Source organism: Streptomyces hilarionis, from assembly GCF_024539675.1.
In the GTDB taxonomy this organism is placed as follows: Bacteria; Actinomycetota; Actinomycetes; order Streptomycetales; family Streptomycetaceae; genus Streptomyces; species Streptomyces hilarionis.
Window position 1 is genome coordinate 1 of sequence record NZ_JAHHIT010000083.1, and the last position, 44,430, is coordinate 44,430.

A 44,430-nucleotide genomic window follows, 5' to 3' on the forward strand; every position below is an offset into this window, starting at 1 on the left:
TCGAGGAAGAGCAGCATCACCCCCGAGGATGCCCCCTGCCCCCCCAGGATGAGCCCTCCCCCGGGGTGGCTCACTGCTCCCATGGCAGGGCGCGTTCGTGGACGACGTCCAGGCGGGTCACCGCGCGGGTGAGGACGACGTACAGCCGGTTCAGGCCGCGCTGCTCCGCCTCGGCGACGGCCGCCGGTTCGACGGCGACGACGTGGTCGTACTCCAGGCCCTTGGCCAGGGTCGCGGGGACGACCGTCACCCGGGCCGCGGGTTCGTCCGGGCCGCACGAGGGCAGGCCGGCCGCCGTGAGCGCCTCACGGACCGCGGCCGCCTGCGCGTCGGCCGCGATGACGCCCACGGAGCCCTCGTGGGCGAGCGCCTCGCGCACGGCGGCGACGACCGTGCCGGGCAGGTCGCCGTGCGCCCGCCGGACGCGCAGCTCGCCGTCCCCGCGCAGCGAGTCGGCCCGCGGCACGTCGACGTCGAGGCGGTCCAGAACCCGGCCGGCGAGGGCGAGTACGGCGGCCGGAACGCGGAAACCCGTGGTCAGCGGGACGATCGTGGCGTCCGGCTTGCCCAGGTGGGCCATCTGCACCCGCCATGAGGCCGCCGCCCACGGGCTGGTGCCCTGCGCCAGGTCGCCGAGGACGGTGAGCGAACCGAAGCGCACCCGCCGGGCGACGGCGCGGCACTCCATCGGCGAGAGGTCCTGGGCCTCGTCCACGACGACGTGTCCGTACCCCCGGGGGTGCTCCAGGAGGCCGGCCACCTCGTCGAGCAGGACGAGGTCGGCCGTCGACCAGCGCGCCGACTTCGGCGAGCGGGGCGGGCGCGGCCAGCGCAGGGCGCGCTGCTCGTCCGGGTCCAGGAGGCCGTCCGCCGCGCGCGCCAACGCCTCGGCGTCCGTGAGGAGTTCGGCGACGACCTCCTCGGGGCGCAGTTTCGGCCACACGGCTTCGACGCACGCGCTCACGGCCCGCGCCCGCTCGATCCGGCGGGTCCAGGCGGCCGGGCGCGGCCCGCTCCGGCGTTCGGCCTGCGCCTGGATCCGGCGCACGATGCGGCTGCGCACCCGCTCGCGACCGGTCTCGTACGCAGGCGCCTCGGCGAGCACACCGGTGACGATCTCCGCAAGCGCGCGGCCCCCGACGCGCCAGCGGTAGGAGCCCTCGGGGACGGAGAGGTCCTCGGCGCGCCCGGCCGCCACCCGCCCGTACACCGCGCGGCGCAGGACCTCGGCCATCCGCGCGTCGTGTTTGACGGCGGCGGTGCGGTCGGGGTCCGTTCCGGTGGCCCGGTGGCGGCCGATCTCGTCATGGAGGGTGGACTGCAGGACGCCGGTCTCACCGAGGGCGGGCAGCACCTCGGCGATGTAGGAGAGGAAAGCGCGGTGGGGGCCGAGGATGAGCAGTCCGCCCCGCTGGATGCGGCGCGGGTGGGTGTAGAGGAGGTAGGCGGCCCGGTGCAGGCCGACCGCGGTCTTGCCGGTGCCGGGGGCGCCCTGCACGCACACCGACCCGGTGAGGTCGCCGCGCACGAGGTCGTCCTGCTCGGGCTGGATGGTCGCGGCGATGTCCCGCATGGGGCCGACGCGCGGCCGTTCGATCTCGCGGGCGACGATGCCGCCGCCGTGCGCGGCGCTCCCACGGCCGGACCCGGGGCCGGGCGCGCTCGCCTGTTCACCGGCGTCGAGGCGCTCGTCCTCCAGGCCGGTGAGGTCGGCGGAGTCGCCCCGGCTGCCCGGGGCCCAGCCGAACCGTCGCCGCACGGCGACGCCCTGCGGGTCGCGGGCGCTCGCCTGGTAGAAGGCGCGGGAGACGGGCGCCCGCCAGTCGACGACGAGGGGCGGGGCGGCCGGGTGCTCGCTGATGCGCAGCCGGCCGATGTGGTGGGCGAGTCCCGCGTGCTCGCCGCCGGTGCCGTGCGCGAAGTCCAGCCGGCCGAAGAACAGGGGGCCTTCGGGCAGTTCGCGCAGGGCCTTGGCGTGGCTGCGCAGCCGGTAGCCGAGGACCTCGGCGTCGGCCCCGGAGGCCGACACGTCCTCGCCGGTGACGACCTGGAGGTCGGCGCCCTCGACCATGGCGGTGAACGCGGCCCGGCAGGCGTCGTGGTGGGCGCGTTCGCGCCGCAGGGCTGCGGCGAGTCCCCGCGGGTCGGGTTCGGCGGAGTCCTGGGGAGCGAGCTCGGGTGCCGTCATAGGGCGAGGATAGCGAATAACGTTACCGAGTTACATTTTTTACCGAGGCGTGGAGGTGTGGAGGCGCCGAGACGCGGGCTGGGCGGCGCAGGCCCGACGGCGCGGTCCTGCCGCCCCGCGAGGGGGGAACCCGCCGCGCGGACGTGCCGGGGGGCGGCGCACGGGTCGGACCTCAGACGAGCCGCGGCAGCCCCGCGCCCAGCACGTCGAACGCCCGCTCCGCCGCGGCCACCGCGTCCCCCCGCACGTCCGCGGGGCTCTCACCGGCCGCGACCCGCCGCCAGTTCTCCTCGGCGAGGATCCGCCGGACGGCGACGATCTGGCCCGCCGCCAGCCGTGCGTCCAGGGCGGTGGGCAGGTCGTCCGCGAGGGCCTCGGCGAGGGCGGTCTCCGAGCGCTCCAGGTAGCCGTACAGCCGGGCGACCAGGGACGGGGTGCCGTAGAGCAGGTCGTAGAAGGCCCGCACCCGGGGGTGGTCGTTGAGGCCGGTGACGGGATCGTCCGCCGCCAGCCCGGCCAGGAAGTGCCGGCGCAGCGCGGGCAGCGGCGCGACGCCCTCGGCCCGCCCCGCCACGACGACCCGCGCCGACTCCTGCTCGTGATCGGCGATCTGGTGCAGCACCAGGTCCTCCTTCGCCGGGAAGTAGCGGAAGAGGGTCGGCTTGGAGATCTCCGCCGCCGCGGCGACCTCGGCGACGGACACCGCGTCGAACCCGCGCTCCAGGAACAGCCCGACGGCGATCTCCGACACGGCCTGGTACATCCGCTGCCTCTTGCGCTCGCGCAGCCCGGTCTCACTCATGCGGCGAGCCTACGGCGACGCCCCGCACGTCGTCGCCGCACGGGCGCGGGCCGGCGGCCCTCGGCACGAGCCCGGCAGGAGCCGGAAGAGACGTTCTAGGCCAGTGCCCGGGCAAGATAGGGGTTCGCCGTCGCGGGGACGGAGAGGCCGAGGGACGCGGTGGCCGCCGCGAGGGTGTCGGCGTAGGAGTTGACGGCCCGCCGGACGTTGGGGGCGTCCAGGCTCGACCCGGTGGCCAGGCGGTCGAGGTCGACGTACGCGGAGCGGACGATCTCGATCCGGCGGTAGACGACCCAGTCCCTCGCCCAGTCCCGGGTGTACTCGGGGTCCAGCGCGCGCTGCCAGCGCAGGAACATCCGCTCCCTGATCTCCGGTCGCGTCGGCGTGAGGTGCATGTGCCGGACCAGGTCGTAGAGCGGGTCGCCGACCAGGGCCATCTCCCAGTCGATGATCGTCAGGGCCAGGGGGTCGTCGCGGCGCACCAGGTTCCACGGGTTGAGGTCCCCGTGCAGCAGCGCCGGCGCCCGGTGGCTCACCCGGTGCCCCGACAGGATCTCCCGCAGACGCCGTTCGTCGGGCAGCCCCAGCGTGCGGGCCAGTTGGAGCGACTTCTTCGGCAGGTCCCGGACCAGACCCACCAGCTGTTCCTTGAGCCACTCGGAGAAGTCGACCTGCCCGGCCTGCGGATCGATCACCGCATGGTCCACCCGGGTCAGCTCGCACAGCTGGTCGACGAGCGCGTCCGCCTCGTGCGGCCGCAGACCGTTCACCGGGTGGACGGGCGGCCGGTCGATGTGGGTGCCCTCGTAGGTGTGGACGCTGAGCTGATCGTTCGGGTAGCTGACGCCCAGCGCCAGGACCTCGGGCGCCGCCACCCTCACCCCTGACTCCTGGATCGCCTGGAGGACGACGTGCTCGCTCAGGTACTTGGGCTCCCGACGCGACGCGTCGGGCAGTTTGCGGCGCACGACCACGGCGGTCCGCGTGCCCTGCACCCAGACCACCGAGTTGAGGTGTGCGGTTCCCTTGAAGACCCGGTGCGCCGGAGCGGCCCCCTCCGCGAGCAGGGCCTCCCGCACGGCGGCCGCCGGGAAACGGGGGTTCTCGGGAAGCCGCGGGTCCGGCTCCCAGTGGAAGGCCTTCGTGATCCAGCCCCGGCCGCTGACCACCCTGTCGCCGCGCGACGCCAGCCACCGGAACAGCGCGCGTCCGATCTCGTCGTTCGCCGGAACGCTCCCCAGCCGCAGGGGCTCCGCGGCCTGGCGCAACGCCCGACCCACCTCCACCGTCGCCTCGTCCAGGCACTTCTGGGTGAACGACTCCTGGAGCGACCGCGCGGCCCGCATGACGTCGGGATAGAGGGACTGCGCCCATTCGAAGCCGAGGTAGTGCGGCAGGTCCCGGGAGAGCCCCTTGACCGCGCTCGGCCGGCACTCCCGCATGGCGTCCGCCCACGCCTCGATCACCTCGGCCCGCTGGCTCTCCGGGTACCGCATGCGCACCAGGTGGGTGGCGAGGTCGTGCAGGGGATCGCCCCAGGTGGCCAGCTCCCAGTCGACGCAGACGAGTGGCGGGTCGCCGTCGTAGGAGACGATCAGGTTGTCCCGGTGCAGGTCCGCGTGGAGCAGGCTGTAGGGCCGCCGGGCCATCTGGGGCACCCGGTCGGCCAGCCGGAGCAGGGCGTCGTCCGAGATGCCCAGCGCCTTGAACAGGCCACCGAACTCCGCCCAGTTGGGCTTGCGGATCTGTTCGTCGGCACAGTGGGCGAGGGCCTTCAGGAAGCCCCGGCTGTCACTGTGGTTGGCGGGCCAGGAGTCCGGCAGGTCCGGCAGCGCGGCCCGGCGCACCTGGGTCATCTGCGCCAGCAGCCCCGCCAGCGCTTTCATGACGAGGGTGTCGACAGGCTTACCGTTTCCGCAGATCGTCGAGAGCGGTACGCCCTCCACATAGCTGTGGACGGAGAAGTCCGCTGTCTTCACCAGACACGCGGGCGCGTGGGGCAGGACGCCCTGGAGGGCTTTCAGGATCGCCGACTCGTCCTGCCACGTCCTGATCACCACGGGCAGCGCGTCCCGGCGCCGGACGCGCACCGTCACGGGCGTGCCCGGCTCGCGGCGCAGCAGCCGTGCCATGTCACCGGTCAGCGGCAGCACATAGTTGCGATTGTGGTGGCCGCTGGACGCCTGGGTGGCCTCCGCTGCCCGGACGAAGGCACGCAGGACGTCGGACGTCTCCTGGGCGGCTCGTTCCCCGAGGTGACGTGGGGGAACAAGGTGGTCGACCACTGGCCGCTCCGGATACTCGCGCTGGGCATGTTGGGGCAAACGGTAAAGGGACCGCACGACCGGAGCGATGCAAGTGAGCCAATGGGTGGTGTGCCACTCATCCGCGTCAGGCCGTCCGAGACTGGCTGGTTCGCCGTCTCATACGTAGGGACGGGAGCGATTGCTCGCGCGATTGACGCATGCTAGCGCAGCGCGGACCGGTTATTCGGCGAGATGCGTCCAGACCGACTCGAACCACGCCTGCCATGTCTGCACGAACACCGTCCCCGACGAGTCGGGGTTGCCGTCCGCCACCTGGTGGGTGAGCGTGGCGCCGAGACCCAGCACGTCGAGAGCGGTGATCTCCTCGCCGGACCCCAGTTCGATCTGCCGCTGGATCACCTCGTACGGGCCGTGCAGGGCCTCCACGCCGTTCAGCAGGTACAGCTTGAAGGCCGGCGTCAGGGGCGCCTGCCGGATCCGGACGTCGACGGAGGAGACGTACCGCTCGGTCTTCAGCGCCTTCAGCACCGAGCGCAGCGAGTCCGTGTGGCGGTCGGTGATGTCGTGCAGCCGCTCGCGCAGCCGGTCGTCGCCTCGGTCGTCCTTGACCCGCGGGTAGGGAAGGTCCAGGTCCCTCAGCGGCAGGATCATGCGCAGACCGATGTGCTCGGGGGCGATGGAGCCGCCGCGTATCCGCTCCGCCTGGAGCCGGATGTGCGCGTCCAGCGACTCGGACGTCAGCGTGTAGACGTCGAGGGTGACTTCGGGCTGCTCGAAGGCCTCGCTGAGCAGGGGGCCCAGCGTCGCGCCGTGCCGCAACCGGGTGGCCCTGGGCGTGGAGGACTGGATGCGCTGGGTCTTGATCACGCGCGAGCCGCTGCCCTGGCGCGACTCGATCCAGCCCTCGTTCGCCAGTTCCCGCAGCACGCGCTGCACGGTGTCGCGGGAGACCCCGTACTCCTCGGCCAGGTCCCGCTGGGAGGGCAGGAAGGAACGCATCGGGTAGGTGCCGTCGGCCATGCGGGCGCGCAGATCGTCGGCGACCCGATGGAACTCCCTGCCGCCGCCGTCGCCGCCCTGCTGCCCCTCCACCACCGGACGACCGTACCGCCATCGGCCCAGTAGCACACCAATGTCGGTCAACTCCCTGACAGAGCAGTCCGATTAAGGATCAGACAGCCCGGGGAAAGCCATGGGAAGGCAACCAGTCCAATTGGACTGAAACTTGCCGACTTCACAGAGAGTGGCAGGAAGGCGGAAGGTCATGCTCCTGTTATCGGCACTCTGGGAACTCCTCGCGCTCGGAGCGGGGATGACGGTGCGGGCCAGACTGGGCGCGGCGGGGGTGCTGCTGCTCTTCACCCTGACGGTGGGCATGCGGGCGCGGCACCACGCGCTCGCCCTGGGGGCGGCCGTCGTGCTCGTGGCCCTGATGCTCCGGACCTGAGCTCGAGCCCCCGAGCCCGGGTCCGGCGCTCACCCCCGGAACGCCTCCAGGACCGGTTCCAGGGACGACACCACGCGGGTCGCGCCCGCCCCGCGGAGCAGTTTCTCCTTGCGCTCGTTACGCGCGTAGCCCAGGAAGGGGACCCCCGCCTCCCGCGCGGCCAGGAAGTCGGACGGGGTGTCGCCGATCATCAGGGCGGTGCCGGGGGCCGAACCCGTGGCGCGCAGGGCCAGGTTGAGGCAGTGGGGATGCGGCTTGAGGTGGTGCAGCTCCTGGGTGCGGCCGTAGATGTGGGGGGCGAAGCAGGAGGTGAGACCGCGGGTCGCGAGGTAGGTGGTGACGACCCGCGGGGAGTTGTTCGTGGTGATCGCCAGCCGCAGGTCCAGGGCCCGCAGGGTGCGTACCAGCGGGTCGGCGTAGGGGGTGGGCATCGCCGTGGCCGTGGCTCTCAGCTCCTCCTGGGTGAGACGTTCCTCCAGCTCGGCGACCAGGTCGCTGCCGGGACGCAGACGGTCCACGGCGCGCAGGACGACGTGCGGGTCCAGCGACTCCCGCTCGGTCTCCGTCAGCAGGTGGTGCAGGCCCCGCCCTTCGAGCCATTCCACCAGTCCGTCGGCCACGCCCTCCGCCGAGTGACCGGCGAAGAGACGGCAGATCGGCCCGTCGAAGTCCCACAGGACGACGCGCGCTTCCCTGATCACTTCCCGCAAGTCCGCCGCCTCGGTCTCGGTGTCGGGGGTCGAGTGCTGGGTCTGCTGCGTATCAGAAGTCACTAGGAGAGTGTCAGGTCCGTGGTGATGGTTTCCCAGAGGGCGTCGAACCACTTCTGGGATTCCTCCACGAACGCGGCGTCGCGCTGACCGGCCGCCTTCTCGAAGGAGAAGAGCAGCGACTCGGTGCCGAGGACGTCGTACATGTCGAGCGTTCCGGTGTCGGTGGACTCCTCGCGGCGGGTGACCATGTAGTACGCCATCAGCGCCTCTTGGCCGTTGAGGAGGTACAGCTTGACGGGCGGGGTGAAGGGCAGCGCGCGGAAGGTGATGCTGACGTCGATGCCGTGCGAGCGCAGTGTCTGGAGGTTGTGGCGCAGGACGTGGCCCTGGGCGTTGCGCATCGCCAGCCAGCGCTGGTGGACGGGGTCGTCGTCGCCGCGGCCGTCGACCGGGACGGGGAAGGCGAGGCTGATGTCCCGGGACGGCAGCAGGATGCGGACGTCGATCCTGGCGGGCTTCACCTGGCCCCCGTGGATCAGCCGGAGGGGCTCGCCCAGGGCCGGGATGAGGCTCTCGGCGGTGAGACAGGCCGCGTCGATGCGCACGTGCGGGACGGAGAAGGCCGCGGTGAGCCGGGGCGCCAGGCCGACCATGGTGGGCTGGGGCTCCTCGGGGCCCGTGGACGCCGGCTCGGCGATCCGGGGCGGGCTGCCCTTGCTGACGCCGGTGAGCAGCCCGTCGTCCTGGAGGGCCCGCAGCGCCTGGCGCACGGCGCCGCGCTCCACGCCGAACTCGTCGGCCAGCTCGGCCTGGGTCGGCAGCCGGTCACCGGCCCTGAGATCCCCGACGCGGATGCGCTCGCGCAGGACGTCGGCGATCTCCTGGGGAGAGAGCCTTCTGCTGCCGTTCACTGCCACGTTCTCCTGGGTCACGACCAAACGCTACAACTTCGATCCATCTGACGGGAGTTGTTTGAAAGTTGTTTAGCAGTTGCTGCCAAGTGGGGACAACATAGTCAGAGTTGGTCACCAACTTGAGCGAGTTGGCGGAAGGATCGCCTCCCGCTCCCCGTTCGGAAGGGGGGAACCACCATGCCCGTCCTCGTCCTCCTCAGCGCCGCCTTCGTCGTCGGCGTCGAGCAGACCATCCAGTGGAAGTTCGGCACCGCCGGGGCCGTCGGCCTGCTGCTGCTCAGCGTCGGCGTCAAGGCCAAGAGCCCCGCCCTCAGCTCGGTCGGCGCGGTGATCCTCGCCCTCCTCGCCACCGGGCCCGCCGTCAGCTCGTGAGGACCAGCTCCGAGCTGATCGTGTCCCACAACGCGTCGAACCACCGGCGCGACTGGTCGACGAACGTCGTGTCACGCGGTCCTGCGCCCCGCTCGAAGGCGAACAGCGCCGACCGCGTGCCCTCGGCGTCGTACATGTCCATGCTCTCCTGACCGACCGTCTGCTCCCCCCGCTGGACCGTGTAGTAGGCGAACAGCGCCTGCGAGCCGTTGAGCAGGTACAGCTTCACGGGCGGGGTGAAGGGCAGCGCGCGGAAGGTGACGTGCACGTCGATGCCGTGCGTGGAGCGCAGCGTCAGCAGGTTGTGCCGCAGCACCTGGCCCTGGGCGTTGCGATGCGCCAGCCAGCGGCGCTGTAGCCGTCCGGTGGCCGAGGCGTCGACCGGCGACGGGAAGGCGAGGTCGATGTCCCGGGAGGGCAGCAGGACCCGGACGTCGATCTTGGCCGGTTTCAGCTGCCCCGCATGGATCTGCCGCACCGGCTCGCCGATCGCGGCGGTCAGCGAGACGGCGGTCAGGCACAGGGCGTCGAGCTGCACGTGCTCGGCCGCGAAGGCCTCGGTGACACGGGGCGGAAGGCCCGCCATCGAGGGCTGCGGCGCCGCCCCGGGGCCGGCCGGGAGACCGGGCGGGCCCGGCTGCCCGGGCTGCCCCGCGACCGTCGCCGGACTCCCCTTGGAGACGTTGGTCAGCAGCCGTTCCGACTCCAGAATCCGCAGGGCACGCCGCACGGCGCCCCGTTCGACGCCGAACTCGTCCGCCAGCCGCGCCTGCGTGGGCATGCGCTGCCCCGGCCGCAGCACCCCGGATCTGATGCGGGCGCGCAGTTCGTCGGCCACCTCGCGGTGGGAGCGCTGCGACCGCGCGGCCCCCTGCCGCCCCTTGACGGAGGCATTTTCCGTCTCCACGCCCGCACAGTACAACTTCTCGCCATCTTTGGGCAGTTCAAAGAGAGATGGTTATAGGACGCTTCCAAGCGGACATAACTACAGTGAAGTTGGCAGCCAACTTCAACAACGTGGTCAAACTTTCAGACGGTTGGCCGGTCGGGCTTCCTTCCGGAGGGGAGCCGGGAGCCCGAGCACACGGCGCCGACGTACAGCCACAACTGAACATCGCCCGCACAGCCACAACTTCACAGCGCACGCACAGCCACAACTGAACAGCTACGGATGGACCGCCTTCCCACCACGCCGAAAGGAGCCGTCAGCCGTCAGCACGGGTCCGGGCGCCCTGGGCGCCCGGGCGTTCGCAGCAGGGCGTCGACCCCCCGGGGCGGCGCCCGCTCGTTCGTCCCCCCTCACACCAGCAGGTCCTCCACCTGCGCCTCTCCCTCCCGGTAACGTCGGGTGATCTCGGCGCCCGACTCGTCGGCCGTGCGCTGGAGCCGCTGACGCCGGCCGGAGACCTGCTGCTCGTACCGGACCAGACGGCCCATCGCCTCGTGCAGCTCGGGATCGGTGCGCGCGTCCAGGTCGGACAGCTCGACGTCGGCGAGCATGTCGGCGGCCAGCCGCCGGTACTCCTCGCTGTGCGGAGTGCCCAGGGTGACGTGGCGGGCCGAGGAGCGGTGCCGGGCCGGGGCGTCGGTGAGGATCTCCGACAACCGCTCGACCACGGACGCCGCGCCCGTCGGGGAACGCCGCGCCAGCTCCGCGCGCAGGATGTCGATACGGCCCTGGAGCAGGCGCCGCACATAGCTGAGGTCGGCCTCGTCGCGCTGGGCGTCCCGGCGCAGGGTGCGCAGCTCGGGCAGGCTCAGCCGGGCCATGTCGTGCTCCGGAGGTTCGACGGACAGCACGGTGCCGTCGCTGCGCTGTGCGGGCGGCCGGTGTGTGACGGGCCGCCCGGTACTCGGTGTGCTCATGTGCCTCAACCGTCCCCTCGACCGGGTGTGGAAAGCATCGTGCCACCCCAAGTGGCCGCTTTGTGACCGAGTCCCCCCGAACGGCCCCAGACAGGGGCTTAAGGATCAAAAATGGGCCACCCGCGAGGCCGGGCCGCCGACCCGGCATCATGGTCCGCATGCGAGCGGTGGTGCAGAGGGTGGACGGCGCGAGCGTCGTCGTGGACGGCGAGACGGTCGGGGAGATCGACGGCGAGGGCCTGTGCGTCCTGGTCGGCGTGACCCACGAGGACACCCCGGAGAAGGCGGACCGGCTCGCCCGCAAACTGTGGTCCCTGCGCATGCTGCACGACGAGAGGTCGTGCAGCGACGTCGACGCACCGCTGCTGGTGATCAGCCAGTTCACCCTCTACGGGGACGCCCGCAAGGGCCGCCGCCCCACCTGGAACGCGGCCGCCCCCGGCCCGGTCGCCGAACCCCTCGTCGACGAGGTCGTCGCCCGGCTGCGCGCCCTGGGCGCGACGGTCGCCACGGGCAGGTTCGGCGCGCGGATGCGCGTCTCCCTGACCAACGACGGCCCTTTCACCGTCCTGATCGAGGTCTAGGGCCCCTCCTGGGGCCCTTTCCTGCCGGAGGGCCCTCAGGGCTCGACCACGACCTCCTGCGCGGCCGCCGTCGTGTCGGCCATCAAAGGGGCGTCCACCGGCACGTTGCGCTTCACCAGGGCCAGCGCGACCGGGCCCAGCTCGTGGTGGCGGGCGGACGTGGTGATGAAGCCGATCGTGCGGCCGTCGGGGTCCTCGTCGCGGACGCGCAGCTGGGTGCCGGCGGGCGGCAGGTGCACCTCGCTGCCGTCGAGGTGCAGGAAGACCAGACGGCGGGGCGGCTTGCCCAGGTTCTGGACGCGCGCGACCGTCTCCTGCCCGCGGTAGCAGCCCTTCTGCAGATGCACGGCCGTGCCGATCCAGCCCAGCTCGTGCGGGATCGTGCGGTGGTCCGTCTCGAAGCCGAGGCGCGGGCGGTGCTGCTCGACGCGCAGGGCCTCGTGGGCGAGGATCCCGGCCGGCGGACCGGCCTGCTCCGCGAACGTCTCCAGGTCGGCGCGCGGCAGGAACAGATCCCGGCCGTACGCCGTCTCGCGCACGACGACACCGTCCGGCACGGGCGCGATGGACCCCGCCGGGAGATGCACGACGGCCGTGTCCGCCGTCCGGTCGGCGACCTCGACCCGGTAGAAGAACTTCATCGACTCCAGGTACGCGAGCAGCGCCTCCTGAGTGCCGGGCTCGACGTGGGCCCAGACCGTCGCGCCGTCGTCCACCAGGTACAGCGCGTGTTCGATGTGACCGTGCGCGGAGAGGATCAGCGCCTCGGTGGCCTGGCCGGCCGCGAGGTCGGTGACGTGCTGGGTGAGCAGAAGGTGCAGCCAGCTCAGCCGGTCCTCGCCGGAGACGGTGACGACCCCGCGGTGCGAGAGGTCGACGAAACCGGCGCCGTCGGCCAGCGCGCGCTGCTCACGGAACAGGTCGCCGTAGTGACCGGCGACGCCTTCGTCCACGCCCTCGGCGGGAACGGCGCCGGGCAGGGACAGCAGAGGGCTCTTCATGGGCCCAAGCCTACGACTCGGTGATCGAACCCCTGGCAGCCGAACCCGCGCCCGAACCCGCGCCCGGCCCGGCGCCCGGACCGGCGCCCGAACCGGCGGCCCCGCCCTTGCCGGCGGAACGCTCGCGGGCGCAGTCGCGGCAGCGGCCGAAGATCGCGAAGTGCTTCATGTCCGTCTCGAAGCCGAAGGTGTCGCGCAGCTTGGCCGTGAACTCGGCGGCCACCTTCACGTCCGCCTCGATGACCTCGTCGCAGTCCCGGCAGACGAGGTGGATGTGGTGGTGGCGGTCGGCCAGGTGGTAGGTGGGGGCCCCGTGCCCCAGATGCGCATGGCTGACCAGCCCGAGCTCCTCGAGGAGCTCCAGCGTGCGGTACACGGTCGAAATGTTGACCCCCGACGCCGTCTTCCTCACTTCCACGAGGATGGCGTCGGGGGTCGCGTGCTCCAGGGTGTCCACGGCTTCGAGGACAAGCTGGCGCTGCGGCGTCAGCCGGTAGCCGCGCTGCCGCAGGTCGCTCTTCCAGTCAGTGCTTTCAGTGCTCACCACACCCAAGAGTCTAGGACTACTTGAAGAAGGCGATCCCGTCGTCCGGCATGTCGTCGGGGAGGGCCTTCGCCCAGCGCTCGACGTCCTCGGGGGTGACGACCTTCTTCAGGTGGGCCGACATGTAGGGGCGCAGCTCGACCTCGGGGGTCTGCTTCTCGCCGACCCACATGAGGTCGCTCTTGACGTAGCCGTAGAGCCGCTTGCCGCCGGTGTACGGGCCCGAGGCTGCCGTGCGCGCCACGGCGTCCGTGACCAGGTCGATCTGCGGCTTCTTGTCGGCCAGCTCGCCGTACCAGATCTCGACGACGCCGTCGTCGCGGACCATCGTCACCTCGACCTTGCGGTCGGCGTCGATCCGCCAGAAGCCGGACTCCGACTCCAGGGGGCGGACCTTCTCGCCGTCCTTGTCCAGAACCCAGGTGTGGGAGTGGTACTCGAGGAAGTCCCGGCCGTCGTGGCCGAAGGTGACCTCCTGGCCGAAGTTGCACTTCTCCGACCCCGGGAAGTCGTGCACGCCGGCGCCCGCCCAGCTGCCGAGCAGGAAGGCGAGGGGGACGAGGTCCTTGTGGAGGTCGGACGGAATCTCGATCATGAGTGGCAGTTCCTGGACTGGTAGGTCAGCGCTGGCCCTGGTACAGCTTCTTCACGGTCAGACCGGCGAAGGCGAGGACGCCGACGCAGACCAGGACCAGCAGGGATTCGAAGAAGATCTCCACGGGGGCTCCTCGGATGAGCGTGCTTCGGGGTGCGTACGACTCGGGACACGTACGACAGGGCCGGGCCCCAGCTTACGCGGCCGGGCCCCGGCCCTCCCTGCGAGGTACGCCCTCGCGGACGTCAGCTCAGCAGCTGGCTCTGAAGGGTGACCGTCTGCTGGAAGGGGACGGCCGCCGCGGCGCCCCTGCGGGACTGCAGGACGAGGGCGACGACGTCGCCCGCCTGAAGATAGGCCTGGCGCAGCTGCTCCGCGCCGTACGGCTTCACCTCGTCGTAGGCCTGACGCTTGACGTTCGGGAGGTCCGCGGGCGTCGGGTAGCCCTCGTCGAACTCCGTCTCGGCCGCGCCGCGTGCCGCGTGCACGGGGGCGGCGAACGAGGTGAGGTCGTCGTTCACCCGCTCGGCGACCGTCCCCGTGTCGAACTGAAGCAGGTAGACGCCGGTGTGCGTGCCGTCCGCGGTGGTCCAGCCGCGGGCCGCGATGTGACGCAGGCCGTTGTCGGTGAGCAGCTGCGCGACCTCGGCCCGGTCCTGCTTCGCCTCGAACACCGCCAGGAAGTCCTTCGTCGCCAGCCAGCCGTCGACGCCGCGCAGCGCCTTGTCCTCGGTCGCGCCGTCGGGGGCGGGCAGACGCAGCGCGCGCAGGTCGGCGTAGTGGGCGGCCGCCCAGTTCCTGGTGTCGAACGGGTGCCGGCTGCCGGCGGGCAGCGGCGGCATGGTGATGTCCGGGTAGGCCCAGCGGCCGTCCGGCTTCGTGGCCAGTCCGGGCAGGTCCGTCCGTTCCATGCGCGTGATGCCGTAGGCCGTGCCCGCCCCGAGGGCCGCGAAGGCGGTGACGACGGCGGTCCAGCGAAGGACGGCCCGCAGCACGCGGCGGTCCCTGGGGGCGGGCGCGGTTTCCGGCGCCGCGTCGGGGGCCCCTCCGGGGGCCGGGTGCGAAGCGGTCCCGGGGGCGGGTTCCGGGATCGCCGCCGACGCCTCCGTCTGCTCCGGGCGCGGTTCCGGCGGGAGCTGGGGGTCGGGCAGCGGTCGGGGGCGCTCGGTGGTCATACGGCCTGTCCCGGGTCGTCGATGCGGTCGAGTTGTGCGGCGAAGAACTTGGCGACGAACGGGCCGTCGATCGGGTCGGGGGCCGTCGACGAGAGGCTGACCAGCACGTCCCCCACCGCTGCGGAGCACACCGCCACGCCCAGGTCCTCGTCCTCGCCCTTGGGGCTCACGGCACACCGCGCGTCCGGGTGGCCCTCGATCCTCGGTCCCTTGCGGAAGGCGTCCACGGCGGTGAAGAAGGCGTTGAAGTCGGACGCCGACCGGCGCGCGGCCGTCCCGGTCCGCATGCGGGACAGGGACACGCTGAAGACGATCGTGTCCTTGCTGTTGTAGTCGGACCGGTGGACGGCGTAGCTGCGCATCGCCAGGCCCTTGACGGGCTCCTTGTCGATCAGCTTCTCCAGCTTCCGGCGTGAGGCGCTGGGCAGATCCTTGATCGACTCCTTGCGCAGGGCGGTGGCCTGCGCGCCGCCGAACTCGGCGTCCGGTCCGAACTCGCGCATGTCCGGGCCGGGTTGGAAGCCGTCGGTGCCGAACGGCACCAACAGGGCGCTCAGCCCCGCCCCGGCCGCGGCGCCCTTCTTCGGGTCCTTCGTCGCGCCCTTGCCGCCGGCTCCGTCCTCGCCCTCGGCGGGCGTGTCCGGGAAGGTCCAGGTGGGACCGGCGTGGTCGCGGTCGGCGCCGCGCACGGTCACGACGGTGAAGCCGACACCGCCGAGGACCGCGCACGCCAGCAGGAGGGAGCCCGTCACGGCGGCGATCCGGCCGGTGCGGCGGGTCCCGGGGAGGGCCGGCCGCGTACCGGCTGACTCCGCGACGGCGGCCCCCTCCCCGGCGTCGGCGTCGGGACCGGCCGCCCGCGGGGACTCGGGACTCTCGGGGTGCTCGGGGCTCTCGAGGGCTTCCGGGGTCTCGGGCGTCTCGAGGTCCTCGGGGGCTTTCGGGGTCTCGGGCGTCTCGCTCACAGCTTGCCCACCTGCCGCTCGGCCAGGTCCATGATCTTCGCCTTCGGGATCGGCTTGCTGTCGTACACGTGGATCTCCATGCAGACGTCCGCGCGCCAGGCGTACGCCTCGGCCTCGTACAGCGGGAGGTAGCCCGGCTTCCGGTCGGGGGTGTCGTGCACGTACGCCACCCCGTTGCCGTCTCCGGTGCCGGGGACGTGCCAGTCGCGGGTGTCGGGCTCCTTGGCGGCCCAGTAGCGGCCGTTCTCGGCCCACTCCAACGCCGCCCTCTTGCTCTCCTGGCGGAACTGCACGAGGTTGATGTGCACGCTGTACGTCTCCCCCACCCGCCACGAGACCGTGGCCGCCCGGCGGAACTCGTCGGTGACGAGGTCGTCGAACGTGGTGGCGGGGCCCTTGTAGCCGTTCGCGTACGTGGGCAGGTCCGCCCAGCCGTCCCTGCCCCTCGGAGTCCGGCTGTCCTTGGCTCCCGCGGGCGGTGCGATCAGCGCCTTGCGCAGGTCGCCGTCGGTCCTGACCCGGCGGTCCTGCGCCGCCGACAGCGGCTCGACCTCGCCCACCGCCTGGCCGACGACGGGCTGGGAGAGCGACGGCAGCGCGGTGGGCGCACGGCCGGCCTGGATCACGTATCCGGTGCAGACGCCGGCGACGATCCCGAGCACGGCCGCTCCGGCGATCATCAGCGTCGTACGGCCACGGGGCCGGGGGCCGGGACGAGCGCTGACCGGCTCGGCCTCGTCGACCCTTTCCGGACCTTCCACGACATCCCCCTCAGAAGTGTGTAGCGCGCAGGCGTCGCGCGTCGCACAGGAGACCCATGGTGATCACCGGCAGTTGTAGGGGACTTGATTACGATTCAGGCATGGCGAAGAAGCTCGTGATCAAGGTGACGGCGGGGGCGGACGCTCCCGAGCGGTGCTCGCAGGCGTTCACGGTGGCGGCGGTGGCCGTGGCCAGTGGGGTCGAGGTGTCGCTGTGGCTGACCGGGGAGTCCGCGTGGTTCGCGCTGCCGGGGCGGGCCGCCGAGTTCGAGCTCCCGCACGCGGCCCCGCTGCCCGATTTGATCGACTCGGTGCTGGCCGGCGGCCGTCTCACCCTGTGCACCCAGTGCGCGGCCCGTCGGGACATCACGGAGAAGGACGTCGTCGAGGGGGTGCGGATCGCCGGCGCCCAGGTGTTCGTGCAGGAGGCGCTGGCGGACGGGACGCAGGCGCTCGTGTACTAGCGAGCCTGCGGGGCGGTGGCGGGGCGGTCAGGGGCGGTCGCCGGGGCGGCGGTGTCTGCCGTCCAGCTCGTCCCACCACTCGTCGGACTTGGGGTCGCCCGAGGGGTCGTCCCACCAGCGGTCGTCCGGGCCGCGCCGGTTGGCGACCATGGCGGCCACCGGCGGAATGAGCATGGCCACGACGCACATGCCGACGGCCGCCGGCACCGACCACAGGCGCACGACGGCCCAGGCCAGCACGAACAGCGCGATGCAGGTGCCCATCATCGCGAAGTACACGTGCCGTCGGCGGGCCAGCATGTGTCCAGGGTAGGCCGGGACACGGCGAAGGGCCGCGTCCCGGGCGTCCAACCCGTGGGACACGGCCCTCCGCCGGTCGCTCAGACCGCGATCGCGACCTCCGCGAGGCCGCCCTGCTGGGCGACGACGGTGCGGTCGGCGGTGCCGCCGGGGACGAGGGCGCGCACGGTCCAGGTGCCCTCGGCCGCGTAGAAGCGGAACTGTCCGGTGGCGGAGGTCGGGACCTCCGCGGTGAACTCGCCGGTCGAGTCCAGCAGGCGGACGTATCCGACCACCGGCTCGCCGTCCCGGGTCACCTGACCCTGGATGGTGGTCTCACCGGGCTTGATCGTCGAGGCGTCCGGGCCGCCGGCCTTCGCTCCACACATGTGCTTCTCCAGAGATGTCTGACCGGAAGGCCGGTCGGGTTCGCTTCTTGTCCGTTCGCCCGGTGGGCGCGGCCTGGTTACTTGTTGGCGCCGAGCTCGATCGGGACGCCGACGAGGGAGCCGTACTCGGTCCAGGAGCCGTCGTAGTTCTTGACGTTCTCCACGCCCAGCAGCTCGTGCAGCACGAACCAGGTCAGGGCCGAGCGCTCGCCGATGCGGCAGTACGCGATGGTGTCCTTGGCCAGGTCGACCTGCTCGTCGGCGTAGAGCGCCTTGAGCTCGTCGTCCGACTTGAAGGTGCCGTCGTCGTTGGCGTTCTTCGACCACGGGATGTTGCGGGCCGACGGGACGTGGCCCGGGCGCTGCGACTGCTCCTGCGGCAGGTGCGCGGGTGCGAGCAGCTTGCCGCTGAACTCGTCGGGCGAGCGCACGTCGACCAGGTTCTGCGAACCGATGGCCGCCACCACGTCGTCGCGGAAGGCGCGGATGGCCTTGTTCTGGGGCTTGGCCTGGTAGGAGGTCTCCGTGCGCTCGGGCACCTCTTCGACCAGCTCGCGGGCGTCGAGCTCCCACTTCTTGCGGCCGCCGTCGAGAAGCTTGACGTTCTCGTGGCCGTAGAGCTTGAAGTACCAGTAGGCGTAGGACGCGAACCAGTTGTTGTTGCCGCCGTAGAGGATCACCAGCGTGTCGTTGGCGATGCCCTTCGAGGACAGGAGCTTCTCGAAGCCCTCCTGGTCGACGAAGTCACGGCGGACCGGGTCCTGGAGGTCCTTGGTCCAGTCGATCCGGATCGCGTTCCTGATGTGGTTCTTCTCGTACGCGGACGTGTCCTCGTCGACCTCGACGATGGCGATGTCGGCGTTGTCGAGGTTGGCCTCGACCCAGTCGGCGTCGACCAGGACGTCGCTGCGGCTCATGCTCGTTCTCCTCCGGGGCAGTTACGGCGGGGGTGTGCAGGAAAAGACAGAGGGTGCGCGGCCGGGGCTCGCCGGCGGGCGGCGCACGGATGCCCTCGGTTCGAGGGCGCCGGGAGGCGCGGAAGGCCGGCGGCGCTTCCGCTCAGAAGGGGCGACAGAGCATGGCGGCGACGCGGCACAGGTCTACTGCCCGCCGCTTCGTGAGATCCGCCTGTCGCTGCATCATGCCGTCGATCGTAGGGACGGACGGGCGGCCATGTCACCAGCGCTCCGCATAGTGAGACGCGATCGTCCGCATGTCGGGATACGACGAGCGCCCGGGCCGTGGGGACACGGGTTCCGGGCGCGTGTAGCGGTCGTCACAGCTGTCGGGCGGACGCGCGCGTCTCGCCTGTCGGACGGTCACCGTCCATGTCGGTGGCCGTCAGGGGGCCACGGCTGGTGATCGCTGATCGGGGACCGGGGATGGGTGAGCGCCGGCCGGTGGGCCGTGGTCCATGACCCGTGGCCGATGGGCCGTGGTCCATGACCCGTGGTCCCTGACGCGTCGCCCGTGGCCGGTGAGCGCCGGGCCGTGGTCAGTCGGTCCTACCCGGCGAGCCTGACGTTCGAACCCTTCACCGAGATGTCCACGCCGTTCTGCGCGGCGACCACCTTGTCGAGCTTGATCCCGCCGGGGAGGTCGTCGATCTTCTGCTGGAAGTCGGTGATCGAGCGCACCTCGTTCTCGGCGGCCCGCACCCCGCCGAAGCTGGGCAGCGAGTCGGCGTGCACGCGGACCGTGTCGCCCTCGACGGTGACCGTGCTGAGCACGTAGACGGGCTGCGGCAGCTTGGTGCCGAGCACGGTGGCCTGGACGGCGACCTTGATCTTGCCGTTGCCGCCGTCGGAGAGGCCGATCACGTTGGCGGTCACGCCCTGCACCACCTGCGTGGGCTCGGACTTCGCGGTCTTCAGCAGCTCGGCGTAGGTGATGGACGCGGTGCCGGTGGCGCTGGCGGCGGTCGCGGAGCTGTAGTCGCCGGAGAACTCGACGCCCTTCATGTCCGCCTGGAGGTCGTCGATGCGGATGGTCCGGCCGCTGGTGCCGGTGGCCGCCTCGTAGTCGCTGATGCCGACCTCGACGTCGTCCAGCGAGCCGCCGACGACCTGCGTGAGGAAGGGGAAGCCCTTGATGGACACGTCCGGCGTGGCGGCCAGGCCCTCGCGGGACTTCAGCTTGTCGGCGACCTCGCCCTCCGCGAAGTTCACGGCGAGGCGGTCCGCGAGCACGAACAGGCCGCCCAGGACCACGACGACGACCAGCAGTATTCGAAGCGCACGCATGCGGCAGTTCCCCCACCCGGATGGCCTGAACGGTTCACGGTGAACGGTCCACGAAGGCCGGTCCACCAGGACCGGCCGGATCTCACTGACAACGGTTCAAGGTAACCCCGCACACGCAGGACACCACCGAATTGTCGATCACCTGTGACAGATTCCCACGGTTCCCGCCCACCCCGGCCGGCCCTACGCCAGCGCCCGTCCCAGCACGTAGACCGCCGGGGCGGCGGCGGCCAGCGGCAGGGCGACGCCCGCCGTGAAGTGGACGAACCGGGAGGGGTAGTCGTAGCTCGCGACCCGGTGGCCGATGAGGGCGCAGACCGCGGCGCCCGCGCCGAGCAGCGCGCCGCGGGCGCCCATGCCGGTCATCTGGCCGACGGCGATGCCCGCGCCCGCCGCGGCGAGCAGCGCCACCACGACGGAGGCCGGGGTGGGCAGCGGCAGCGCGCGGGCCAGGACGGCGACGGCCACCGCGGCCGCGCCGACCGTCACCGCGTCCGGCTCGGCGCCGAGGTGGCCGGTGGCCAGGACGGCCAGGGCGGAGGAGGCGACGGTCGCCATCAGCCCGTACATGCGCTCGTCGGGGTCCGCGTGCGAACGCAGTTGCAGGACCAGACAGAGCAGCACCCAGACGCCGAGGGTGCCCAGGATCGCGGCGGGCGCGTGCTCACGGCCGGCCGCGAGGAGGACGACGTCGGAGACCAGCGCGCCGAGGAAGGCGAGCGCGATGCCCTGCCGGGCCGGCCACATGCCGTTCAGCCGGAACCAGCCCGCCGCCGTGACGGCCTGGAGCGCGACCAGCGGCACGAGGAGGGCGTAGGTTCCGATCGCCGCGGCGCCGGACAGGAGCAGGCCGAGGAGCGCGGTGAGCGCGGCGGGCTGCATGCCCGGCTCGATGATCGGCGAGCGCCCCTCCAGGCGGGCCCGCTGGGCGTCGGTGATGCGGGCGTTGCCCGCGAGGGTGGCGGGGCCGTAGGTCGGGCCGGTGGTCGGGGAGCCGGTGTCCGGGCCGGCGGCCGCGGCCGGCGCGGGAGCCGGGGACGCGGGGGCCCCGTGGCGCGGGGCCGGGGCCGGAACCGGGGCGGCCTGTCGGTCGCCGCCCGCGGAGCGGTGCTCCGGCGGCAGCGGCCCCGCGCCCGACGGCGCTCCGTACGCGGAGGGGGCGTGACCGTGGCCGGTGGCGGCGACGCCGTACGCCGGGGAGCCGCCGTAGGGGGACTGCGGGTCGCCGTGGACGGACGGCTGACCGCCGAAGGCGGCCTGCTGGTGGCCGTACGGGGTCTGCCGGTCGCCGTGAGCGGGCTGGTGGTCCCCGTAGGCGGGCTGCTGGTCGCCGTACGAGGTCTGCCGGTCGCCGTAGGCGGGCTGCGGGGTGCCGTACCCCGGGCCGTCGTCGGTGCGGGCCGGGTCGGCCGCGGTGACCGGCTGCTGCACGCTGGTCTCCCAGGTCTGGCCCTGCCACTGCTGGGTGTGGTGCGGCTGGGCCTGCGGGTCGTCGTACCCCTGCTGCTGCCCGGGCCATGCCTGCGGGTCCTGCGGCTGCGGGGCCCGCGGGTCGTGCCCCTGGTGGCCCTCGTAGCCGTCGGGGCCCTGGTAGCCCTCGTGGCCCTGGTAGCCCTCGTAGCCCTCGTAGCCCCGGTGGGGGCGTTCCCCCTGATAAGAGGCGTCGTACGGCTGGTCGGTCATCTCACCCTCCTGCGAACGGCGGGAGCACCTCGACCGTGCCGCCGTCGGCCAGCCGTACCGTCTCATGTGCGCGGGTGCCCACGGGATCACCGTCGACGAGGAACGAGCATCGCCGCAGGACACGCACGAGTTCGCCGGGGTGTCGCTCCCGTGCGGCGTCGAGCGCCTCGGCGAGCGTGGCCGCGTGGTGCGGCTCCTCGGCGACTCCGGCCGCGGCCTTGGCGGCCGCCCAGTAGCGCACCGTGACCTTCGCCATCTCGTCCCTCATGTCCGTTCGTCGCTTCGTGTCGTCACTCGCGTCTCGGTGGTCGACACGGCGGTCGACACGGCCCAGGCTAGCCCGCCCGTGCGACCGCCCAGTCCGCGATGCGGGCCAGCAGCCCGTCGTCGGCGGCGTGCTCGGCGTGGCCCATGCCGTGCTCCAGCCAGAGTTCGCCGTGGCCGGCGCTGGCCTCGGCCAGCATGCGCGGGTGGTCGAGGGGGAAGTAGCCGTCCCGGTCGCCGTGCACGATCAGCAGCGGGGTGGGCGCGATCTTCGGCGCCGACTCGACGGGGGAGGGCGGCACCGGGTCCCAGTCCCGGTGGTGGATGCGGGTGCGGAATCCGTAGCGGCCCACCAGCCGGCCGGCCGGGCGGGTGACCAGCCAGTGCAGCCGGCGCATGGGAGCCGTGCCGCGGTAGTACCAGCGGGCGGGCGCGCTCACGGAGACGACGGCGTCCACGCCCTGCCCGGGCAGGGCCGCGTGCCGCAGGACCACCGAGCCGCCCATGGAGAAGCCGACGGTCACCACGCGCGTGTGCCCGAGCGAGCGCGCCCACTCGACGGCCGCGGCGAGGTCCAGCACCTCGCGGTCGCCGACGGTGGAGCGGCCGCCGGAGCGGCCGTGCCCCCGGAAGGAGAAGGTGACGACGGCTCCGCGCCGGGCGAGGACGGCGGCCACCCGGCGCAGGTGCGGGCGGTCCACGTCCCCCGTGAACCCGTGTGCGACGACGAACACCGGACGACGGACGGGTGACCCGCACGTGTCGTATACGACCTCACCCGGTTCGTATACGGAATCGAGCGAAACCCCGTCTGCGGTGGTCAGAAACGTCCGCAATGGTGCGCACCTGCCCGTCTCGTAATTCGGACGAACGGTGGAACGTGCCACACGACCTGCCGGGCTCCTGCTCATGTGGGCTATTCTGCTGGACAGAGGACTCGGGCAGCGCAGCCCCCGGGTCCTTTCGTGCTTTCGGAAGCGTTGTATACGACACGGCGACCGGGTGGGAAACACCAGGTGGCCGTGGGTGTACGGCACCCGGGAACGCGAGCAGAGCCGCAGTGCCGCACGACTCCCCCACTGCCCCAAGGCGCGGGAGGGGCCCCACGCAGGGACCGAGGAGGAACCAGACATATGAGTTCTCTGCTGCTCCTGACCAACGCTCTCCAGCCGTCGACGGAAGTACTGCCGGCCCTCGGCCTGCTCCTGCACAACGTGCGGGTGGCCCCGGCGGAAGGCCCGGCCCTGGTCGACACCCCCGGCGCCGACGTCATCCTCATCGACGGCCGCCGTGACCTCCCCCAGGTCCGCAGCCTGTGCCAGCTGCTGCGCTCCACCGGCCCGGGCTGTCCGCTCGTCCTGGTCGTCACCGAGGGCGGCCTCGCGGCCGTGACCGCCGACTGGGGCATCGACGACGTCCTGCTCGACACGGCCGGTCCGGCCGAGGTCGAGGCGCGTCTGCGGCTGGCCATGGGCCGCCAGCAGATCGTGGCCGACGACTCCCCGATGGAGATCCGCAACGGCGACCTGTCGGTGGACGAGGCGACCTACAGCGCGAAGCTGAAGGGACGCGTCCTGGACCTCACGTTCAAGGAGTTCGAGCTCCTGAAGTACCTGGCCCAGCACCCCGGGCGGGTGTTCACGCGCGCGCAGCTGCTCCAGGAGGTCTGGGGCTACGACTACTTCGGCGGCACCCGCACGGTCGACGTCCACGTACGGCGTCTGCGCGCCAAGCTCGGGCCCGAGCACGAGTCGCTGATCGGAACGGTCCGCAACGTCGGTTACCGATTCGTTACCCCCGAGAAGGGGGAGCGGGCGAGCGACGAGGCGAAGACCGCGTCGGACCGCTCCGAGCGGGCAAAGACGGAGGATGCGGACAACGCGGCCGCCCGCGGCGCCGCCGAGGTCCCGGCGGACGCGTAGTACCCGCCGGTAGGCCCCGCACCTGCCCGGACGGGGCACTGTCCACGCACCGGGAAGGGTTCCGTCCGCCCTGCCCAGGGCGGGTCCATCCGCGTAGACTCCGCGCGTGGCAAAGGTGACTCGGGATGATGTGGCGCGCCTGGCGGGGACTTCGACCGCCGTCGTCAGCTACGTCATCAACAACGGACCCCGGCCGGTCGCCCCGGCCACGCGCGAGCGTGTCCTCGCCGCCATCAAGGAGCTGGGGTACCGGCCCGACCGGGTCGCCCAGGCGATGGCGTCCCGGCGCACCGACCTCATAGGCCTGATCATCCCCGACGCCCGTCAGCCGTTCTTCGGCGAGATGGCGCACGCGGTCGAGCAGGCCGCCTCCGAGCGCGGGAAGATGGTGCTGGTCGGCAACACCGACTACGTCGCCGAGCGCGAGGTCCACTACCTGCGGGCGTTCCTCGGGATGCGGGTCTCCGGCCTGATCCTCGTCAGCCACGCGCTCAACGACCAGGCGGCCGCCGAGATCGACGCCTGGGACGCCCGGGTGGTCCTGCTGCACGAACGCCCCGAGGCCATCGACGACGTCGCCGTCGTCACCGACGACCTCGGCGGGGCCCAGCTCGCCGTGCGCCACCTGCTGGAGCACGGGCACCCCTACGTGGCCTGCGTCGGCGGCACCGCCGAGACCCCCTCCGTCGGCGACCCCGTCTCCGACCACGTCGAGGGCTGGCGGCGCGCCATGGACGAGGCGGGCCTGAGCACCGAGGGCCGTCTCTTCGAAGCGCCGTACAACCGCTACGACGCCTACCGCGTCTCCCTGGAGCTGCTGTCCGGCCCCGACCGGCCGCCGGCCGTCTTCTGCTCCACCGACGACCAGGCCATCGGCCTGCTGCGCGCGGCGCGCGAGCTGCGCATCGACGTGCCCGGCGAGCTGGCGGTCATCGGCTTCGACGACATCAAGGAAGCGGCCCTCGCCGACCCGCCCATGACAACGATCGCATCGGACCGCTCGGCGATGGCCCGGGCCGCGGTCGACCTCGTCCTGGACGACGGGCTGCGGGTGGCCGGGGCGCGGCGCGAGCGGCTCAAGGTGTTCCCGTCCCGTCTGGTCGCCCGCCGTTCCTGCGGGTGCGAGCAGCCGTAGGGCGGCGGCGGGCGGGCTTCATGAGACCCGTCTGAGAGGGCCCGCCCAACGGCCGGTTCGGCCTTTATGGCGGACATACGAGGTTCTGCCCGCGTTCTCAGGGAGCACTCAGGGAGCTCTCATGGTGAGGCGACAGGCTTCTCCCCATGACCGAGAGCTTCCGCCGCAGCGGCGAGTACGAGAACCCGTACCAGGCCCCGTACGAGGGCGCCCGGCAGCACGCCTCCTCCCCCGCGTCCGCCTCTCCCGTGCCCCCCTCCCCGGTGAACCCGGAGTGGCCGCCCCCGCCGGCGTACCGGCCGGCCGCGCAGACGCCGGTCGAGCCCACCGCCGTCCGGCAGACGCAGACCGCGGGCGGCGCGGGCGACGGCCACGGCGGGGTCCACGGCGGAGGTCACGACGGTCACGGCGGGGGCCACGGCGACGGACCCGCTCCGCTGGGCCCGATGGCCGCCGGACCGACTCCCCCCGACCGGAAGAAGCGCGCCCGCGGCCCGTTCGCGCTGCTCGCCGCCGTGGCGGTGGTGGCGGCCGCGATAGGCGGCGGCACGGCCTACGGCATCCAGGAGCTCACCGGCAAGGACACGGTGGTCTCCTCGTCCACCACCACCAGCGTGGTGCCGTCCAGCAAGACGGGGGACGTGGCCACCATCGCGGCGACGGTCAGCCCGAGCGTCGTCGAGGTCAGCGCCACGCTCGCCAACGGGACGTCCACCGGCTCCGGCGTGGTCATCACCGCGAACGGCGAGATCGTCACCAACAACCACGTCGTCTCGGGCGCTGACGCGATCAAGGTGACGACCAGCGACGGCACGTCGTACACGGCCAAGGTCGTCGGCACCGACAGCAAGAAGGACCTCGCGCTGATCAAGCTGGCGAACGCCTCCGGGCTCAAGCCGGCGACCCTGGGCAACTCCGACGGCGTCAAGGTCGGCGACACGGTCGTGGCGATCGGCTCCCCCGAGGGCCTGACCGGCACCGTCACCAGCGGCATCGTCTCCGCCCTGCACCGGGACGTGACCGTCTCCACGGACGAGAACCAGGGCCAGCAGCAGGGCGGCGGCGGGGGCAACTGGCCCTTCCAGTTCGGCGGCCGCCAGTTCAACGGCGACACCGGCTCGTCCACGACGACCTACAAGGCCCTACAGACCGACGCCTCCCTCAACCCCGGCAACTCCGGCGGCGCGCTCATCGACGCCGGCGGCAACATCATCGGCATCAACTCCGCGATGTACTCGGCCGCGGCGGACTCGTCCTCCTCCGACGCCGGCAGCGTCGGCCTCGGCTTCGCCATCCCGATCAACACCGTCAAGGCCGACCTCGCCACCCTGCGGGCCGGCGGCTCCGACAGCTGAACCCACCACCGACCGAGCCAGGGAGCACCTCATGATCCAGAAGGTTTCGCACACGGTGACCGGCGTCGGCGCGGCCGACCTCGCCCTGGCCCTCGACGTGGCGGGCGAACTGCACCCGCCGACGGCGGTGGACCGCGCGCCCGAGGTCGCGGCCCCGCAGCTCATGGGCCTGCGCACCACCGCGGCCCGTCCGCACCGGCGCAAGGTGCCGCTGAACCGGCTCGCGGCGCTGCGCGGCTGACCCCGCCCGCGTCCCGGCCCTTGCCGCACACCGCGCAAACCGTGCGACGCTGAACGCACTCAGCAGGTTCAGCAGGACCGGCCTCCCGCCGTCCCACCACACCCGAGGAACCCACGCCCATGAGCCCCGCCGAAGGCGACCGTGAGACCCAGCGCATCCTGATCGTCGACGACGAGCCGGCGGTGCGCGAAGCACTCCAGCGCAGCCTCGCGTTCGAGGGCTACGGCACGGAGGTCGCCGTGGACGGCGCGGACGCCCTGGAGAAGGCCACGGCCTACCGCCCCGACCTGGTCGTGCTGGACATCCAGATGCCCCGCATGGACGGCCTGACGGCGGCCCGCCGCATCCGGGGCGCGGGCGACACCACCCCCATCCTGATGCTGACGGCCCGCGACACGGTCGGCGACCGGGTGACGGGCCTGGACGCGGGCGCCGACGACTACCTCGTCAAACCGTTCGAGCTCGACGAGCTCTTCGCCCGGGTGCGGGCCCTGCTGCGGCGCAGCTCCTACGCGGCGGCGGCCGGCGCCGCGGCCGGCGCGGACGACGAGGCCCTGACCTTCGCCGACCTGCGCATGGACCTCGCGACCCGGGAGGTGACGCGGGGCGGCCGCCCGGTCGAGCTGACCCGCACCGAGTTCACGCTGCTGGAGATGTTCCTGGCGCACCCGCGTCAGGTCCTCACCCGGGAGCAGATCCTGAAGGCGGTCTGGGGCTTCGACTTCGAGCCGTCGTCCAACTCGCTGGACGTGTACGTGATGTACCTGCGGCGCAAGACGGAGGCGGGCGGCGAACCGCGCCTGGTGCACACCGTGCGGGGCGTGGGGTACGTGCTGCGGCAGGGCGGGGCCGAGTGAACAGGGTCCTGCGGCGGTTCCGGGCCCTGCCCATCCGGGCCCGGCTGTCGATGCTGGTCGCCTCGGCGGTCGCCTTCGCGGTGGCCGCGGTATCGGTGACCTGCTGGTTCATCGTCCAGGGGAAGCTGTACGACCAGGTCAACAACGATCTGCAGCGGGGCATGCGCGCACCGGAGCAGATGATCAACGCGGCGATCAACAACTGCCCCACATCCCAGCAGGACACCAACAACCCGTACCGCAACAACTACATCCAGGTGGTCAAGGAGGACGGGACCGTCTGCGTCCTCGGCTCCTCCATCGGCAAGGTCAAGGTCACCGAGGCCGACAAGGAGGAGATCAGGACCGGCGACACCGGCAAGCTCTACTTCCGCAACGGCACCGACGCCGACGGCGACGAGGTGCGCGTGATGCTCCAGCCGCTGGCCACCACCACCGTCACGGGGGACACCGGTCCCAACGTCGGACTCGTCGTGGCCGTGTCCCTGAAGGGCACCAAGTCGACCCTCAACGACCTCGCCCTGATCCTCCTCCTCGTCTCCGGCGTCGGAGTGCTCGGCGCCGGCGCCGCCGGGCTGGCCGTCGCCCGGGCCGGGCTGCGGCCCGTCGACAAGCTCACCGAGGCCGTCGAGCACGTGGCGCGCACCGAGGACCTGAACGTGCGCATCCCCGTCGAGGACGACAGCGACGACGAGATCGCCCGGCTCTCGCGCTCCTTCAACTCGATGACCGCCTCCCTCGCCAGCTCCCACGAGCTCCAGCAGCAGCTGATCGCGGACGCCGGGCACGAGCTGCGCACCCCGCTGACCTCGCTGCGCACCAACATCGAGCTGCTCACGCGCAGCGAGGAGACGGGGCGGCCGATCCCCGCCGCCGACCGCAAGGCGCTGCTGGACTCCGTCAAGGCGCAGATGACCGAGCTCGCCGCGCTCATCGGCGACCTGCAGGAGCTGTCCCGCTCCGAGGGCCAGCGCGGCGAGCGCGTGCAGGTGGTCTCGCTGGAGGAGACGGTGGAGTCGGCGCTGCGCCGGGCCAGGCTGCGCGGGCCGGAGCTCACCATCACCGCGTCGCTGGAGCCCTGGTACACCCGGGCGGAGCCGGCCGCGCTGGAGCGGGCGGTGGTCAACATCCTGGACAACGCGGTGAAGTTCAGCCCCGAGGGCGGCACGGTCGACGTGCGGCTCGCGGGCGGCACGCTGACCGTGCGCGACCACGGTCCCGGCATCCTCGCCGAGGAACTCCCCTACGTCTTCGACCGGTTCTGGCGCTCGCCCGGCGCGCGCGCCCTGCCCGGCTCCGGCCTCGGTCTGTCGATCGTCGCCCGCACGGTGGAGCAGGCCGGCGGCCGGGTGACGCTGGCCCGCGCGGACGGCGGCGGCACGGTGGCGACGGTCCGGCTGCCGGGGGCGCCGACGCCCCCGCCGGAGGATCCCCCCCTCGGATCACCGGAACTCCCTTAGAAATCACGCGAGTTCGGCAACCTTCCCGCACCGGGCGGCGACTCACCCGCAGTCAGTCCCCCCACACGGAAGGGTTCGCCGTATGAGCGAGCATCGCCGCACGTCAACGGAGCCGGCCGGGACGCGCGCCCCGGCCGCAGGTCCGGTCGGGTCCCGTCGCCGCGGAGGCAGGAAGACGCTGACCGCCGGCGTCCCCCTCGTCCTGATCGCCGCGAGCGCCCTCGCCTTCGGCACGGACGCCGGGCTCTTCGGCGCGGCCGGGCAGGCGAGGGCCGCGGCCGCGACCGCGCCCGCCTGGGCCACCGCCTCCGCCGACGGCTTCGCGTCCGTGGACGCCCTCGGGCAGAACGGCACCTACGGCGGCCGGGACGGCCGGACCGTCACCGTGAAGACCCTCGCCGACCTGGAGAAGTACGCGACGGCCGCCGAGCCGTACGTCATCGTCGTCGCCGCGACGATCACGATGGACCCGGTCGGCAAGGAGATCAAGGTCCGGTCGGACAAGACGATCGTGGGCTCCGGGACCGCCGGCCAGATCGTCGGCGGCGGGTTCTTCCTCGGCCAGGGCGTCCACAACGTGATCATCCGCAACCTGACGATCCGGGACGCCTACCAGGGCGTCTGGAACGACAAGGAGCACGACTTCGACGGCATCCAGATGGACGGCGCACACCATGTCTGGATCGACCACAACGACATCCGGCACATGGCCGACGGGCTCATCGACAGCCGCAAGGACACCACTTATCTGACCGTGTCCTGGAACAAGCTCAGCCAGGACAACAAGGCGTTCGGCATCGGCTGGACCGACAACGTCACCGCCGACATCACGGTCCACCACAACTGGATCCGCGAGACCGAGCAGCGCAACCCCTCCACGGACAACGTCGCCCACGCGCACCTGTACAACAACTTCCTGGAGGATGTGGCCGGGACGGACATCAGGTCGTCGTACGGCGACTACGCGCGCGGGCGGACCAACATGGTCCTGGAGAACTCCTCCTTCCAGGGCATGGCGAACCCCGTCATCCGCGACGCCACCGCGACCCTCGTCCAGCGCGGCAACGTCTTCTCCGGCACGAGCGGCAGGAACGAGAGCGGCGGCACGGGCGCGGCCTGGAACCCGAGGACGTACTACCCGTACACCCTCGACAAGGCCGCGGACGTGCCGGCGTTGCTCAAGTCGGGTGCGGGCCCGCGCGGTTCGATCGGCACGACGACGTCCGCCGCGGGGTCGACGACGGCGGCGCAGACCATGGCGCAGACCACGGCGAGGACGACGGCCGGGACCGCGAAGGAGGCCTCGGCGAAGGCCGCCGCCGCGACGACGATCACCGTGGCCAAGGACGGCAGCGGGCAGTACTCGACGGTGCAGGCCGCCGTGAACGCCGTCCCGGCGAACAACGCCTCGCGCGTCGTGATCGCCGTCAAGCCGGGCACGTACCGCGAGCTGGTCAAGGTGCCGTCCAACAAGCCGCACGTCACCATCCGGGGCACCGGCGGCAGCCGCAAGGACACCACGATCGTCTACAACAACGCGTCGGGCACCCCGAAGCCCGGCGGAGGCACGTACGGCACCGGCGGCAGCGCCACCGTCGCCGTCGAGGCGGACGACTTCCAGGCCCGCAACCTGACCATCTCCAACGACTTCGACGAGGGGGCCCACCAGGACATCGCCGGCCAGGCGGTCGCCCTGCGGACGGCCGCCGACAAGGTGTTCCTGGACGGCGTGATCGTCAGCGGCGACCAGGACACCCTGCTGCTGGACACCGCGTCCAAGGAACGGCTGGGCCGCGTCTACATGGCCGACTCGTACGTCGTCGGCAACGTCGACTTCATCTTCGGCCGCGCCACCGCGGTGATCGACAGGTCGGTCATCACGCTGAAGAAGCGCTGGAACGGCACCTCGGCCGGCTATGTCACCGCCCCCAGCACCGCCGCCGGCCGCAAGGGCATCCTGATCAACGCCTCCACGGTGAACGGCGACGTGTCCGACCGCAGCTTCTACCTCGGCCGTCCCTGGCACGCCGGCGGCGACGCGAGCCTCGACCCGCAGGCCACCGTCCGCGACACCACGCTGAGCGCGGCGATCCGGACCGCGCCCTGGACCGACATGAGCGGCTTCTCGTGGCGGGACGACCGGTTCGCCGAGTACCGGAACAAGGGCGCGGGGGCCGGCGCCGCGAGCACCGACCGCCCTCAGCTGACCGACGCGCAGGCCGCCGGCCAGGAGGTCGCGGACTGGCTGGGGGACTGGTCCCCCAGCGCGTCCTGACGTGAGCGGCGTCGGCTACACGCCCGCCGCGTAGCCGACGCCGACCGCGGTCATCATGACCAGCGCCGAAGAGATGATCCAGACCATCGCGCCCTTGCTGGCCTTCGTCGTCGGGTCCTCGACCCACCGGTAGTGGTCCCGGGTGATCGTGGAGCGGACCGGGGCCAGCATGAGGGGCATCATGACCATGACCGCGGCGTAGAGGTACAGGGTCGCGGGCAGCGCGTTGTGCTGCGCCAGCCCCCGCACGCCCAGCGCGACGATGCCGATGACCGGCATCCAGAACTGCTTCTTGCGGTACTTGGGTATCTGGATGATCCACTGCATCGCGGCGAGGTTGACGACGGTCGCCCCCGCCGCGATGAGGATCCAGACGCGGGTGGACAGGGAGAGGAACATGGGCGTCCTAGAAGAGTGAGTCCCAACCGTCGGAGATGGCGTCCCCGATACCCGACACGGAGTCACCGGCGGCGTCCCACGCGGTGGTCGCGTAGGTGACGGCCGGGCCCACCATTTCATGACCGATCCGCGTGGCGGTCACGGTGGCGCTCTTCAAGCCCTCCGCACCCCACTCGATCATGTGGGACATGCCCGGCACCTTGATCTTGCCGAGGACGAAGCCGCCCGTGAGGGCGCCGACCGCCAGCCCCGCGACGGAGCCGAAGAACGCGTCGGACGTCCAGCCGTCGGTGAAGCCGGTGATGACGGCCGAGCCGATGCCGGTGACCCAGGAGATGGTCCCGAACACGCCGGAGGCCACCTCGCCGAAGGGCGGCGGGATGAGCAGGCTGAGCGCGGCCGCGGTGCCGGAGACGGCGCTGACGCCGTTCAGCAGCTGGGCGAACTCCTGCCAGTCCTTCTTGCTGCCCCAGCCGTCGGGGCTGTCGACCTTGTCGCTGTCGCTGCCGGCGGAGGGGTCGACGCCGTTCTGCTTGTTCTGCCTCGCCACCTCCGCCGCCTTGCGCGCGGCCGCGGCGAGCTCCTGCTGCCGCTTGGCGACCGCCGTCGCGCGGGCCTCGCTGGCGGCCTTGGCGGCGGCCGCGGCGTCCTTGCCCGCCGCGTCGGCGGAGGCGCGGGCCGCGTTCGCCGAGGCCTGCGCCTGGCTGGCGGACACGGCGGCGGCAGCGGCGGAGGCCACGGCCTGGTTCGCCGAGTAGTTCGCCTGCCGGGCCGCGGTGCGGGCGGACGCGGCCGCCGTCTTCGCCTTGTCCGCGGAGGCCTGCGCGTCCTTGGCGGACTGCTCGGCGGCGTCGGCGTTGGCGTCGGCCTGGGTGGCGTACTCGCGGGCCTTGTCGGCGGACGCGTTGGCCTTGTCGGCCCACTTCGCCGCCTCGGCGGACGCCTTGCGCGCGTCGGCCGCGGCCTTGGACGCCTGGTAGGCGTCCTTCTGCGCGTCCTGGGCGATCTTCGCGGCGCGCGCGATGGAGGCCCGGACGGCCGCGACGTGCGTGGCGGCGTCGTAGTCGAGCTGCGCCGTGCGGTGGCACACGGAGTTGACGAAGTCGCGGCGCATCCACGTCGGCCCCTCGAGGGCCACCTGGGCGGCCGCCTTGGTGTACGGGCCGGCCGCGTTCAGGATGGCGAAGACGGCGACCTCGTCGTCCTGGCGGGTGTTCTCGGCGTACGAGGCGAAGAAGCCGTGCAGGGCCTGGGGCGAGCCGTCGTCCAGCGCGGCCTGCGCCGCCGTGGAGACCGCCTTGCCGGGCTTGCCGTTGAGGATCTTCAGGACCGCGACCCGGTTGTCCTCGGCGGCGGCGGCCATGAGACCGGTGGTGAGGAACGCGCCCACGGCGCCCGTGTCGGTGGCGTCCAGCGCCGTCGCGGCGGCGGTGGCGACGTTCTCGGTGGACACCTTCACGACGGCCAGGAGCGTCTCGCGGTCGTCCTGGTTCTGGGCGATCGCCCGGTCGGCGGCGACCCACGCGAGGACGTCCTCGTCGGCTCCGGCGAGGGCGTGCTCGGCCGCGTCCCGGCTCCAGGTGCCGATCGTGGTCGAGATCAGGTTCATCGCGGCCTGCCGGCCGACGGAGGCGGCCTGCGCCGTGTCGCCGGCCGTGTACGCCTTCTCTGCCTTGGCGATGAGGTCCTTGGTCGCGGTGTCGAGGGCGTCGGACTGGGTGGCGGCCGTGCGGGCCTTCTCCCGGTCCTCCGCCTCGGCGCGGGCCATCTCCCGGGCCTCGGCGAGGGACTGTTCGAGGTCCTGGGCCAGTTTCTGCGTCTCGGACTCGCGGGCGGCCTTCTCGACGGCCTCCGCGTCCTGGACGGCCTTGACCGCGGCCTCGGCGGCCGTGACCGACTCGGCGGCCCACTTGGTCGCCGTGGCCGCGTAGTCGGCGGCCTTGACGGCGCCGTCCGCCGCGGCCTTGGCCGCCTTGGCCGCGTTCTCGGCGTGGGTGGCGGCGGAGTTGGCCGCGTCGCGGGCCGCGGCGGCGGCCTTCGCCGCGGTGCCGGCCAGCGACTGCGCGGTGTTCGCGGCGTTGGTGGCGCGCGCCGCCTGCGCGTTGGCCTCGGCGGCGGCCGCCTTGGCGGCGGCGGCCTCGCCCTGGGCGGCGCCCGAGGCCGCGGCGGCGGTGGCGGCGGCCTGGGCCGCGGCGGCGGAGTTGCGGGCCGCGCCGGCGGCGGCGGAACCGGCGGCCGCGGCCTGGTTGGAGGCGGTGGCGGCCGCGTCGGCTGCCTTGGCGGCGGTGCGGGCCTGGCTCGCCGCCTTGTTCGCCCCGTCGGCGGCCAGCCGGGCGGCCTTGGCCTTGGTCGCGTCGCCCGCGGCGGCGATGGCGGCGGAGTAGGCGGCGGACGCCGCCCGTCCGGCGGTCGCGGCCGCCTGGGCGGCTGCGGTGGCCGCGTACGAGGCGCGGCGGGCCGCGGAGTGCGCGGCCGCGGACGCCTGGACGGCGGTCCGGGAGGCGGCGGCGGCGCCCTGGGCGGCGGACGCGGCCTTGCGCGCCGCCCTGCCCGACTTGAGGACGTCGTCGCGGGCCGCGTCGGCCTCCGCCGCGGCTTCCTCGGCGGCCTTCTTGGCCTGGGCGGCGGCCTCCTTCGCCTTGTCCGAGGCGACGACGGCCCGGTCGGAGGTGAGCTGCGCGCGCCGGCCCTCGCGTTCGACGATCGCCACCAGCTGCTCGATGGTGGCGGTCTCCTGGTCACGGGCGCGCGCGATGTACTGACCGGTGTTCAGGAACCAGTGGATCGCGGACGGGCTGCCGTCGCCGAGGGCGCGCTCGGCGTACTTCTTCACCTCGGGGGAGGCGGTGGCGAGGATCTTGAAGACCTCGGCCTGCTCGTCCTCCCGCCGGGCGGTGATCTGGGTGTTCAGCAGGAAGTCGGTGAGCGCGTCGTCGGTGCCGGTGTCGAGGGCCTTCTGCGCCTCGCGCTTCACGCCCGTGCCGCCGCTGTTCAGGATGGTCAGCGTGGTGACGCGCAGGTCCTCGAGCTCGGCCGCCTTGAAGCCGCCGGACAGAAAGGCCGTGACGGCGTCGTCGCCGGCGCTCAGCGCGGCGGAGGCGTCGCGGGCGATGCCCTTGCCGGTCGCGGGCAGGGCCTTGAGGAGGGCGAAACGGTTGTCCTCGGCGGTGGCGCTCGGCAGGTCGGCGGTCAGGAAGCGGTCGACGTCGGCGGCGGAGCCGGTCAGCGCGCGGGTCGCGGCGCTCTTGACGGAGCGTCCGCCGATCTTCCACGCGGTGACGGCCTTCGCCCGGTCGGTGTCCGGCAGGTGCGGGAGCCTCGGCAGGTCCGCGGAGCCCGCGGAGGCGGTGGCGGCGGCCGCCAGAGCCCGGGAGGGCGCCGCGAGAGAGACCGCGGTGGCCGCGGTGGCGGCTCCGGCGACGGTGAGAAGCCGGCGCCTGCTCCAGTACGTGGTTTCCAAGAATCCCCCATGGATCTGCACCCGGGCCTGCGCCCTGGTCAGGGGCGGGCCGCCGGGTGTCGTCGGCTGAAGCTGTGCGGGGGCCGGGCCGGCGCGGCACGGGCCGACGGCCCCGGGCGCACACGGCGGCTGCTGCCGCACCTGGCTGTTGCAGGGGCGAACTTATGTGATGGCCAAGCGAATTGACCAGGCATCAGTCACGGCGCGAGGGAATGACAAAGACCACACCGAGATATGTCCGTCCTGACCCGGAATTCCGCGATCAAATCAGTGGCGCGCCCCCCGCACGGCTGTTTGAATGCACCGGCTTCCAGGGCCGCCTGACCCGCGGTCAGATCACGGACGTCCCGCGCGCCCTCGGGCGGTACACGGAATCGCGCCACCGTTCCCCAAAGGGAACGCAAAGAGCACGCAAGGTAACTCTCATCAGGGGGACAACCATGAAACACGCACGGCGGATCATCGCCACCACAGCGGTCGCCGCCGCCTGCGCCGGGGCGGTCGCCTTCGCGTCGGCCTCCGGCGCCTCCCACCACACGCCCGCCGGCCACGCCGCCGCCGGCCGCACGGCCCCGGTCGTCGACGGCGCGCCCGGCTACGCGGTCGAGGACTTCGCCTACCCGGGCGCCGACGCCATCAAGGCGCAGCGCGGCATCACGCTCAAGCGCGGCGACGGCCACATCACGCTCGCCGACTGCGCCTCGGGCACCGGCCTGATGGAGGTCTACTCGCGCAGGAGCGAGAAGGTCTGCTTCCGCGCCACCGGTCCCTCCGGCTACCTGAGCCTCGAGATCCCCTCCGTCTACGGCGTCAAGGGCGAGGCCGACCACGAGGCCGCCGTCCAGCTCACCACCGACGGAGCCACGCAGAACCTCGACGTCGGCAAGGGCGAGTGGAAGGCGGCCGGCGAGGCCGCCGATCCGGACGGACGGGACTTCGTCCTGGTCGAGATTCGTACCAGCAAGTAACACCGAGACGGGGAAGACGACCACCATCATGACCACCACCGGCAAGCGATCCACCGCGCTCGCAGCCCTCGTGACCGCCGCCGTGATCGGCGCTCCGCTCCTCACCGCGCATGCCGTCTCCGGCAAGCCCGAGACCGACACCGGCCACGCCTACACCGCCCGCCTCGACATCGGCGACGGCGCGAAGGCGTGCTCCGCGGTCCTGATCGCCCCCCAGTGGCTCGCCACCGCCGCGTCCTGCTTCGCGGACAAGCCGGCCGAGTCCGTCAGGATCCCCGCCGGGGCGCCGAAGCTGAAGACGACGGCGACCGTCGGGCGCACCGACCTGACCACCACCGCGGGCGTCGTCCGCGAAGTGGTGCAGCTCGTCCCGCGCGACGACCGCGACCTGGTCCTGGCCCGGCTGGCCGCGCCCGTCACCGGCGTCGCCCTGCCCGGCATCGCCACCGCCGCGCCGGAGAAGGACTCCGCCGTGTCGGTCAGCGGCTACGGACGCACCAAGGACGAATGGGCCCCGCTGAAGCTCCACGGCGACAGCTTCCAGGTCGACCAGGTCGGCGCCACCGACCTCACCGTCCACGGCGCCTCCGGCGCGGCGATCTGCGCCGGCGACTCGGGCGCGCCCGTGGTCTCCTCCGCCGGCCTGCTCGGCGTCGCCTCCCGCTCCGACCAGGGCGGCTGCTTCGGCACCGACGCCGCCCAGACCTCCACCAGCGGTGTCGTCACCCGCACCGACGACATCGCCGCCTGGATCAGGTCCACCACCGAGTCCGCCCCGTTCGCCGACTTCAACGGCGACGGCGTCGAGGACACGGCCGTCGGCGACCCCAAGGCCGTCATCGGCGGCGACGCCGAGGCCGGCGCGGTCCACGTCGTCTACGGCGGCGGCAAGGGCGCCGCCGAACTCGACCAGGACCAGGCCGTCGTGCCCGGCGGCGCCGAGGCCGGCGACCGCTTCGGCTACGCCCTGGCCACCGTCGACTACAACAAGGACGGCTACACCGACCTCGCCGTCTCCACCCCGTACGAGGACGGGGGCACCGTCGCCGACGTCGGCATGGTCTCCGTGATCTACGGCTCCCCGGACGGCCTGGGCAAGGGGCGCGCCTCCGACAACTACGCCCAGGGCGAGGGCAACGGAGGCCTGAAGGGCGCCTCCGCGGAGAAGGGCGACACGCTCGGCTACTCCCTGGCCGCCGGCGTCACCCGCGACGACGTGCCCTACCTCGTGATCGGCGACCCGGGCGAGGACGTCGGCTCCGTGGTCGACGCGGGCTCCGTCGTGTACGTGCGCGGCGACACCAACATGTACCTCTCCCAGGACGCCGGGCTGCCGGGCTCCCCCGAGGCCGGCGACAGGGTGGGCACCGCCGTCGCGGCCGACATGACCAACATCGTGATCGGCATACCGGGCGAGGACATCGGCGACAAGGCCGACGCGGGCGGCCTCGCCGTCCTGACCCACAACCTGGGCCCGAACGGCAAGCCGGTCGTGCGCGCGGGCATCGACCAGGACCTCGACAAGATCTCCGGCGGCGCGGAGAAGGGCGACGAGATGGGCAAGTCCGTCGCCATCGTCTCCAAGGGCACGAACGACGACTCGGTCATCGCCGTGGGCGCTCCGGGCGAGTCGATCGTCCCGTCCGGCACCACCACGAACCTCGCCGAGGCCGGCAGCGTCTTCGTCATCGACTTCCCCGCCAAGAGCGACTGGTCGCAGCAGACGGTGATCAACCAGGACCAGGCGAACGTCGTCGGCGGCGTCGAGACCGGCGACCGGTTCGGCGAGAGCCTCGCCGCCGTCAACCTCGCCCCCGGCAAGGCCACTCCGGGCTGGGCCGACCTCCAGCTCGCGGTGGGCGTCTCCGGCGAGTCCCAGGGCACCGTGGCCGGCGCGGGCTCCGTGCAGACCTTCTCCCTGGTGGGCGCGCCCGGCGACCACGACGACGTCCTGTACGCCGGCTACAACGGCGTGCCGGGCACGCCGGGCGCCAACCAGCACCTGGGCCAGTACATCGCCGCGTCCCCGACGCACCTCTCCATCGGCATGCCGAACGGCCCGCAGGCCGGCGGATCGGTCTACCAGGTGCCGTGGAACAACGTGGTCTCGCACGCGGGCAGCGCCGACGCGAACGAGAGCGTCACGGTGCTCAAGCCGGGCGCGGGCGGCATCCCGGCGGGCGGCAAGGCGTTCGGCTGGGTCGTCAAGTGACCGGCTGAGGCCGCGACACGACGAGGCGGCCGTGTCGCTGACACGGCCGCCTCGTCGCCCTGAAACGGGGTACTGCTGCGCCGACGGCGCTACTGCGTGACGGTGATCCGGTTCGTCGCCGGCGGGGCCAGCGGGCCCGAGGCCGAGGAGTTGGCCGTGAGGTACTGCTCCAGAGCCGTCAGGTCGTCGGCGCCGACCAGGTCGTTCGTGCCCAGACCCAGCGTGGTGAAGCCGTCGCCGCCGCCCGCGAGGAAGCTGTTGGTGGCGACACGGTAGGTGGCGGCCGGGTCGATCGCCGCGCCGTCGAGCCTGAGGGAGTCGGTGACGACGCGGTCCGCGCCGCTCTTCGTCAGATCCAGCGTGTACGTCAGGTTGGCGGACGGCTGGAGGATCTTCGGAGCGCTCGCGTTCACCCCGCTGACCTGCTCCTTGAGGACCTGGATCAGCTGCGCGCCCGTGAAGTCCTGGAGGTTCACGGTGTTGGAGAACGGCTGGACGGTGAAGCCCTCGGCGTAGGTCACCACGCCGTCGCCCTCACTGCCCTTGGCCGCGTAGGTGAGCCCGGCCCGGACGCCGCCCGGGTTCATCAGCGCGAGGTCCGTTCCCGCGTCGAGCTTCCTGCCGTACCAGAGTTGGGCGTCCGCGATCAGGTCGCCCATCGGGGACTCGGTGCCCGTGTTCGGGACGTCCGCGGAGATGTAGCCGATCGCCCGGTTGCCGATCGGGGCCGCCAGCGTGTTCCACCTGCTGATCAGCTCGGTCATGTCCGGCGCCTTGGCGACGGTCCGGGTGACCACGTGGTTCGCCGTCTTGACCGCCGTGCGCGCGATGTCGCCGGTGTAGCGGTCGTACGTCAGCGTGGTGTCCGTGTAGAGACGGCCGAAGGACGCGGCCGACGTGACCGTGCGCGGCCTGCCCGACGGGTCCGGGATCGTGCAGGCGTAGGCCGCGTGCGTGTGGCCCGTCACCAGCGCGTCCACCGCCGGGGTGACGTTCTTCGCGATGTCGACGATCGGGCCGGAGATCCCGGCGCCCGCGCCCGGCGAGTCGCAGTTGTAGTTGTACGCCCCCGAGGCCGGCAGACCGCCCTCGTGGATCAGCGCCACGATCGACTTCACGCCCTGCTTCTGCAACACCTTGGCGTACTTGTTGATCGTCTCGACCTCGTCCTTGAACTTCAGGCCCTTGACGCCCTCGGCGGAGACGACGCCGGGGGTGTCCTCCAGCGTCACGCCGATGAAGCCGATCTTCACGCCGTTCTTCTTCCAGACCCAGTACGGCTTCAGGATCGGCCGGCCGGACTTCTCGTTCTGGACGTTGGCCGCCAGGTATGGGAAGTCCGCGCCCTTGAACCTCTTGTCCGTGTAGCAGCCGGCGGTCGGGTGACAGCCGCCGTTCTGCAACCGGGCCAGCTCCTTCGCGCCCTCGTCGAACTCGTGGTTGCCGACGGAGGTGACGTCCAGGTCGAGCTTGTTCAGCGCCTCGATCGTGGGCTCGTCGTGGAACAGGCCCGAGATCAGCGGGGAGGCGCCGACCATGTCGCCGCCGGCGGCGGTGATGGAGTACGGGTTGCCCTTGCGGGCCTCACGCAGATGGGTGGCGAGGTACTCCACACCGCCCGCGTCGATCGTCTTCGTCGTGCCGTCCGCCTGCAACTCCGTGACCCGGCCCGAGGAGCCGGACGGCGGTTCGAGGTTGCCGTGCAGGTCGTTGAAGGACAGCAGTTGCACGTCCTGGTAGCGGCTCGGCCACGGCTTGCCGTGGCCGCCGTCGTGGGCGTCCGCCGGGAGCGCGGCGGCGAGAGCGCCGGCGGTGGCGAGAACCGCGGAGGCCGCGACAAGACGGTACGTACGGCGCCGACCGGGTCTGTCGGCCCGGAACGGCTGGGAAGTGGCTGGCATGCGCCCCCCTGTGGTCGGCTGGGAACGGATGGCTCCCGTCCGGCGCAGCCTAAGGTCAACGCGCGTAGCGCGACAGGGGGTTCGTGGTTACATCCTGGTTTCCCTTTGCCCCCTCCTTTGCCCCCACTTTGCGGCGTCCGCCCCTTACCCTCGTACGCATGACCAGCGACGACATCGCACGGATCCCCGGCTCCCGATCCATCGAGACCCTCTCCGAGCTCACCCCCGCGCAGGCCGAGGCCGTCCTCGACCTGCTCGCGGCAGCCGCCCGGACGGACGGCCAGCAGGCGGTCTCCGAGCAGGGCCGGTTGCAGCTGCGCGGAGGCCCCCGCGACGGCGTCGCCCATCTGGTCCTCACCCTCGACGGCGAACTCGTCGGATACGCCCAGCTGGAGGACACCGACCCCGTCGAGGCGCCCGCCGCCGAGCTGGTCGTCCACCCCTCCCACCGCGGCCACGGGCACGGCCGGGCCCTCGGCTCGGCGCTGCTGGCCGCCTCCGGCAAGCGGCTGCGGGTGTGGGCGCACGGCGGCCACTCCGCCGCCCGGCACCTCGCCCAGGTCCTCGGACTGACGCTGTTCCGCGAACTGCGCCAGATGCGACGGCCGTTGACCGACCTCGACCTGCCCCGGCCGGTGCTCCCCGCGGGCGTCGACGTGCGCGCCTTTGTACCCGGCCGGGACGACTCCGCCTGGCTCTCCGTCAACGCGGCCGCCTTCGCCCACCACCCCGAACAGGGCTCCCTCACCCAGCGCGACCTCGACGACCGCATGGCCCAGCCCTGGTTCGACCCCGCCGGCTTCTTCCTCGCCCACCGCGGCGAGCAGCTCGTCGGCTTCCACTGGACGAAGGTCCACGCCGAGGAACAGCTCGGCGAGGTGTACGTCCTCGGCGTCGCCCCCGGCGCCCAGGGGGGCGGCCTGGGCAAGGCCCTCACCACGATCGGCCTGCGCCACCTCGCGGCCCAGGAACTGCCCACGGCGATGCTGTACGTCGACGCCGACAACAAGGCCGCGGTGTCGGTGTACGAACGCCTGGGCTTCGTCACCCACGAGACGGACCTGATGTACCGCTCGGAGACGTGACCCGGCGGCGGGAGAGCGCACGGCGGTGACGACCCCACGGCCCCTCCCGCCCGACGTCGACGTCGGCCCAGGCATCGACGTCGGCCCAGGCGTCGACGTCAGCGAGCCCCCTCCCCGGTGCGGTCGCGACGTGCGCGGGCCGCGGCGGCCGGCGGTTCCCTGATCAGGACGACCGCGGTCAGGGCGGCCCCCGCCAGCAGCGCGGCCCACACCTCCCGCGAGGAATCCCAGGTCCTCGACAGCGGCTGCGCGAACGGCCGCAGCCCGTCGGGCAGCGGCGCCAGCGCGGCCAGCACGACGACGAACACGGCGCCCGGCGTCGCCAGCGCCCCGCCCCCGCGGCCCGCGGTGAGGCGCAGCCCCAGCGCGGCGAGCGCCAGCACGACGGCGAGCAGCGCCGCCGCTTCCAGCGTGAGGCCGGCCCACGGCAGCGACCGGCGCTCGTCCGGTCCGACCGCCCGCGCGCCCACGGCCAGCACACCGGCCCAGCCCACCCCCACCGACAACACGGCGACGCCGGCGCGCAGGGCGCGCGGCAGCCAGCGCGGCACCGGCGTCACCGCGGTCACGGCGGCCGCCGAGTCGTCCAGCACGAACGCCGCGCCCAGGGCGAGGAGCACCGCTCCCGCACGGATCAGCAGCACCGCGTCGCCGAGCGGCAGAGCCCCCTGGACGGCCGCCGGAACGCCCACCAGCGACCATCCGACCGCCCCCGCCACCAGCAGCGGCGCCGTACGGCAGGAGCGCACCACATACGGCAGGAGCAGCGACCACGGCCGCCCGGTCCTCATCGGCACGAGCTCTCGTCGGCAGCGGTGCGCACCGGGGCCCGCACGCCGGACAGCCACGCGGCGCGGGCGATCGCCCCGCCCGGACGCCCAGCTCGCTCCGGCCCCGCTCCCCGACCCGCGCCGGCTCTTCGCCGGACCGCGCCCGCTCCGCGCCCGGCCCCGCCGGCACCTCGCCCGACCGCGCCCGCTCTGCGCCGGGCCCCGCCAGTTCCCCGCAGGCCCCCACCAACTCCTCGTCGGGCCGCGTCAACTGCTCTTCGGACCGCGCCAGTTGTTGGTGCGACACCGCCCGCTCCGCGCCGGACCGCGCCTACTCCTCGCACTTCTCCGCCTCCTTGGGGACCTCGACGCCCAGGAGCCTGGCGGCCTGCGCGGTCGTCGTGCTCGCGGACGTCAGCTGCGCCCAGTGGGCCTTGACCCGCGCCGTCATCGCGGCACGCGGACGCTCGAGCAGTTCCCGGATCACCGTCGTCTGCGGGCCCGTCAGACTCAGCCCTTCCGTCGGCGCCAGGACCTGGGCCGGGCCGGTGAGGCTGTCGCCGAGCCGCACGTGCCGGAACGTGGCCGTCGGAGTGGGGTCGGTGCTCAGGACCAGCCACATGACCGTCACCGCGCGCGCGTCGTCGCACAGTTCCTGTCTCGTCATGTCCTCCGAGCCCCCGACCAGGACCACGGCGGCGCCGACCGCGAACTCGGGGACCCGGTTGCCGCCCCAGCGGGTGCCGACGGTCACCTCGCCCCGCGTGGAGGAGGGGTCGAGGGCGCCGTCGACCTCCACCTGGTCGTCGATGTAGACGCGCTGGCGCACCGTCAGCCGCGCCGTGGCCGCCGTGCCGCCGGCCGCGGACCGGACGCGGTCGACGACCTCGGCCCAGTCGGACCGCACCCCGCTCCACTCTGCGAACGAGCAGTAGGTCGACAGGCCGTGCCGCTCGCAGGACTGGACCGTGCGCGGGGCGTCGGCCGCCGTTCTGCGGGCCGCGTCCAGCGCCTTCGCGTCACGCGGGAACTGACCGACCGCACCGGTCACGGTCACCGCGAGCGCGAGGACCGTGGCCGCCGTGACGAGCCGGGTGCGGGCCCCGGCCCGCAGCAGCGCCGCGCAGGCGAGCACCGCGCACAGACCCGTCACGTACAGGGCGTGCCAGCCGGCGGGACGGCCGAGTAGATCGCTGGGGACCGGGTCGCCGCCGCTCTGGGCGACGGAGAGGACGGGCGAGAGCCAGCCTTCCCACCGGCCCGCGTCCCTCGCGACGGAGGCGGCGACGAAGAGGACGTAGAGGGGGATCGCGACCAGTATGGGAATGAACGTGGAAGGCAGCACCAGGGCCAGCAGCACGCCCAGGACACCGGCCAGGAGCACGGTCAGCGGCCCGACGGCGAGCTCGCCCACCGAGCCGTGGCCGATCGCGCCGGGCTTCAGCGCCTCCCGGCCGAACTCGCCGGCGGCCACGAGCGCGGTGAGCGCCGCGTACGGCACCACGGACAGCACATGGGCGAGGGTGCGTCGCCAGGGCTCCATCGCCAGGACCCCGAACTGCTGCACCGTGTTGGCCTTGCGGGAACGCAGCGCGGCCGCGTTGCAGCAGATGAACACGGCGACGGCGAACAGCAGGGGTTCCGTCTGGGTCTGCCGGTCGACCGTGTTGAGGACGGGATAGGCGTCCATGCCGTCCCGGTCCATGAGCCGCAGGGCGACGTAGCCGACATAGAGGACGAAGGTCAGCAGCAGCGGGACCTGGAGCAGCAGCTCCCGGGCCTCGAAACGGGCCAGCGCGAGGACGGCCCGGAACCGGTGGCCTTCGCGCGCGGCCTCGCTGGGGACGGGCGCCGGTTCGGTGAGCGTCACCGTCGGCGCGCTCATGCCGTCACCGCCGCGTCGTCGCCGTCGAGGGCGAGCAGATAGCCGTCCTCGAGAGTGGGTTCGAGGAGGTGGGCGCCCTGCGGCGGATCCCCCACGTTCCGGAAGGTCCCGGCGCCGGTGCGCCAGCCGGCCAGCGCGTTCCGGTCGCGTTCGGTGCTGCTCCAGACGCGGCCCGCCGCACGGGCCGTCAGCTCGGCCGGAGCGCCCTCGAAGCGGACGCGGCCACGGGCCAGCACCACGACACGGTGGCAGAGCATCGCCACGTCCTCCGTCTGGTGCGTGGAGAGCAGCACCGTGCGGCCCTCCCCCGCCTCGGCGATCAACTCGCGGAAACGCATGCGCTGTTCGGGGTCGAGGCCGACGGTCGGTTCGTCCAGCACGAGGAAGCCGGGGTCGCCGACGAGCGCGGCGGCCAGGGCGACGCGCTGACGCATACCGCCGGACAGCCGCTTGATGCGGGTCCCGCGCGCCTCGGAGAGGTCGACGGCGCCCAGCACGCGCCGCACCTCGCGCAGCCGGGCGGCGCGGTCGGTCAGCTCCTTGAGGATCGCCACGTAGTCCACGAAGTCGAAGGCCGTGAAGTCCGGATGGAACCCGGGGTTCTGCGGCAGATAGCCGAGGGTTCGGCGCAGCGCGAGGCGTCCGGAGGCGGTGCCGGGGTCCTGGCCGAGGGCCGTGAACCGGCCGCCGTCGGGCGGCACGGCCGTCGCCAGCACCCGCAGCAGACTCGTCTTCCCGGCGCCGTTGGGCCCCAGGAGGCCCGTCACGCCACGGCTCAGCCGCAGCGAGACCCCGTCGAGAGCCCGGGTCCCCCCGAAGCGCAGGGACAGGTCGGTGGCCGTCAGGGTGGCGGGGCCGCCTGCGGCCCCGCTGCCGCCGCGGCCGGGCACGGGCCCGGGAACGGATGCGGTGGTCATGTGAGGCTCCTGGAAATCCGGTCGGCGGAGGGGCATGAGGGCGGCGGCGAGCTTGGAGGTGGGGTCGGGGTC

42 protein-coding genes are annotated in these 44,430 nt (G+C 72.7%); 14 read left to right on the plus strand and 28 right to left on the minus strand.

Going from position 1 to position 44,430, the window contains the following annotated elements; genetic code table 11:
• Positions 1-70: 70 nt before the first annotated feature.
• The 4 genes from KMS84_RS21110 to KMS84_RS21125 all read right to left on the minus strand — a co-directional run bounded on the left by KMS84_RS21110 (position 71) and on the right by KMS84_RS21125 (position 6,349).
• Positions 71-2,188 carry a HelD family protein gene (locus KMS84_RS21110; RefSeq protein ID WP_256917914.1) on the minus strand — a complete coding sequence of 706 codons (2,118 nt, stop codon included), beginning with the start codon at positions 2,186-2,188 and terminating at the stop codon, positions 71-73.
• Positions 2,189-2,360: 172 nt separating this feature from the next.
• Complete coding sequence (locus tag KMS84_RS21115) at positions 2,361-2,990, minus strand: TetR family transcriptional regulator (RefSeq protein WP_256917915.1); 630 nt, start codon at positions 2,988-2,990, stop codon at positions 2,361-2,363.
• A gap of 95 nt (positions 2,991-3,085) precedes the next feature.
• Positions 3,086-5,275 (minus strand): phosphotransferase, encoded by a 2,190-nt coding sequence (locus tag KMS84_RS21120; protein ID WP_438818967.1) that lies wholly within the window; start codon positions 5,273-5,275, stop codon positions 3,086-3,088.
• Between the two features lie 201 nt (positions 5,276-5,476).
• On the minus strand, positions 5,477-6,349 hold the full coding sequence (locus KMS84_RS21125) for a winged helix-turn-helix domain-containing protein (protein WP_256917951.1): 873 nt from the start codon (positions 6,347-6,349) through the stop codon (positions 5,477-5,479).
• Between the two features lie 172 nt (positions 6,350-6,521).
• Here KMS84_RS21125 and KMS84_RS21130 point away from each other — a divergent pair, with 172 nt between their 5' ends.
• On the plus strand, positions 6,522-6,704 hold the full coding sequence (locus KMS84_RS21130; protein WP_256917916.1) for a hypothetical protein: 183 nt from the start codon (positions 6,522-6,524) through the stop codon (positions 6,702-6,704).
• A gap of 29 nt (positions 6,705-6,733) precedes the next feature.
• On the opposite strand, the gene KMS84_RS21135 is transcribed toward KMS84_RS21130, so the two are convergent.
• Both KMS84_RS21135 and KMS84_RS21140 read right to left on the minus strand, forming a co-directional pair.
• The gene (locus KMS84_RS21135) at positions 6,734-7,477 is read right to left on the minus strand and encodes an HAD family hydrolase (protein WP_256917917.1); all 744 of its coding nucleotides are present in this window, start codon (positions 7,475-7,477) and stop codon (positions 6,734-6,736) included.
• Complete coding sequence (locus KMS84_RS21140) at positions 7,477-8,355, minus strand: FadR/GntR family transcriptional regulator (protein ID WP_256917918.1); 879 nt, start codon at positions 8,353-8,355, stop codon at positions 7,477-7,479. The genes KMS84_RS21135 and KMS84_RS21140 overlap by 1 nt, the downstream gene beginning before the upstream one ends.
• 153 nt (positions 8,356-8,508) lie before the next feature.
• Between KMS84_RS21140 and KMS84_RS21145 the strand changes: the two genes are divergently transcribed.
• A complete protein-coding gene (locus KMS84_RS21145) occupies positions 8,509-8,703 on the plus strand; it encodes a hypothetical protein (RefSeq protein ID WP_256917919.1) in 195 nt (64 codons plus the stop codon).
• Here the strand turns inward: KMS84_RS21145 and KMS84_RS21150 are convergent.
• On the minus strand, positions 8,693-9,610 hold the full coding sequence (locus tag KMS84_RS21150; protein WP_256917920.1) for a winged helix-turn-helix domain-containing protein: 918 nt from the start codon (positions 9,608-9,610) through the stop codon (positions 8,693-8,695). The two genes, KMS84_RS21145 and KMS84_RS21150, sit on opposite strands and share 11 nt — an antisense overlap.
• A gap of 392 nt (positions 9,611-10,002) precedes the next feature.
• Positions 10,003-10,569 (minus strand): RsiG family protein, encoded by a 567-nt coding sequence (locus tag KMS84_RS21155; protein WP_256917921.1) that lies wholly within the window; start codon positions 10,567-10,569, stop codon positions 10,003-10,005.
• A 158-nt stretch (positions 10,570-10,727) separates the two neighbouring features.
• Between KMS84_RS21155 and dtd the strand changes: the two genes are divergently transcribed.
• Positions 10,728-11,153, plus strand: coding sequence for a D-aminoacyl-tRNA deacylase (gene dtd, locus KMS84_RS21160; RefSeq protein WP_256917922.1), 426 nt, complete (start codon positions 10,728-10,730; stop codon positions 11,151-11,153).
• 35 nt (positions 11,154-11,188) lie between these two features.
• On the opposite strand, the gene ygfZ is transcribed toward dtd, so the two are convergent.
• From ygfZ to KMS84_RS21190, 6 genes are all read right to left on the minus strand, one after another.
• Complete coding sequence (gene ygfZ / locus KMS84_RS21165; protein WP_256917923.1) at positions 11,189-12,154, minus strand: CAF17-like 4Fe-4S cluster assembly/insertion protein YgfZ; 966 nt, start codon at positions 12,152-12,154, stop codon at positions 11,189-11,191.
• A 10-nt stretch (positions 12,155-12,164) separates the two neighbouring features.
• A complete protein-coding gene (locus tag KMS84_RS21170; protein ID WP_308287972.1) occupies positions 12,165-12,701 on the minus strand; it encodes a Fur family transcriptional regulator in 537 nt (178 codons plus the stop codon).
• A gap of 16 nt (positions 12,702-12,717) precedes the next feature.
• Positions 12,718-13,293 carry a heme-binding beta-barrel domain-containing protein gene (locus KMS84_RS21175; protein WP_256917925.1) on the minus strand — a complete coding sequence of 192 codons (576 nt, stop codon included), beginning with the start codon at positions 13,291-13,293 and terminating at the stop codon, positions 12,718-12,720.
• Positions 13,294-13,538: 245 nt separating this feature from the next.
• Complete coding sequence (locus KMS84_RS21180) at positions 13,539-14,468, minus strand: hypothetical protein (RefSeq protein WP_256917926.1); 930 nt, start codon at positions 14,466-14,468, stop codon at positions 13,539-13,541.
• Complete coding sequence (locus KMS84_RS21185) at positions 14,465-15,433, minus strand: hypothetical protein (RefSeq protein WP_256917927.1); 969 nt, start codon at positions 15,431-15,433, stop codon at positions 14,465-14,467. The genes KMS84_RS21180 and KMS84_RS21185 overlap by 4 nt, the downstream gene beginning before the upstream one ends.
• On the minus strand, positions 15,430-16,194 hold the full coding sequence (locus KMS84_RS21190; protein WP_308287973.1) for a hypothetical protein: 765 nt from the start codon (positions 16,192-16,194) through the stop codon (positions 15,430-15,432). The genes KMS84_RS21185 and KMS84_RS21190 overlap by 4 nt, the downstream gene beginning before the upstream one ends.
• A 101-nt stretch (positions 16,195-16,295) precedes the next feature.
• Between KMS84_RS21190 and KMS84_RS21195 the strand changes: the two genes are divergently transcribed.
• A complete protein-coding gene (locus KMS84_RS21195) occupies positions 16,296-16,658 on the plus strand; it encodes a DsrE family protein (RefSeq protein ID WP_256917928.1) in 363 nt (120 codons plus the stop codon).
• A 27-nt stretch (positions 16,659-16,685) separates the two neighbouring features.
• Here KMS84_RS21195 and KMS84_RS21200 read toward each other — a convergent pair whose 3' ends face one another.
• The 8 genes from KMS84_RS21200 to KMS84_RS21230 all read right to left on the minus strand — a co-directional run bounded on the left by KMS84_RS21200 (position 16,686) and on the right by KMS84_RS21230 (position 22,427).
• Positions 16,686-16,958 (minus strand): DUF3099 domain-containing protein, encoded by a 273-nt coding sequence (locus KMS84_RS21200; RefSeq protein WP_256917929.1) that lies wholly within the window; start codon positions 16,956-16,958, stop codon positions 16,686-16,688.
• Between the two features lie 80 nt (positions 16,959-17,038).
• The gene (locus tag KMS84_RS21205) at positions 17,039-17,326 is read right to left on the minus strand and encodes a DUF1416 domain-containing protein (RefSeq protein WP_007382995.1); all 288 of its coding nucleotides are present in this window, start codon (positions 17,324-17,326) and stop codon (positions 17,039-17,041) included.
• Positions 17,327-17,403: 77 nt separating this feature from the next.
• Positions 17,404-18,243, minus strand: a complete 840-nt coding sequence (locus KMS84_RS21210) for a sulfurtransferase (protein ID WP_256917930.1) — start codon at positions 18,241-18,243, stop codon at positions 17,404-17,406.
• Between the two features lie 142 nt (positions 18,244-18,385).
• Positions 18,386-18,469 carry an Ms5788A family Cys-rich leader peptide gene (locus tag KMS84_RS41905; protein WP_350818853.1) on the minus strand — a complete coding sequence of 28 codons (84 nt, stop codon included), beginning with the start codon at positions 18,467-18,469 and terminating at the stop codon, positions 18,386-18,388.
• A gap of 362 nt (positions 18,470-18,831) precedes the next feature.
• Entirely contained in the window at positions 18,832-19,569 is a 738-nt protein-coding gene (locus tag KMS84_RS21215; protein WP_256917931.1) for an LmeA family phospholipid-binding protein, read from the minus strand.
• A 183-nt stretch (positions 19,570-19,752) separates the two neighbouring features.
• Positions 19,753-21,252 (minus strand): chromosomal replication initiator protein DnaA, encoded by a 1,500-nt coding sequence (locus tag KMS84_RS21220; protein ID WP_256917932.1) that lies wholly within the window; start codon positions 21,250-21,252, stop codon positions 19,753-19,755.
• A gap of 1 nt (position 21,253) precedes the next feature.
• Positions 21,254-21,508 carry a MoaD/ThiS family protein gene (locus KMS84_RS21225; protein ID WP_256917953.1) on the minus strand — a complete coding sequence of 85 codons (255 nt, stop codon included), beginning with the start codon at positions 21,506-21,508 and terminating at the stop codon, positions 21,254-21,256.
• A gap of 79 nt (positions 21,509-21,587) precedes the next feature.
• Positions 21,588-22,427 carry an alpha/beta hydrolase family protein gene (locus KMS84_RS21230; protein WP_256917933.1) on the minus strand — a complete coding sequence of 280 codons (840 nt, stop codon included), beginning with the start codon at positions 22,425-22,427 and terminating at the stop codon, positions 21,588-21,590.
• 222 nt (positions 22,428-22,649) lie between these two features.
• Here KMS84_RS21230 and KMS84_RS21235 point away from each other — a divergent pair, with 222 nt between their 5' ends.
• The 7 genes from KMS84_RS21235 to KMS84_RS21265 all read left to right on the plus strand — a co-directional run bounded on the left by KMS84_RS21235 (position 22,650) and on the right by KMS84_RS21265 (position 30,761).
• A complete protein-coding gene (locus KMS84_RS21235) occupies positions 22,650-23,438 on the plus strand; it encodes a winged helix-turn-helix transcriptional regulator (protein ID WP_256917934.1) in 789 nt (262 codons plus the stop codon).
• A 106-nt stretch (positions 23,439-23,544) separates the two neighbouring features.
• Entirely contained in the window at positions 23,545-24,573 is a 1,029-nt protein-coding gene (locus tag KMS84_RS21240) for a LacI family DNA-binding transcriptional regulator (RefSeq protein ID WP_256917935.1), read from the plus strand.
• A 146-nt stretch (positions 24,574-24,719) separates the two neighbouring features.
• Positions 24,720-25,928 carry a S1C family serine protease gene (locus KMS84_RS21245; protein ID WP_256917936.1) on the plus strand — a complete coding sequence of 403 codons (1,209 nt, stop codon included), beginning with the start codon at positions 24,720-24,722 and terminating at the stop codon, positions 25,926-25,928.
• Between the two features lie 31 nt (positions 25,929-25,959).
• Positions 25,960-26,169 (plus strand): hypothetical protein, encoded by a 210-nt coding sequence (locus tag KMS84_RS21250; RefSeq protein ID WP_256917937.1) that lies wholly within the window; start codon positions 25,960-25,962, stop codon positions 26,167-26,169.
• Between the two features lie 119 nt (positions 26,170-26,288).
• Entirely contained in the window at positions 26,289-27,026 is a 738-nt protein-coding gene (locus tag KMS84_RS21255; protein ID WP_256917938.1) for a response regulator transcription factor, read from the plus strand.
• On the plus strand, positions 27,023-28,486 hold the full coding sequence (locus KMS84_RS21260) for a HAMP domain-containing sensor histidine kinase (protein WP_256917939.1): 1,464 nt from the start codon (positions 27,023-27,025) through the stop codon (positions 28,484-28,486). The genes KMS84_RS21255 and KMS84_RS21260 overlap by 4 nt, the downstream gene beginning before the upstream one ends.
• A gap of 82 nt (positions 28,487-28,568) precedes the next feature.
• Positions 28,569-30,761: a pectinesterase family protein gene (locus tag KMS84_RS21265; RefSeq protein ID WP_256917940.1), complete on the plus strand. Its 2,193-nt coding sequence runs from the start codon at positions 28,569-28,571 to the stop codon at positions 30,759-30,761.
• A 15-nt stretch (positions 30,762-30,776) separates the two neighbouring features.
• On the opposite strand, the gene KMS84_RS21270 is transcribed toward KMS84_RS21265, so the two are convergent.
• The gene (locus KMS84_RS21270; protein WP_256917941.1) at positions 30,777-31,160 is read right to left on the minus strand and encodes a hypothetical protein; all 384 of its coding nucleotides are present in this window, start codon (positions 31,158-31,160) and stop codon (positions 30,777-30,779) included.
• 7 nt (positions 31,161-31,167) lie between these two features.
• On the minus strand, positions 31,168-34,620 hold the full coding sequence (locus KMS84_RS21275) for an ALF repeat-containing protein (protein ID WP_256917942.1): 3,453 nt from the start codon (positions 34,618-34,620) through the stop codon (positions 31,168-31,170).
• Between the two features lie 440 nt (positions 34,621-35,060).
• Here KMS84_RS21275 and KMS84_RS21280 point away from each other — a divergent pair, with 440 nt between their 5' ends.
• On the plus strand, positions 35,061-35,588 hold the full coding sequence (locus KMS84_RS21280) for a hypothetical protein (RefSeq protein WP_256917943.1): 528 nt from the start codon (positions 35,061-35,063) through the stop codon (positions 35,586-35,588).
• Between the two features lie 28 nt (positions 35,589-35,616).
• The gene (locus tag KMS84_RS21285) at positions 35,617-37,800 is read left to right on the plus strand and encodes a trypsin-like serine protease (RefSeq protein ID WP_256917944.1); all 2,184 of its coding nucleotides are present in this window, start codon (positions 35,617-35,619) and stop codon (positions 37,798-37,800) included.
• Between the two features lie 89 nt (positions 37,801-37,889).
• On the opposite strand, the gene KMS84_RS21290 is transcribed toward KMS84_RS21285, so the two are convergent.
• Positions 37,890-39,701 carry a bifunctional metallophosphatase/5'-nucleotidase gene (locus KMS84_RS21290; RefSeq protein ID WP_256917945.1) on the minus strand — a complete coding sequence of 604 codons (1,812 nt, stop codon included), beginning with the start codon at positions 39,699-39,701 and terminating at the stop codon, positions 37,890-37,892.
• A gap of 158 nt (positions 39,702-39,859) precedes the next feature.
• Here KMS84_RS21290 and mshD point away from each other — a divergent pair, with 158 nt between their 5' ends.
• Positions 39,860-40,786 (plus strand): mycothiol synthase, encoded by a 927-nt coding sequence (gene mshD / locus KMS84_RS21295; protein ID WP_256917946.1) that lies wholly within the window; start codon positions 39,860-39,862, stop codon positions 40,784-40,786.
• A 98-nt stretch (positions 40,787-40,884) separates the two neighbouring features.
• Here mshD and KMS84_RS21300 read toward each other — a convergent pair whose 3' ends face one another.
• The 3 genes from KMS84_RS21300 to KMS84_RS21310 form a co-directional block, all read right to left on the minus strand.
• Entirely contained in the window at positions 40,885-41,583 is a 699-nt protein-coding gene (locus tag KMS84_RS21300; RefSeq protein WP_256917947.1) for a hypothetical protein, read from the minus strand.
• A 304-nt stretch (positions 41,584-41,887) separates the two neighbouring features.
• Positions 41,888-43,441 carry an ABC transporter permease gene (locus KMS84_RS21305; RefSeq protein ID WP_256917948.1) on the minus strand — a complete coding sequence of 518 codons (1,554 nt, stop codon included), beginning with the start codon at positions 43,439-43,441 and terminating at the stop codon, positions 41,888-41,890.
• Entirely contained in the window at positions 43,438-44,358 is a 921-nt protein-coding gene (locus KMS84_RS21310; protein WP_256917949.1) for an ABC transporter ATP-binding protein, read from the minus strand. The genes KMS84_RS21305 and KMS84_RS21310 overlap by 4 nt, the downstream gene beginning before the upstream one ends.
• Positions 44,359-44,430: the final 72 nt, after the last annotated feature.

Excerpts from the sequence above, each read along its gene's own strand:
- KMS84_RS21280 (WP_256917943.1), top strand. The coding sequence starts at position 35,061 with ATGAAACACGCACGGCGGATCATCGCCACCACAGCGGTCGCCGCCGCC.
- KMS84_RS21270 (WP_256917941.1), bottom strand. The coding sequence starts at position 31,160 with ATGTTCCTCTCCCTGTCCACCCGCGTCTGGATCCTCATCGCGGCGGGG.
- KMS84_RS21180 (WP_256917926.1), bottom strand. The coding sequence starts at position 14,468 with ATGACCACCGAGCGCCCCCGACCGCTGCCCGACCCCCAGCTCCCGCCG.
- KMS84_RS21245 (WP_256917936.1), top strand. The coding sequence starts at position 24,720 with ATGACCGAGAGCTTCCGCCGCAGCGGCGAGTACGAGAACCCGTACCAG.
- KMS84_RS21290 (WP_256917945.1), bottom strand. The coding sequence starts at position 39,701 with ATGCCAGCCACTTCCCAGCCGTTCCGGGCCGACAGACCCGGTCGGCGC.
- ygfZ (WP_256917923.1), bottom strand. The coding sequence starts at position 12,154 with ATGAAGAGCCCTCTGCTGTCCCTGCCCGGCGCCGTTCCCGCCGAGGGC.
- KMS84_RS21265 (WP_256917940.1), top strand. The coding sequence starts at position 28,569 with ATGAGCGAGCATCGCCGCACGTCAACGGAGCCGGCCGGGACGCGCGCC.
- KMS84_RS21195 (WP_256917928.1), top strand. The coding sequence starts at position 16,296 with ATGGCGAAGAAGCTCGTGATCAAGGTGACGGCGGGGGCGGACGCTCCC.
- KMS84_RS21305 (WP_256917948.1), bottom strand. The coding sequence starts at position 43,441 with ATGAGCGCGCCGACGGTGACGCTCACCGAACCGGCGCCCGTCCCCAGC.
- KMS84_RS21235 (WP_256917934.1), top strand. The coding sequence starts at position 22,650 with ATGAGTTCTCTGCTGCTCCTGACCAACGCTCTCCAGCCGTCGACGGAA.
- KMS84_RS21310 (WP_256917949.1), bottom strand. The coding sequence starts at position 44,358 with ATGACCACCGCATCCGTTCCCGGGCCCGTGCCCGGCCGCGGCGGCAGC.
- KMS84_RS21250 (WP_256917937.1), top strand. The coding sequence starts at position 25,960 with ATGATCCAGAAGGTTTCGCACACGGTGACCGGCGTCGGCGCGGCCGAC.
- dtd (WP_256917922.1), top strand. The coding sequence starts at position 10,728 with ATGCGAGCGGTGGTGCAGAGGGTGGACGGCGCGAGCGTCGTCGTGGAC.
- KMS84_RS41905 (WP_350818853.1), bottom strand. The coding sequence starts at position 18,469 with ATGATGCAGCGACAGGCGGATCTCACGAAGCGGCGGGCAGTAGACCTG.
- KMS84_RS21145 (WP_256917919.1), top strand. The coding sequence starts at position 8,509 with ATGCCCGTCCTCGTCCTCCTCAGCGCCGCCTTCGTCGTCGGCGTCGAG.
- KMS84_RS21285 (WP_256917944.1), top strand. The coding sequence starts at position 35,617 with ATGACCACCACCGGCAAGCGATCCACCGCGCTCGCAGCCCTCGTGACC.
- KMS84_RS21200 (WP_256917929.1), bottom strand. The coding sequence starts at position 16,958 with ATGCTGGCCCGCCGACGGCACGTGTACTTCGCGATGATGGGCACCTGC.
- KMS84_RS21230 (WP_256917933.1), bottom strand. The coding sequence starts at position 22,427 with ATGAGCAGGAGCCCGGCAGGTCGTGTGGCACGTTCCACCGTTCGTCCG.
- KMS84_RS21110 (WP_256917914.1), bottom strand. The coding sequence starts at position 2,188 with ATGACGGCACCCGAGCTCGCTCCCCAGGACTCCGCCGAACCCGACCCG.
- KMS84_RS21205 (WP_007382995.1), bottom strand. The coding sequence starts at position 17,326 with ATGTGTGGAGCGAAGGCCGGCGGCCCGGACGCCTCGACGATCAAGCCC.
- KMS84_RS21155 (WP_256917921.1), bottom strand. The coding sequence starts at position 10,569 with ATGAGCACACCGAGTACCGGGCGGCCCGTCACACACCGGCCGCCCGCA.
- KMS84_RS21115 (WP_256917915.1), bottom strand. The coding sequence starts at position 2,990 with ATGAGTGAGACCGGGCTGCGCGAGCGCAAGAGGCAGCGGATGTACCAG.
- KMS84_RS21175 (WP_256917925.1), bottom strand. The coding sequence starts at position 13,293 with ATGATCGAGATTCCGTCCGACCTCCACAAGGACCTCGTCCCCCTCGCC.
- KMS84_RS21255 (WP_256917938.1), top strand. The coding sequence starts at position 26,289 with ATGAGCCCCGCCGAAGGCGACCGTGAGACCCAGCGCATCCTGATCGTC.
- KMS84_RS21215 (WP_256917931.1), bottom strand. The coding sequence starts at position 19,569 with ATGCGTGCGCTTCGAATACTGCTGGTCGTCGTCGTGGTCCTGGGCGGC.
- KMS84_RS21225 (WP_256917953.1), bottom strand. The coding sequence starts at position 21,508 with ATGGCGAAGGTCACGGTGCGCTACTGGGCGGCCGCCAAGGCCGCGGCC.
- KMS84_RS21130 (WP_256917916.1), top strand. The coding sequence starts at position 6,522 with ATGCTCCTGTTATCGGCACTCTGGGAACTCCTCGCGCTCGGAGCGGGG.
- KMS84_RS21220 (WP_256917932.1), bottom strand. The coding sequence starts at position 21,252 with ATGACCGACCAGCCGTACGACGCCTCTTATCAGGGGGAACGCCCCCAC.
- mshD (WP_256917946.1), top strand. The coding sequence starts at position 39,860 with ATGACCAGCGACGACATCGCACGGATCCCCGGCTCCCGATCCATCGAG.
- KMS84_RS21210 (WP_256917930.1), bottom strand. The coding sequence starts at position 18,243 with ATGAGCCGCAGCGACGTCCTGGTCGACGCCGACTGGGTCGAGGCCAAC.